This window comes from Arthrobacter endolithicus, assembly GCF_026627425.1.
Taxonomy (GTDB): domain Bacteria; phylum Actinomycetota; class Actinomycetes; order Actinomycetales; family Micrococcaceae; genus Arthrobacter_M.
Map to the genome: position 1 here is coordinate 1 of NZ_JAPNLH010000015.1, position 57,671 is coordinate 57,671.

Consider the following 57,671-nt stretch of genomic DNA (forward strand, 5'->3'; position numbering starts at 1 on the left):
CTCAACCAATAAAAATAATCGGTATCGACAAAACTTGGCACACTATTGAGTTCTCAAACAACAGACGCACCCGCACTCAACGACCAAAAACAACCGTCTCGCTCCGGAGCAACTTGTCTAACTTACCGGATCAACGCCCGCCACGCAAATCGGCTAACCGACCCACCCAACAAACCCAAACCCACCCACACACCACAAAAAACAAGCGACACAAAATCACCGGACAAAACATCCGCAGAAAATGTGGGGGTCCGTCCCACCAGAACGGCGGCAACTAGAGAAACACTACCCCCCAACCACCCAAAACACCAAACCAACACCCCACCACCCCGCACAGCAAACTCCTCCTCCACCGGTCCCGTTGCGGGGCGATATCCTGTTGATACATTGACGTACTTACTTGGGGGACAAATGAATAGCGACTCTGCACAGCACGCTCGAGGTCACTTCCGTTCGGGAAACCGGTGGCGGTCCGTAATCTTTGGCTGTGGTGCGCTATTGCTGGTGCTGTCGGGCTGCGGAGGTGTGAGCAGCGCTGCCGCGCCCACCTCGGCAGTTTCCGCGCCCACTAGCGCCAGCTCGACGCCGTCGCCCACGGTTGTTGCCTCAGCTCCTGCCGCAGCTCCGGACGCAACTCCGCTGGACCCGGACGTTGTCCCGGTTGTAGAACTGGCCGCTGCAACAGCCCCCAAGGCCCAGCCCGCCAGTGGCAGTAAAGCCTTAGCGGTCCTGTCCACCCTTGCTGTTAAGGGAAGGGCACCGAAGACCGGCTATGCCCGGACGCAGTTCGGCCCGGCGTGGGCGGATGTGGATCACAACGGATGCGATACCCGCAATGACATTCTCAAACGGGATCTGACCGGCGTCACCGCCAAGGCCGGCACCCGGGATTGCCTGATCCTGACCGGGACCTTGCAGGATCCGTACACCGCAACCGTCATCCCCTTTACACGTGGGGCGGTTACGAGCACCGCCGTCCAGATTGACCACGTCGTGGCGCTTAGCGACGCATGGCAAAAGGGTGCGCAGCAGCTAACGCTCGCGCAGCGGACCGCGCTGGCCAACGATCCGTTAAACCTGCTGGCCGTTGACGGTCCTACAAACCAGAAGAAGAGCGACGGCGACGCGGCCACCTGGCTGCCACCGGCGAAGAGCTACCGCTGCGACTACGTATCGAGGCAGATCTCGGTAAAGGCAACCTACGGACTGTGGGTTACGCAAGCCGAACATGATGCCATGGCCGGCATCCTCGCCGATTGTGCGCAAATGTTGGTGCCGACGGATCAAGCCGCCCCGGCCCAGGTGCAGGAAGCCGCGCCGGCACCCGCACAGCCCGCCCCCGCCGCGCCGGCACCAGTCGTCCCGCCGGCACCAGTCGTCCAGCCCGCGCCCGTCCCGCCCGCGCCCGTCCCGCCGGCACCTGCTTATTATGCGAATTGCGCCGCTGTCCGGGCCGCCGGCGCGGCTCCGATACTCATCGGTCAGCCAGGCTATCGGTCCGCTTTGGATCGCGACGGCGACGGTGTCGGCTGCGAGTAAGACGGCGTCGGGTCTGAGTGTGACGGTATCGGCTGACCCTGCGCTGCGCGCAGCAGGGTTCAGCTGCGCCGGCTCCGCCGTAGCGTAGGGAACGGTCCACGGTAGCGCCTCTTGGGCAGCCACTCGGGGAGCGTACCCGAGGCCAACGCACGGCACGGCCCGCACGGCGAATCCGCGCTTAGGCGGCAAATCCGTCGGCGATATCCAGCACTTCGTCAACGATAGTCAGACCCAGTCGGGCGTCTTCTGCACTGATATTGCAGGGAGGCACCACATGGATCCGGTTGAAATTTGAAAACAGCAGCAGGCCGCGGGACTTCGCTTCGGTTATCACCTGGTTCATCTCGGGACTGGAGCCGCCGTAGGCAGCAAGGGGCTCCCGCGTCCGGCGGTCCTTGACCAGTTCAATGGCCCAGAAGACGCCCCTCCCGCGGACCTCGCCGATCACACGGTGCCGGCTGGCGAACGCCTGCAGCGCCGGTCCGATCACTGTGTCGCCAATGGCGGCGGCGTTTTCCACGATGTGCTCATCCTCCATTGCGTCGAGGGTGGCGACGGCGGCGGCGCAGGCAAGCGGGTGACCGGAGTAGGTCAGCCCGCCGGGGTAAACGCGCTTGCCGAAGGTCGCCGCGATCTCCGGGCTGATGGCTACGCCCCCCAATGGAACGTAGCCCGAGGTCACACCCTTGGCGAAGGTGAGCAGGTCCGGTGCCACATCGAAATGCTCGACGGCGAACCACTTGCCGCTGCGGCCGAACCCCGACATTACCTCGTCTGCGATAAAGACAATGCCAAACTGCGTTGCCAGCTCACGAACGCCCTGCAGATAGCCCGGTGGGGGGAGGTAGATTCCCGCCGTGCCGGGAATGGATTCGACCATGATGGCCGCAATGGTGTCCGGCCCCTCAAGGCGGATCACCTGCTCCAGATGTTCCAGCGCGCGCTGGCCCTCCTCCTCCTCGGTGCTTGAGTGGAACGCCGACCGGTACAGGTAGGGCGGGAAGAAATGGATGGTCCCTGCGGTGGCGGTGTCGCTGGGCCAGCGGCGCGGATCCCCGGTGATGTTCACCGCGAGTTCCGTGCCCCCGTGATAGGACCGGTAGGCGGAGAGCACCTTGTGCCGACCGGTGTGCAGCCTTGCCATTCGCACGGCGTGTTCATTGGCATCTGCTCCCCCGTTGGTGAAGAAGATCTTGTCCAGGTTTCCGGGCGTGCGCGCGGCAATCAGCCGGGCAGCCTCGGAACGGGCGTCGTTCACATAGCTCGGTGCAATGGTGCATAATCTTTTGGCCTGTGCCGCGATGGCCGCCGTAACCCGCGGATGCTGATGACCTATGTTCGTGTAGACCAGCTGGGAGGAAAAGTCCAATAATTTATTGCCGCGTCCGTCCCAGATATAGGACCCCTGCGCGGCGCTGATCACCATCGGGTTGATCAGATCCTGGGCGGACCACGAGTGGAAAACGTGCTTGCGGTCCAGATCGTAAGCACGTTGGGCTGCAGCCTGGTCGATGTGAATTGCGCCGGCGTCCGAAACAGCCGTGTCCGGTTCGACGGGGATAGTCATGGCTTGTTCCTTTTTTCAGTCAGTGGCGGGGCCGGACTAATCATTCTGCAAAAAGCCGAGGCTGATCCCGCCGTGGCTGGGATCGAGCCAGCGCGGGGTGACGACCTTGCCTCGGTGAAGAAGTTCACGCCCTCGGTACAGGCCATAGGCCGCCGCCAGCCGGAAGCAGTCAGGCCTCCAGGACCAACCGCCGACCCCGGCACCGTGAGACACAGATCATCATGGTATCCATGGCTGCCCGCTCGTCCTCGGAGAGCAGGCTGTCCCGGTGGTCGATCTCCCCCGCCAGCACCGTTGTTTCGCAGGTGCCACAGATCCCCTCGCGACAGGAGCTGAGCACCGGCACGCCGGCGTCCTCCAGGGCCTTCAGGATGCTGGTATCGGCGCCCACCTCCACCTCGGTCCCATCTGCGAGTTCCACGGTGAAGGCGTGGTCGCCCGCCACCGGAGCGGCCGCGGCGGCATCCGCCGGATCGGGCACAAACTTCTCAAAGTGGAAGCGTGATTGGTCCGCCCAGGAGTCCGTCATGGACTGGATGACCTTTAGCAGCGGCCCCGGTCCGCAGGTGTAGAGATGGAACCCGGCGTCCGCGGTATTGAGGAGGTCCGCCAGCGGAAAGAGTCCGTTTTCGTCGTCAGCATGGATGTGCACGTTGGGGCCGTAGGCCTCAAGCTCATCCAGGAACGCCATACTCTTCCGGCTGCGCCCCAGATACACCAAACGCCAAGGCACCGAGCCTTCCGCCGCCCGGCGGATCATCGGCAAAATCGGCGTGATGCCGATGCCACCGGCAATGAAGACATACTCGTTGGCGGCTGCAAGCGCAAAGTTGTTCCGGGGCGCCCTGATCTGGACCTTCGATCCCGGCTGTAGCTCATCGTGGACGTACGCGGAGCCGCCTCGTCCGTTGGGTTCGCGCAGGACGGCGATACGCCAGTGGGAGTTTCCCGGCTCGGAGCAGAGCGAGTACTGACGCAGTACGCCGTTAGGCAGCAGCACGTCAACGTGTGCGCCGGGTTCCCATTCCGGCAGGGCCTCCTCCAGCGGGTGCGTCAACACAAGGGAGAGAACACAATCTGATTCGCGGTTGATGGCGCTGACAGTGACGTCAAAGAACTCTGTTAGTTTCATGACTCTTACTTTCGGTGTCCGGTCTTACAGGACCGAGGCCAGGAAGGCCTTGGTCCTCGGGTGTTGGGGATTGGTGATGACGTCCCGCGCGGGGCCCTGTTCAACGATCACGCCGTCCGCCATGAACACCACTCGGTCCGCAACGTCGCGGGCGAAATTCATCTCATGTGTCACCACCACCATGGTCATTCCGGACTGAGCCAGGTCCTTGATAACTTTCAGGACTTCCCCCACCAACTCCGGGTCAAGGGCGGACGTCGGCTCGTCAAAGAGCATCAGCTTAGGCTCCATGCACAGGGCCCGGGCGATCGCGACCCGCTGCTGCTGGCCGCCGGAAAGCTGGCGGGGGAAGGCATCGGCCTTGTCCGCCAGACCCACAGCGTCGAGCAGTTTCAGGGCCCGCTCCCTGACAATGGAGCGTTTCTGTTTGAGCACCAGCCGCGGCGCCTCCATCAGGTTCTCCAGCACGCTCATATGCGGAAAGAGATTGAAGTGCTGGAATACCATGCCGATTCCCGTCCGGTTCCGGCAGACCTCGCTGTCCTTCTGCTCATGCAACCGCGTGCCCTTGATGTCATACCCCATCACCTTGCCGTCGACCCACATACGTCCGCCGTCGATACCCTCCAGATGGTTAATACAACGCAGGAACGTGCTTTTGCCGGATCCTGACGGGCCGATCAGGCAGACTACCTCGCCGGCCTGCACTTCCAAATCGATCCCGTTTAGCACCTGGAGTTTGCCGTAGTTCTTCTCAATTCCGTCCGCTCTGACCATCGGCGTCGCCGACTGAGAAAGGAGAGGTTGGCTTGCCGTCGCGCTCACAGTTTTCCGCCTTTCCGGGCCAGCCGGTCATGGGTGTTGAAGAAGAGGGTGATCCTTTGCAGCGGCGTCAGCGGCAGGTTCCGCTGGCCGCCCTTGGCGTAGCGGCGTTCCAGGTAGTACTGCCCCACGCTCAGGACGGAGGTCACCACGATGTACCACAAGCTGGCCACGATCAGCAGCGGGATGGTCTGGAACGTGCGCGCGTAGATGATCTGCGAGGAGTAGAGCAGCTCAGGTACGGAGATGACGCTGACCAGGGCCGTGGTTTTGAGCATGCCGATGGTTTCATTACCCGTCGGCGGAATAATCACCCGCATGGCCTGCGGTAGGATGATCCGCCGCAGCGTGTGCAGCCGGTTGATGCCCAGCGCCCCGGCCGCCTCCAGCTGGCCATTGTCAACGGAGAGAATCCCGGCCCGGACAATTTCCGACATGTAGGCACCCTGGTTGAGCCCCAGGCCCAGTATCGCCGCGAAGATCGGGGTGATGAGCTGGTTGGCGTTCAGCGCCACCCCGGGAATCCCAAAGCTGATCAAGGGGTACAGTGCGGCCAGATTGTACCAGAACAGCAGCTGCACCAGCACCGGGGTGCCGCGGAAGAAGTTGACATACCCAAAGGCCGCCGTCCGCACCACCGGGTTCAGCGAGAGCCGCATGACGGCCAGCACCACGCCGATCACCACACCGATGGCCATGCAGACCACCGTGAGCATCAAGGTGACGCCGATGCCGTTGATGATCGATACGTCCCGCAGGTACTTCCCCACTGTCCCCCAGCCGAACCTCGGATTAGTGAAGACCGATTGCAGCAGCACCGCAAATACAGCAAGGATGAGGACGGCGGACGCCCACCTTCCGGGGTGCTTGGCCTTCACAATGGTGTAGTGGTCCCGTGTCCTCGCGGGCACTTCGTCGGCCACGGTTATCTGGGTACTCATGCGAATTTCCTATCCTGTCTTTTCCACGCTACTTAGCGGTGACCTTGTCAACCGTGATGGTGGTGCTGGCCGGAATCGACCACTTGGCGTTGATCTCGCCGTAGGCCGGGCTGCCGACAATCGCTTTCATGGCCGCCTCGATGGCCGGACGCAGTGCGGAATCCTTGGGCAGCGCAACGCCCACCGGCTCCGGCTGGTAGTCCTCTCCGGCGGCCAGTTCGAACTTTTTCCCGGCCAACGTTCCCTGGTACGCCAGCGAGACGCTGTCGGCCATCACGCCGTCCACCCGTCCAGAGGTCAGGGCAAGATTGGCATCCGTCTGCGCGGGGAACAGCTGGGCGTCAATGGCCGGCTTCCCGGCGTCGGTGCATTCCTTGGACAGCGCCGGCATGACGTCCAGGGACTGGCTCGAGCCCTTCTGCGCCGCGACCTTCTTGCCGCACAACGTCTCCGCCTTCATGGAGAGCTGCTGCGGGTTTCCGGGCGCGACGGCTATTCCGGATCCGCCGTCCATGTAAGGAACAAAGTCAACCGCCTTCTTCCGCTCCTCCGTGATGGAGAAAGCGGACATGCCTGCGTCGTACTTCTGCGACGTCAAACCGGGCAGGATCGTGTCAAAGGTGGCCGCCACGTGCTCGGCCTTCAATCCCAGCGTTTGCGCCAGAGCGTCTCCCATATCGACATCCCAGCCGATCATTGTCTTGTTGTCTGTGTCGAAGTACTCGAACGGCGGGTAGGTAGGGTCGGAGCCGATGACGAGGGTTCCCTTGTCCCGGACCGCGGCCGGCAGCAGCGCCCGGGCCTGTTCGTTGACGCTGACTGCGGTTTTTGAAGCAGCCGCGGCCGGCTGGCCGCTCGCGGCGGATTCATCGATCGACGCCGTGGTGCAGCCGCTGGCGGCCAAGAGAGTGGCTCCTGCGGTGAGGAGCAGTACCGCTTTGTGGGTAAAACGCATTGTTTTGCCTTTCGTGGTGCAGCCTGGGAGATCGGATGGTGCGGAGGAATTAAAGTTCCGGTTCGGCGCAGAGTGGGGCCACCTGAGCCAGATGACAGCCCGGCCGCACCAGAGTGGGTCGGCGGATGATAGCCACCACGCCGTCGACGGAGGCGTGGAAAACCTTGGGTTGGCGCTCAAGCTCGTCTACAAAATGCACGCGGCCTACCTCGTCCCCGGCCAGCACACGCTGGCCCAGATCAACCAGCGGCTCGAACAGACCGCCCGCGGTGGTGGTGACGGCGGACCCGTCCACCAGTTCGATCCAAACGGTCTCCGGCCGTACGGGAGCACTGACCGGCACGCAGGACTCATCCGTGCCGGCCAGCGGCATGACGCCGGTGCTCGCCAGCAGCGCGGCGAGACCGTCCCGTGCCCGGGCCAGCACCCCGCGATCCACCGTCCCGCCGCCGCCAAGTTCGGTGGACAGCGTCAGAATGCCGGCGTCGTCGCCTGCGGTGCTCAGGGAACCGGGCTCCAGCCGCGGCGGCACCACCATGGTGTAGGGCAGTGCCATGCTGCGCGCGGCCGCGACCTTTTGTGCCCACAGCGCCTCATCCGGGCCGCGGTACAAGAACATGCTGGGCACGTAGATGGAGTTGGTGCCGCCGGAGTGCAGGTCGACGACGACGTCGGCCCTGGGCAGCAGGCCGCGGCTGATCAGGTGGGCCACCTGGCCGGTGGGGGCGCCGCAGGCATCCCCTGGATAACTGCGGTTCAGATTGCCCTGGTCCACCGGGGAAACCCGGCTGCCGGCCAGCACTGCGGCGTAATTGGCGGAAGGAACCATGATCAGGGTGCCGGTGAGGCGGTGCGGATCGACGCTGCGGATCAGCTCATGCAGCAGGATCTGGCCCTCGTATTCGTCCCCGTGCGTGCCGGCGACCAGCAGCACCGTGGGGCCGGCGCCGGAACTGAGCACTGCGACCGGCACTGGGATGACCGAGCCGTCGTAGACATTGTCGGAATGTACCACCTGCCCATATCCGAGCTGCCGGCCGGTGCGGGAGAAGTCGATGCCCGCCACGCTGACACCCGCGGCCGCGCTGGCTCCCGCGGGCCCATCAGCTGTAGCCATGATTGTGGTGCCTGGCATCAGGGTACCCAACGCAGGGCGTGCGCGCGCACCGGGGCCAGGGAAACGACGTCCACACGAGCCTCGCCGGCGGGCAGCGAAAGCCGGAGCGTTTCGTCGTCCTCACCCTCCACGACGAACACATCGCCGGGCCGCAGCCAGCGTTCCCATGGACCTTCGGCCGAAGCCACCAAGGCCTCCCCCGCCAGTGCGGCCACCACCAGTTGCGTGCCCGCCGGGCGATTCAGGAGTCCCGTGTAACCGTTGCTGTACTGCTGGGTTTCCGGCCGGATGTGGTCCGGGTCGGCGCTGACTTCAACGCCTGGCCGGGCACCGGTTTCATCCAGGCTGATGGTCCAGCGCCACGGGTCCCCGCGTTCGGCGGTGTCCGGCGAAGCCGCAAGCGTCCTGGTGCCGCGCTCCGGCTGCGTCTCTATTCCCAGGGCATTGGCCCGCACAAGCATCCACATATCGTCCCCTAAGCCGACCGGGGAGCAGCAGGCTCCCGGGTTGCCACCGGAGCAGCGACGGTTTGTCCATTCTTCGGTTTTTCTTTCTGCTGCTGTTCTTTCTTCAGGAGTGCGGCCAGAATGCGCCGGGCCTTGGCCACGCCACCGTCCTGGGCAATCAGGACGTCGAACTCGCCGGCAGGGCGGTCCTGCATGCCAATCTCTTGGGCTTCAAGGGCTGAGGCGTCTTCATCCAGTACGGTGGCCAGACCAACGTGCAGGTCCGCGGTGGCCTGTGCATCATCGATGGCGAAGTTGCGGCTGAACGCGTAGTAGTACCAGGAATTGTGCTCATCGATCGGCGTGATGCCGTTGAGCACCTTGATCAGGTAGCCCTCTTCACGCGGGCGCCCCTCGCCGGTGATGCCCGAGTGCAGCACGTGCAGGTTAGGGACGAAGAACTCGGTGCAGTGGAAGCGGTCAAAAAGGCCGCGCGCGTCCATGGTGTCCGCGTACAGCGGCGGCGCCACCACGGAAGGCATCAGCCGATCGACGCTGACCACGTTATTTTCCACTTCAACCGTGATGCCGTGTTCGTAAATGTAGTCATCGCCGACGGTGGTTTTGTGCAGGAAGGACTCGTGGGTGAGGTCCAGCAGATTGTCGTGAATCAGGTCGGCACGGCACTTGAAGTGATATGAGTGCGTCACCGTGGCCCATTCCGGATCCACCATCCAGTGCGTGTCCGGCACGTCCGCCGGATCAGCCAGCTCGGCGTCCCCCGTCCAGACCCAGATCCAGCCGTCCTTCTCCACGATCGGGTACTTACGTACGCGCGCCCGTTCCGGGATTGTGGTCTGCGCGGGCACCTTGGTGCAGACGCCGTCGGCCCCGTACGTAAAGCCGTGGTAACCGCACTCCACCGAATCGCCAATGGTGCGGCCCTCGGAAAGGGGAAAAGCGCGGTGGGCGCAACGGTCAGCGAGCGCAACAGCAGTGTTGTCCTGGGTCCGGAACAGCACAATCGGCTGTTCACAGATGACCCGGCGCACCGGTTTGCGGGTTACGTCGGTGGACCATGCGGCTACATACCACGTATTCAAAACGTACATTTCAAGCCTCCTTGCTCGGGTGTATACACTGTATACGGCGAATACAGGAGGGTCAAGAAATTTTGTGAGGTTGCTCACCGTCGGGGCAATTCCCGCCAGGGCGGCGCGCACTAGACTTTGACAACCGGCCTACGCTGACGACAGTCCTTAACGGAGCCGACCCTCCACCACAATCGGAGAATCCGAATGGCATCAATGCCCAGCACCATCAGGACGAGCGATCCCCGTCCGTTGGCTGTCCGCGTCTATGAGCAGATCAGCTCCGACATCATCGACGGTAAGTTTGCCCCCGGCTCGGCGCTGGTCCAGGAGCAGGTCGCCGCGCAGTACGGCGTTTCCCGCACACCCGTCCGCGATGCACTGACCCAGATCACCCAGGCTGGCCTGGCTACCCTGGTCCCGGGCCACGGCTACATCGTCAACGAGCTCACCGATCAGGACGTCAAGGATGTTTATGAGGTGCGCTACACGCTCGAAGCCCTGGCTGCCCGACAGTCCTGTGGCAAGCACTCCCCGGGCCAGCTGGTCCGGCTGCGCGCCATGATTGATGAATTTGAGACCGTGGAACCGTCCGACGCCGCCGGGCTGTTCCAGCTGGGGCGCCAGTTCCACACCGCCCTGATCGAACCGTGCCCCAACGAATACCTGCGCAGCACGCTCGCCAGCATGTGGGAACATCCGGTCCAGCGCCGGATCACCATGACCTACCGGCAGGGCCCGGAGCATCAGGCCAAGGTGGCGCTTGACCACCGGCGCATTCTTGAGGCGCTGACGACCAATGACCCGGACACCATTACCGAGGTGCTGCGCATCTGCCACGACCCGTCGGACTTCCGGCCCGGCCCGGCGGTTGATCCTACGAGGGGAACGCCTTTCCGGGATTGAGCAGTCCCGCCGGATCCAGTGCTGCCTTGATGCTGCGGTGCATCCCGATCACGCGCGGTGCAAACTCCGCGAGCATTCCCGGCAGCTTCAACAGCCCGACGCCGTGTTCACCCGTCGTCGTTCCGCCCAGTTCCAGTGCGTCCGCCACGATCTGGTCGAACGCGCCTTTCGCGCGCGACTTGGCGCCGTCGTCGTCCACGGGGGCAATGATCAGCGGGTGCAGGTTGCCGTCTCCGGCGTGGGCTATGTTGGCGATCTTGGTATCGAAGCGCCGCGCGGTGTCTTCGATCCGGCGAAGCATTTCCGGCACAGCGGTCCGCGGCACGCAGACGTCCTCGGTGAGGACGGGGCCAAGCCGCTCCAGTGCCGGGTAGGCGAGCCGGCGGGCCAGAAACAATTCCTCGGCATGCTCGGCGCTGAGCGACCGCTCCGCCTTGGTTGCTCCCGCAGCGGTAAAGATCGCATGCAGCGCCTCGGTCAATTCCTCTCCCCTGGTCCCCGGTTCGTCCACCGATGCCAGCAGGAGCACGCCGCCCTCCTGGGAGAGTCCCAGGTGCTGCCAATCGTCCACCGCCTGCAGACACGTCCGGTCCACCAGCTCCAACGCGGCGGGAATGATCCCGGCCCGGCTGACGGCCGCCACGGCGCGCCCGGCGTCCACCAAATCGGCGAAGTAGCCCGCGACAGCCCGGTTTTCCCGCCCCGCCAGCGGCAAGAGCTTTAGGGTCGCTTCGGTGATGATGCCCAGCGTCCCCTCCGAACCGACCATGAGGGCGGTCAGATCGTATCCGGCGACGCCCTTGGCGGTCCGCCTGCCAAGGTCCACCACCGATCCGTCGGCAAGCACCACTTTCAGACCCAGTACGTAATCCCGGGTTACGCCGTACTTGACGCAGCACAACCCGCCGGCGTTGGTGGCAATATTGCCGCCGATGGTGGAAATCTTGTAACTGGCCGGATCCGGCGGGTACCAGAGTCCCTCCACAGCGACAGCCGCACGAAGCCGATCATTAATCACCCCGGCCTGCGTCCGGACGAACCGCTCGTCGGCATTGATTTCCAGGATGGCTGTCATGAGCTCCAGCGAGACCAGCAGGGAGTTCGCGACGGCATTAGCCCCGCCGGATAATCCTGTTCCGGCACCCCGGGTGACCACGCGGACCTTCTCCGTTGCCGCAATCCGAACCACGTCCGCGACCTCTTCGGTCGTTGCGACCCGGATCACCGCCAGCGGTGGCACAAAGTCAGCCCACTCGGCGTCGTCGTGACTGTATTCCAGCAGTGAGGGCCCATCGGTCAGAATCCGGTCGGCCGGAACGACACCGTGCAGGCGCGCCAGAAGATCAGAGCTCATTCTTCGCACGCTACCACGCGCCATCCGTACGGGCACCGGTTGAACAGCCCCGGAGAAGCACCGCAATTCCCGGGGTCTTGTATGGCAAGCAATACCACCCGCGCATCGCCCGCCGGCGGTGCTCTTGGTGCGGGCAAAATGACGCCGCAATGTAGCGGGTGCGGCTCCGTAGGATGAATATATGACCTTCGTAATCTATTCGGAGCACCGGCTGGAGCCGTTACTTTCGGAGCGTGAGCCGGTCTCCGGTCTGAGCGCTGACTCATGAAGTCCACAGTCGTCCGCTATCTCGACAACCTGCCCGACCCGTGGCCCCGTCAGAGCGCCGAAGCCGTCATCATGATGATCCGCGGAGCCGGCGTACTGGACGAATTCATCAAGTGGGGCCACCCGTACTTCAGCCTGCGCGGCCACGCGATTGTCAAAATCTATACCGCCCGCGACTGGATCAACGTCTTCTTCTACCAGGGCGCTGAACTCCCCGATCCGACCGCACTGCTGGGCGCTGAAGGGCGAAGCAGCATGCGCAGACTGCAGATTTTCCGCGGCCAAGGGATGCCGGGCGGTTTACCGGAACTCATCCGTCAAGCGATCATCCACGCGGAGCAGAGCGGACAACCCCGTCCCCGCTGATGGAAATCAGCTATCCGCTGCCGGCGCTGCTCGAAGATCAGGTTGCAGGTGCATCCGGGCCAAGAAGGAATCCATTTCTCAACAGGCGTTTCTCAACAGCGCCAGCTCAACAGCCCCTGTCGCAGCAGCCGGATAGTGCTTAGTCAAGAACACGCTCGTTCACTCGGGACCGGGGGCGAAAACCTGTCCATGTAACCGGTCCTGGACTTGTGCACGTGGCCGCCCATCCGCTGTTCCGCCGCGGAAACGTCGCCGGCGTCGATCGCAGCCATGATGGAACGGTGTTCGCTCCACGCCTGCCGGCCCCGCGAGCCGACGTCGGCGGCGTACAGCCATTCAATTTTTCCGGCAATCTGACGCAGTAGTGCGGTGAGCGATGCGCTTGCGCTCAACTCGGCGACGCCGAGGTGAAAGCGGACGTTGAGCTCGGGCAGGAGGTTCAGGGTGTCGTCGAATATGGCGGCGTCACCGGCATCAAGAATTTCCGCGATGTCCTTGCGCGTTTTCCACCAGTTCCCGTCGGGGACACCTGCGGAAAACTGTGCCGCGGCCTGCTTGGCGGCCCGCCGTGCGATTGCCGCCTCAAGGGCCTCCCGGACGGCAAACAGGTCGTCCGCGTCGTCCACCGGAATCGCCGCGACGGTGGAGCCGGCATAGGGTTTGGATTTGACGAAGCCCTCGGCTTCCAGTGCGTGCAGGGCCTCGCGGACCGGCACCCGGGAGATGCCGTATTTTTCACCAAGCGAGGCCTCGGTGATGCGTGTCCCGGCGGAAAGCGTGCCTGAGATGATATCGCGGCGAATCTCGTCCTGAACGCGCTGCTTCGGCGCGGGCATGTCCTTAGCTGGCGAACGCGGCACCGGGGATCGCTCCAAGTAGCTCCTTCGTGTAATCGTCTCGGGGCGCGAGGAAGACCTGATCCACATCGCCGTTTTCGATCACTTTACCGGATTTCATCACCACCACATTGTGGGCAATCTGCCGGACGACGGCCAGATCGTGGGTGATGAAGAGGTATGTCAACTCCGGCTCCAGTGCCAGCGCCCGGGCAATCGCCACGCGCTGGCGCTGCCCGCCGGAGAGTTCATTGGGGCGGCGCTGGGCCACGGTGCGCGGCAGTGCCACCTGGTCCAGCAGTTCCGCCACCCGCTGCTGCCGGCTCTCCTTGCCGCCGACCTTGAAGATGCGCAGCGGCTCATCGATCAGCCGCTCGATGCTGAACGTCGGGTCCAGGGACCCGTAAGGATCCTGGAAAACCGGCTGTACCTTCCGCAGCAGCCCCCGCCGGTCGCCGGCGTTGCTGCCGGTGATGCTCTTGCCCTCGATCAGGGCCTCGCCGCCGGTCGGATCCTCCAGCCCCAGAATCATCCTGGCTACCGTGGTCTTGCCGGACCCAGACTCCCCAACTACCGCCGTCGTCGTGCCGCGCGCAACGGTGAAGCTGACGTCGTCGACCGCGGTCACCAGGGAGCCGCGTTGACCCCTCAGCCGGAACTCCTTGCGTAGGTTCCGCACGGAAAGAATCGGTTCGGCGGCACCCGGTTCGGACGTGCCGCCGTCGAGCGCCGCGGTCGGAACGGACGACGACGGCGCCACGGCCCCCGCTGCCGTCGCGGCGACCGAGGGGGCTGCGGCAACCAGACGCTGTGTGTACTCCTCGCGGGGCGCGAGCAGAATCTGCGCCGGAATGCCGACCTCCACGATCCGCCCCTCGGACATCACGATGATGCGGTCGGTGCGGTCCGCGGCGAGCCCCAGATCGTGCGTGACGAACAGCAGGGAGGTGCCGCGCGCGTCCACCAGCGTCTGCAGCTGGTTCAGGATCTGCCGCTGCACGGTGACGTCCAGCGCCGAGGTCGGCTCGTCGACGATCAACAGTTCCGGCTCGCCCGCCAGCGCGATGGTGCGGTCCCGCCGTTTCCGGCGTCCCGTGCTGTTTCAGCGTCCTGCTGCATATCCCTGCGCGCCTCTTGGATTGGCGGACGCCTTCAGTACGCCCGTGTGCGGATCCCGGACGACGGACGAGAGCCTGCCCAGCGCCCAGTCGCCGGCCCGGGTGATCAGATGCCCCCGCCGCTCCAGCTCAGCGATGACGTCCTCGCCCAACCTGTCCTCCACCACGGCACCGCCGGGGGTCCAGGTGCGGGGGAAGAAAGAGCCTGGAATGCTGGTGGTGTGCAGGGCGGGGGCATCCACTGCCTGCTGCGGCGTGTACCCGCCGACGATGGTCCGCAGCAGATACAGCAGCTGCCACTGATCCTGCTGATCCCCGCCCGGGGACCCCAGAGCTGCCACCGGCTGGCCGTCCTTGAGTACCAGGGTGGGTGTCAAAGTGGTCCGCGGCCTCTTACCCGGAGTGAGTGTGGAGGGCGAGCCGTCCTCCAACCAGGTCATCTGCAGCCGGGACCCGAGCGCAAAGCCCAGCTCGGGGATGGTGGGGGAAGACTGCAGCCAGCCGCCGGAGGGGGTCGCGGAGATCATATTGCCCCAGCGGTCCACCACGTCGATGTGGCAGGTGTCACCGCGCGTCTCCCCGGTGTCCAGCACCGTCGGCTCGCCCACGCCGGCGAACGTGGTGTCGCTGCCGTTCGCCCTGCCCGGGGCTTCTGCGTTGCCGGCCAGCACCGGCGGCAGGTACTCGATACGCAGCGGCGGGGTGAAAACGGTATGTCCGGGAAGGGACCCGGGGCGGAACTCGTGGGATGCGTGTTCTTCGATCTGGGCGCGGCGGACGGCCGCGTATTCCTTGCTCAGCAAAGAGTCCATGCTGACGTTGGAATCCCCGTAGTAGGACTCCCGGTCAGCAATGGAGAGCTTCTGTGCCTCCAGAATGGTGTGGGCGCCCAGCGCGGTGGAAGGGTCCAGGTAGTCGTCCGGGAAACCGTCCAAAATGGCCAGCGTCTGCAGCAGCGCAGGTCCCTGGCCCCAGGGACCGGTCTTGGCGATCGTGTAGCCGCGGAATTCCAGCACGGTGGCAGGCTCGTAACCGGCGGTGAAACCCGCAAAGTCCGCTTCCGTCATCACGCCGGCCAGGTCCGCGCCGGAGGAGTGCCGGTGCGGGATCTGCGTGAAGGCGGCCGCGGCCGCCGCCACGAAACCCTGACGCCATTCGGTCCGGGCCGCGTCAATGCGCGCTTCACGCGATGTCACTGTGCCCTGCGTTGCCGCCGCGATCAGGCGGTCCAGCACCTGCGCGTAGGCCTCATTTTTTAGCATCTCCCCTTCCTCGGGGATCCGCCCGTCGGGCATCCATAGTGCCGCCGAGGTGGGCCAGTGCTCGGTGAACAGTTCCGCCACCGACGCAATGGTGCTGCCCACTCGGGCCAGGGCCGGGTGCCCGTTGCGCGCGTAGCTAATGGCAAAGGCCAGGATGTCAGCCAATTCCCAGGTGCCGTGGTCACGCAGCAGCGTCAACCAGCCATCTACCGCTCCCGGCACCGCGGCAGCGAGGCCGCCGGCACCGGGAACCATGTCCAGCCCCAGGGCCCGGTAGTGCTCCGGCGTCGCCCCCGCCGGAGCCGGCCCCTGCCCCATCAGGACCGTGGGCTCGGCGGGATTCTCCGCGGTGGCGAAGACGGCCGTCATGTCTCCGCCGGGACCATTGAGGTGGGGCTCGACCACGTGCAGGACAAATGCGCCCGCTGCCGCCGCGTCGAAGGCGTTCCCGCCGCGCTCCAGCACCGCCTGGGCGGTCGCCGTCGCCAGCCAGTGTGTTGAGGCGCTCATACCGAAGGTGCCCTGAAGCGTGGGGCGGGTGGTAAACGAATCAGGTGCTGTGAAGGCCATTAAGGTTTCTTTCGGCTGGTTTTGGTGGGGTCCAGGGCGTCGCGCAGGGCATCCCCGAAGAGGTTGAAAGCCAGGCAGATCACGGCAATGCCGATACCGGGGAAGATCGCGGCCGTCGGAGAGCGGAAAATATACTGCTGCGCGTCCGAGAGCATGATTGCCAGGCTTGGCGTGGGCGGCTGGATGCCCAGCCCGGGGAAGGACAAATTGGTGGTCCGAGCGGCATACGGGCCTCGATCGATCTAAGGTTTGTGACATTGCATACAATCGTTCCTAAGAACCTAAACTTTGTATTCAGTAATTACAAGACCTGACTGAGGATCCTGCCGTGAAATCGAACTTTTCCGTCTCCACAGCGCGTTTGCACCTGTGCTTGATGCTTACCCTGACCTTTTCCACCGGCGTCGTGGACGCCGTCGGCTACCTAGGGTTGGACCGGGTCTTCACCGGAAATATGACCGGGAACGTCGTCCTGCTCGGCATGGCCTTCGCTGGCGGCGCCCATCTGCCCATCCTTCGCCCGGCGCTGGCGCTGCTCTTCTTCATGCTTGGAGCGGCCCTGGCCGGCCGCGCCCTGCGCAACGCCCCCGAGGGCTGGTCACACCGCACGTCCGTGGCCCTGTTGATGACGGCGGCTGGCATCACCGCTTTGGCATTTTTCGTCGGCTTCTCCCCGGTGCAGGGGAATGAACTTCTCGGCAGCATCACCACTTCGGTGCTCGCCCTGACTATGGGCATCCAGGCCGCCACCGCCAAGCGGCTCAAGGTTGCCGAAATCACCACCGTCGTGGTCACCTCCACCATCACCGGCCTCGCCTCCGAATCGCGCCTCGCCGGCGGGAAAAGCCCGCACTGGGTCCGGCGCGCGCTGACCATCGGCCTGATCATGCTCGGTGCCATAGCCGGGGCCGCCGCACTGCACCTGCACTTGTGGATGGGCCTGGCCATCTCCGCCGTACTTGCCTCCGCGGTAACGCTGGTCGGACACCGGCGATGGCTGCAGGAAAACGCGGCGGCGGGCGCCGGCGACAGCGGCTGGGCCGGCAGCGGGAATGTAGCCTCAGTTTCAGCCTGATGCTCCGACTGGCGGACCGTTCCGCTGGCCCGTCCCTCGATCGTCGTGAGGGAACCAACCTGCAGGACGACGACGTCATCGCGTTCAGGGCAACGGCCCCCTTAGGCGCGGGGCAAAGATCCGCTACAGGTCCACGACCCGTGCGAGGGCCTCGTCGACCCGTTGCATCTCCTCGACGGTCAGAAAGCCGGCCCGGCGACGGACACCAGCGGCCAAAAAAACTGGTCACCTGTGCGCTGGTGCTGGTGGAGGCAACGATCCAGGTACTGAGCGTGAGCCAGTCCGGCTGCAGCACGACGGCGTAGCGCCGGCCCTGCTGTTCGTGGCCCCTTCCGCGCGCGGGCAGCCGGTAGACCTCACCCCTCATGCAACGCGGCCATATCCTGCGCGATCGCCCGAATCTCGGCAAGGTCCCCTACGTCGTCCATAATGGCCGCCCCCGGTTTAGACGGACGCGGCTGCTACAGCAGGTGCGCCGGTCTTTTACGGGTGCGGCACCGAGGACCGCGGCGGCCGCAGCGGGTGTCCATTAGCATGGAAGCAGGCACAGAGCCGGGAACCGGGCAGCAGCCGCAGAGGAACAAAATGGACTACTACGCGATAAATGCGCTGCGTGAAAACCACGCCGGGTGGTCCCTGCTCCGCGCCCAAAACGCCCCGCTGGCGGTATGTCTTTTCATGGCGGCCTTCACCGGGCCGAACCAGCGCAACATCGGCCGCCAGCAGCTGATCGACGCCCTCGACGACCTGCTGTTCGGCCTCCGTGATTCCTTCGGCGAGGACAGGTTCCCGCGCCCGGCCTCGGAGTACCTGGACGACTGGGCGGCGCCGGAGCGGGCCTGGCTGCGCAAATACTATCTACCCGGTGCGGATGAGCCCCGCTACGACCTCACCGCCGCCTCAGAAGACGTGGTCCGGTGGGTGGAGAGCCTGCGCGGCCGGGACTTCGTGGCCACGCAATCCCGCCTCACCAGCATCTTCGCGGTGCTCAAGACCCTGGTCCAGCAGTCCGAGACGGACCCGGAGGTTCGCCTGGCGGAGCTGGCGCGGCAGCGCGACGGCATCGACGCGGAGATGGAACGGATCCGCAGTGGCAACGTCCGGGTGATGAGCGCCCCGGAGGCTCTGGACCACTTTCAGCAGTTGACCACGCTGGCCAAGGACCTGCTCTCGGACTTCCGTGAGGTGGAGCAGAACTTCCGCAAGCTGGACCGCCAGGTCCGGGAACAGATAGCCACCTGGGACGGCAGCCAGGGCGAGCTGCTGGTTTCCATCTTCGCCAATCAGCAGGACATCACTAGTTCGCTGCAGGGCCGCACCTTCCAGGGTTTCTGGGACTACCTCATGTCCCCGCAGCTTCGCACGGAGCTGCGGGACCTATTGGAACGGGCCACGAAAATCGAGGCCCTGGCCGGTGTGGAAAACCTGCAGGCCGTGACCACGCTGCACCAGGATTGGCTGCCGGCCGTGGAGCAGACCCAGGGTACCGTCCGGCAGCTGTCGGCCCAGATGCGCCGCCTGTTGGATGACAAGGTGTTCTTGGAAAATAAGCGGATCATGCAGCTGGTCCGGAGCATCGAATCCGGCGCCCTCGCCCTGCGAACGCAGGCGCCGGGCGGCGTGTTCACCGGGATCTCGGCGCCGTCGGTAGAGGTCGCGTTACCGTTTGAGCGCCCGCTGTATGAGCCGAGCCGACGGACCGTGGTGGACGACGACGTCGTGACCGCCGACGACGCCGACGTGGATGCGGGAGCGCTGTTCAGCCAGTTCCACGTGGACCCGGACCGGCTCAAGGCCAATATCGACGATGTCCTGGCCGACGCCGGCCAGGCGACCCTCAAGGAGATCACCTCCGCGCATCCGCTATCCCAGGGCCTTGCCGAGCTGGTGGCCTACTACCAGCTGGCTACGGATTCGGACTGGGCCAGCATCGACCCCGGAATCGTTGAGCAGTTGTCCTGGACCTTGCCCGATGGCAGCATCCGGGAAGCCACCGTTGACCAGATCGTGTTTGGAAGGCCTGCATGACCAGCACAGAGGAACACGCAAGCACCGAACAGGTTACCCGCACGCCGGAGGAACTTCCCGCCGTCGTCACCCGGCTATTCAAGGGAGTGGTCTACGCCGAGGGGGACGAGAGGCTCTGGCAGTCGCTGCTGGGACTGGTCTCCCAGGTCCGGGATTACGTTGCCGTCCTGGGCCTTGACTTGATCCTGGACGAGCCGGAGGGGTACGCGTTCCTGAGATCCCGCGAGGACGCCGACGGCACGCTGCCCCGACTGATCCCGCGCCGCCAGCTGACCTTCAATGTCAGCCTGCTGCTGGCACTGCTGCGCGGGAGGATGCTTGAATTCGACACGAACAGCAGCGAGCTGCGGCTGATTATGACCGAACAGGAGATCGCCGACATGGTCGCGGTGTTCCTCCCGGAATCCAGCAATGAGGCCCGCATTCTTGACCAGCTCGGCACCAACATCAAAAAAGTGGTGGAGTTGGGCTTCCTGCGGAAACTGCGCGGACAGCTTGGCACCTACGAGGTAGCCCGCATCCTTAAGGCCTACGTGGATGCGCAGTGGCTTGAAGAATTCGACGCCAGGCTGGCCGACTACAGGGCATCCCTTGGCGGCGGCGCGGGAGAAACCACCCTTGACACAGCCGCCAAAGAGACCGTGAAGGCGCAGAGCTGATGACCACCGAACTGCAGGACAGTCTCTTCACCCTTGAGGAGCCTGAAGATACAACAGACGACGGCGGCATGCAGCCGGGCTTCCGGCTGCACCGTTTGGAGCTGCTGAACTGGGGCACGTTCCACGAGGGGGTGCGGGTGTTCCTGCTCGATGGCGACAACAGTCTACTGACCGGGGACATCGGCTCGGGAAAATCGACGGTGGTGGACGCCATCACCACGCTGCTATTGCCGGCGAACCGGATCGAGTACAACAAGGCCGCGGGTGCTCAGAAGAAGGAACGCAGCCTGATGTCGTACGTGCGCGGCTTCCACAAGAGCACACGGGGAGCCGGGGGCGAGCATTCCAAGCCCGTCGCTCTGCGCGGTACCGGAGCCCTGAGCGTGGTCCTGGGCGTCTTCCACAACGCTGTTCTGGGCAAGTCCGTCACGCTGGCCGTCACGCTGTGGGCCACCCAGGAGGCCGGACAGCCGAGCCGCTTCTACTCACTCGCCGAAATGGAGCAGTCCATTGCGGGGGACTTCTCCCACTTCGGCAAGGATCCGGCCAAGCTCAAGAAGAAGCTGCGGGCCCAGGGCGCGTCCGTCCACGATTCCTTCGACCCGTACGCCGCGGCCTTCAAGCGGCAGTTTGGCATTGGCGGGAACCAGGCCATGGACCTGTTCCACCGCACGGTGTCGATGAAGCAGGTGGAGAACATCACCTCCTTCGTGCGCACCAACATGCTCCAGGATGACGACGTCGACGCCCGGATCGGCAACCTGATCCACCACTTCGATGACCTCAAGAAGGCCCATGACGCGGTGCTGCGCGCGAAGGACCAGATCAGGCTGTTGACACCGATCCGGGACGGCGCTGCAACCTACGCCCGGCTGAGCGCAGAGGATGGGCTGGCCCGTGCACAGCGGGACCAGCTGCACCCTTGGTTCACGGACCGCAGGCTGTCGCTGAGCCGCGAACACCAGGGCGAGCTGGAACGGACCGGCCACCGGCTGGAAGTGGACAGGAACAAGCTGACCGAAGACATCACGGCGCTGCGGCACGAGCTTTCCGGCGTCCAGGAGGATATCCGCAGCAACGGCGGTGGCCGGCTGGAGGCCATTGCCGCCGAGGTGGCCCGGCTCGCCGGTGAATCCCGGACGCAGCGGCAGCGCTTCGAAACCTACGCTCTGGCCGCCGCAGAACTGGGTCTGCAGATGCCCGAAAACCGCGTCAATTTTGATGCCAACCGCGCACGCCTGGACCAGGTCGAGGCCGGCCTGGGCGGCAAAACGGCAAAACTGCACGGCAGCCGCACGGCTTTGACTATTACCCGGGCTGAGCTGACCGGACGCACCGCGGAGCTCACGGCGGATCTGACCAGTCTGCAGGCCCGCACCAACCTGCTCCCCCGCGCCCAGCTTGAGCTCCGCCGTCGGCTGTCCGAGGCCACCGGCATCGCCGAAAGCGACCTTGCCTACGCCGGCGAACTGCTGCGCGTGCGCGACGGGGAGTCCCTGTGGGAGGGCGCCGCGGAACGCACCCTGCGCGGCTTTGCCCTCTCCCTGCTGGTTCCGGACCAGCACTACGCGGCCGTCAGCAATTGGGTGGACGGCAACAACCTACGCGGCCGGCTGGTCTATCTGCGGATCCAGGACGCCTACTCGCCCAAGGCGGCCGCCCCCGGCACGCTCGCCGCCAAAATCGCCATCAAAGCCGGCACCGGCTTCCGCGACTTCCTGCTCGATGAACTCGCCGGCCGCTTCGACCACTTCTGTGCCGCCACCATGGAGGATTTCCGCCGCCATCCCAAGGCGCTGACCGCCAACGGCCAGCTCAAGGGAGGCCGGGGCAGGCATGAGAAGGATGACCGCAAGGACCTGGCGGACCGCAAAAACTACGTGCTCGGCTGGGACAATCACGACAAGATCAGCCGCTTCCACGCCGAACTTGAGGACGTCACCGGTCAGCTGGCCGGCACGGATGCGCAGCTGGCCAAGGTGGACGCGTCGCTGGGCAAGCTTGGCCGGGCAAACCAGCAGCTCGGCAGCCTGCGCTCCGTCGCCGATTTCGCCGAGATCGGCTGGCAGCTCACGGCCCGCCGCATCGAGGAACTCAGGGAGGAAAAACGCCAGCTCGAATCCACCAGTGACGTCCTGGCCCAGCTCACGGCCAAGGAAGCGGATACCTTGCTCCGGCTGGGACGGCTGGAAGAGCAGGCGGGGAAAATCCAGCAGCGCCTGGGCGCCAACGAAAAAGACGCTAAGGACATTGCCGAGGCGATCGAAGAGTGCCGCACGGTTCTCGCCGCTGCTCCCCTGACGGGCGACGGCGTCGTGCTGGCCGCCGTCGCCAGGCTTGCCGCCGCTGAACTCACCGGCAAGCCGCTCACCTACCGGAACACCGCAACGGTGGAGAGCACCGTGCGGACCGGACTGACGGAAACCATCGATGCACTGACCAAACGCATTGCCCGGGCAGCGGAGGGCACGGTCCGTCAAATGGCCGATTTCCGAAACAAGTATCCGAACGCAACGACCGAAATCGACGCGTCACTGGACTCTGCCGCCGAATTCGACAGGCTTCTGGAGGAGCTGGCCAGCAACGGCCTACCCCGTTTCGAGGCGCACTTCAAGGAGTCGCTGAACCAGAACACCATCCACGAGGTGGTGGCGTTCAATGCCTTCCTGGACAGCCGGCGGCAGGACATTGTGAACCGGATCGGCGAAATCAATCTCTCGCTGGCCGGCATTGAATACAACCCCGGCCGGCACATCCAGCTGGAGCACCAGAACACTACGGACCTTGACGTGCGCCAGTTCGGCATCGATCTGCGGGCCTGTTCGGAGGGGACCATCGGGGACGACGACCAGTACTCCGAACAGAAATACCTGCAGGTAGAACGTCTGATCGAGCGCTTCCGGGGGCGCGACGGCTTCACCACGCTGGATGAGAGGTGGACCGCCAAGGTCACGGACGTGCGCAACTGGTTCACCTTCTCCGCCTCGGAAAAATGGACGGAAACCGGCGAGGAATACGAGCACTTCACCGATTCCGGCGGAAAATCCGGCGGTCAGAAGGAGAAACTGGCCTACACCATCCTCGCCGCCGCCCTGGCCTTCCAGTTCGGGCTCGGCGCGGGCAAGGGCGGCGGTGGCCGTGGCTCCAGTGGTGGGGCCGGACGGCCCGGTGCCGGCAGGTCTGCGGACAGTGGCCGCAGCTTCCGCTTCGTGGTCATTGATGAAGCCTTTGGCCGCGGATCCGACGAATCCGCCAGATACGGCCTGGAGCTCTTCCAGCGGATGAAACTGCAGCTGCTGATCGTCACGCCGCTGCAGAAGATCCACGTGATCGAGCCTTTCGTTTCCCATGTGGGCTTCGTGGCCAATCCCAACGGCAATGATTCGCAGCTGCGCAATATGACCATCCAGGAATACCGTGCCGAGCGGGACAGGCGCACCGAACCGGACATCTCTGCCGGGCGGGACATACATGCCGGCTGACCCCCGGCGCTCCTGGACCACCCTGGCCACGCTGCGCGGCCTGTCCAAGGGGTTGTGGGACAGGGGCCAGCTGCTGCGCGAACTGGTGGAGCCCACCGAAGCCTATCCCCGCCGTCGCGCGCTGAAACGCCCCACGGCCGCCGAACTGCGCAGCGACTACCCTGCTGCCCGGGCCTGGGCCGCCGAGCTGTTCGCCGCCGCCGGGAAATTCTCGCTGGAAACCACGGAGGCCGGCCGCACCACCATCGGTTCCAACACGCTCCCCTCCGCCGCCGTCTTCGGCACCGCGGAGGATGAGATCGCCTTTGCCGGCAGGACCCAGGACGCCGCGCGGTTCCGGAAACTGGCCGCGGAGCTCCTCGAGCTCGACGCCGCGTTGGGCAGCTGGGTTGCCAAGCGACCGCTGCAGCTGCTGGAGCTCGACGGCGCCGCGCTGACTGCCGCCCGCGCCGCCCGCTGGCTGCGGGACAACCCCGCGCCCGGCATCTACATCCGCCAGCTCAGCCTCCCCGGCGTTCACACCAAGTTCATCGAAACGCACCGCCGAATCATCGATGAGATGACCGCTGCGCTGCGGAGCCTGGACGCTGCCGAAGACGACGCAGGGACCACCCTGCGGGAAGACGTGGCCGGCGATAATGCCATCGACGACGATCCGAACGGCGCGGCGCTGTCCGGCGGACCCGCCGGACACGCTCTCCTCAGCGATCCCGCCGCACGAACCCCGGCAGCACGCTTCGCTGCCCGGCATGGGTTCGCGCACCCGCCCGAGCAGGTCCGCTTCCGCATTCTGGACCCCGGCCTTCCCGCCCTGGGCAGCGCGCGGGACATTACCGTCACGGCCGAGGCCTTCGCGTCCCTCCACCTGCCCGTGCGGACCATCATCGCCACCGAAAATCTGGTCAATTTCCTGGCCCTGCCCGAACGCCCGGACACAGTCGCCCTCTTTGGCCGCGGCTACGGCTTCTCCGCCCTGCGTGAAGCGCACTGGCTGCGGCACTGCGAAATTCTCTACTGGGGAGACCTGGACACGCACGGCTTCCGCATCTTGGATCAGCTGCGCGCGGTGCATCCGCACGTGGTCAGCCTCCTGATGGACCAGGAGACACTGCTGGCCCACCGTGACGCCTGGGGACACGAGCCCTCCCCCTCGCGGGCCGCCCTGACCCGGCTGACCGAGGCGGAATCCGCCGTCTACAAGGAGCTGGGCAGCGATGCTTACGGCCGGGCCGTCCGGCTGGAACAGGAACTCATCCGCTGGGACTGGGCGCTGGAGCGGCTCCTGCGCTAGCTTGCGCACGGGGCGTTCTCTCCCCCAAATGACAAAGCCATGGACCTTCCGAACATCCCCTCCTGCCGCGACCTTTCCGGCAGGCGCCAGCGCTACTTTTGTACCAGCGTCACCCAGGTAAACCCGCCCGGGAACACCTCGACCCGGCCGGAGTGGTCCGCTCCGTTGGCATTCGGCCCGGCTGGGACAGGGCGGCCGGAGGAGTCAAACGCCTGCTGCTGCAGCTTGAACCCCTTCGGCAGGTCAACGCGGTGAAAGGAGGTGCGTGCCGCGGCACTGACGTACAGGCTCGAGTCGCCGCCGGGCCCGCTCACGGATACGGAGGAGATTTCCGGCTGGAGCAGCAGCGCATCGATGGCTGCGGTCCCGTTGGAACGCCCGACGACGACCGCCGCGTTTCCGGCCGGCAGCGGCGAACCCAGCGCAAACGGGTAGAGGATCCCCGGTGCCCCGGTCACTCCCTGGGCTCCGGCGCCGCCGTTAGGCGTTGTTCCGAGCACGGTGCGCCCGGACGTCCACGAAGTATTCCCGGCCGGGGCGATGCTGCGGTTCCCGATCGGGTAGACGTTCCGGGGCTGGTTGTCGGCGGGAACCGGGATGGCTACTGATCCCCCGGCGGCAAGGGAGACATATGCTCCACCGGATATATTCGCCTCCCCGGTCCAGGCGGCGGCCGGTTTCACCACGGTTCCGCCGGTAATGCTGCCGGATTCTGCCTCCACCACGCTGAGGCCATGGGAGCTGACCGTCTTATTGATCGCGAGGGCCTTGTCCTTAAGCGAAGGGTTCGCGTCAAGGGTGAGCATGCTCAGCAGCGTATGGATGGTGGATTCGGCACCGGAGTTGGGGTTGATCCGGCCGTCCGATTCGATCCCGTCGATGGCGGTGCCGGTGGCCCGGTTGTAGGCGGGGGCACCATTGGGGTTGGCCCCGAAGAACCAGGCCGCGGCAACCGCCGCCACGTCCAGTAGCCCGGGCGCATTGCTGGCCGTCGCCGTCGCCACCAGGGACTCCACGCGCGAATCCACGCCATAGGCAATTTGCGCCTCGCCCGGCGTCGGGCTCCAGGCGTTGTCCGGGCCGCCCGCGGCGAGCAGCTGCGGGGTGAACTGTGCGGAGTCCTTAACCGCGGCGGCCAGCAGGTCCGGCCGGTGCAGCACTGGGGCCGCCGTCGCGACGGCGGCAGGGGCCATGCCGCCCCATGCATGCCAGAGGGACTGGGAGGTGACGGAGGGCAGGATGGCGCCGAAAGGCCACTGCCGGGTGGAGCCGGAGGACATCTTCGCGATGCCCTCGGTCAGCTCGCGCAACGCGGTGTTGGCGCTGTCGTCGCCGGGAGCGGCGGTGACGTACGCGGCGAGGCCAAGCACCGCTTCCGCAGAGGCATCCGCGCCCCCGGTGATCAGCCACGCCGGCACCTGCACGCCGTCGGCCACGTCGAAGTGCCCGTACCTGGCCAGCGACTGCCGGTTGAGGGAAGCCAGCGCCAGGTGCAGCCGGTCGGCCAGAAAGGCAGCGAATTGCGGGTCTGCGGATTTGAACGCCGCGTACCCCTCACCAAGGGCCCATACCGTCCGGGCCAGCCAGTAGGACTCGGCCGAATCCGACGGATCGGGCAGCTCCACCGGCTTGGCGCTCGGGTTCAGCGTGCCGTCGGCCTGCTGCCAGAGCACCACATTGCCGGCGTTGGGGCCGGTTGTGGTCTGCAGGTACGTCAGCGAGCGCAGCGTCTGGAAGGCGTGCTCCCGGCTGGCAGCGTTCCCGGTCTGTTGCCAGTGCCTCAGGTAGACCACGGCCGTACGGGCAATATCGTCGGCGTTATAGGCCCCTTGGCTCCAGTAGCCGGTGGCATTGTCAAGGGTGCCGCCGCCCAGCCGCGTGTAGCTGCCATCAACGTTCTTGTTGGCATATGTCCACGGCGCCTGCGCGGATGGCTGCTGCTCCAGCTGGTATGTGGTGTGCCCGCTCACGGGTTTTAGCGAGACCGCATCCAGCAGAAAGTTCAGATGGGCCAGGTTGGTCAACGGGACGGACGACGGCGGCGCAGGTGCCTGTGGCGCGGCCGTCAGCTGGGGTGCCGGGGACGCGACGGCGGCCGTTTCCGCCCCGAGCAGCAGCATCGATAAAGCGGCGACGATCGCCACCGGTTTGGTCATTCTTCGTGAAATAGCGGTCACGCGAACCATATCTGCCTCCTGAGAAGGTGCTAAGTAATGAATCTCCCTGCGGACGCTGCCGGGCGGACCGGCGCGCGGCGGGGGTCAGATCCGATCGAGCCTGGCGACTCCAATCTTGGAGTCGGCCATGCCGTAGAAAACGAAGAGCTGGCCGGCAACTTCTTCGATGGCGGTCGGAAAGACCACATTGGGCACAATCCCCGACTTTTCATCCGCCGTTTCCGGCGCCAGCAGCGGTTCAGCACTGCGGGCGATCACCCTGGACGGGTCATGGGCATCCAGGATCATGGCGGCCGCCGCGTAATTGACCTTCTGCTGGAGGGCGAAGGCGGACTTCGCCATTTCCCCGGAAACGCCGTGGTGGATCAGCAGCCAGCCCTCCTTGACCCGGATGGGCGCCGGGCCGGCGCCGATCTTCAGTTCCTCGAATGGGAATTCGCTCATCGCCACCAGCCGGTGCTTAGACATGTGCACCAGGTTGCGGAAATCCCGCTGCACCTCTGCCACCGGGACATAGGAGATCCAGATGCCCGGCCTGTTGTCCGTCAGACCGGCGGGCAGGTGCTCACCTTCGCCGTCGCGGACCCAGCCAAGGTCCCACATCGGCCGGTGCAGCATCGCGTAGGAAGGGACGCCGTCGGGGTCATTCACCGGCTCCGGGAAAAAGACGGCATCCTTGTTCGGGAACAGATTCAGATCCATGGACAGATCCGCCTGGTACTCGAAGAAACATGGACCGAGCCGGTGCCAGGAGCGCAGGTCCTCGGACCAGGCAAAAGCCAGCCGCGGCCCCAGCGGCCCGTACGCCACGTAGGTCATCAAATGTCTGTCCAGTGCCGGGACCCATGTAACACGCGGATCCTCAATGCCGGCATTCTGCAGGCCACGTTCCCAGCCCTCATCCGGTGCCAGCACAATACCTTCGCGCTCCACGGAAGCGGGGACGCCGTCGTCGTTCATGACCACTTTGGCCAGCCCCACACGGGAAACGTTGCCGGCGGCCACCAGCCGGGGCAGCAGATACAGCTCGCCCTCCCGCGTCCATCCGCTGGCAGGGTTAAGCACGCCAGCCGCCTCGAAGTCGTTGCCCTCCTGCGGCACCATAATGACGCCGTTGCGGGTCAGTGTGAAGGGGACCGCCGGCAACGCTGAAGGTGAAGAACTCATACTCATTAGCCCTTTACGCTGGATCCGAGATTCGTGGAGATGAATTGCCGCTGGAAGAAAATGAAGAGCGCAACGGCGGGTGCCGCGAGGACGCAGGCGCCGGCCAGGATGGCGCCAAACGGGTTGGACGCGGTGGCGGCAATGTTGGAGATGTAGTTGGCAAGCGAGACCGCCAACGGCTGCAGCGACTGGTCCTTGGTGACCAGGAACGGCCACAGGAACTCGTTCCAGGGGCCAATGAAGGTCAGCAGGATCGCGGTGACAATGGCCGGGCGGACCAGCGGGATGGCAACCTGCCACAGGATCCGCAGTTCGCTGGCACCGTCGATCCGTGCCGCTTCGAACAAAGTGGACGGCAGCTGCATGAAATACTGCCGGAACACGAACACCGCGGTGGAATTGATCGCGAACGGCAGGATCATGCCCAGGTAGTTATCGCCCAGGCCGTAGTCGCGGACGATCATCACGTACAGCGGAATGAGCAGCAGCTGGAAAGGGATCATCTGCACCAGCAGCATCATGGCGAACACCACGCCGCGGCCTCGGAACTGCATCTGCGCCAGAGCGTAGCCGACCAGCAGGCCGAAAACCACAGTGGCCAGGATGACCCCGCCGGTGAAAATGCCCGAATTCACCAGACCCTTGAACAGATTGATGGAGCCGTTAATGTTGACGTAGTTTTCCCCCGTGATGTTGCCCGGCTCCGGGAAGGCCCCGCCCACCGAGGTGTCCGGGGAGGTCTGCAGCGAGCCGATCAGCATGTAGTAGAAGGGGAAGAGGAACACGAAGGCTCCGAGGGCCAGCAGGATGAAACTGCCTACACTCAGATTCCGGCGTTTGTCCACCGACGCTCTTTTCGAGGTGATCGACATGTTATTCCTCCCCGCTTCTGCCGCCAACGAGCCGGTTCTGAATCAGCGCAATCACGAGAACGCCAAGGACCAACACCACGCCCAGCGCCGCCGCGACGTCCGGATTCCCCTGCAGAATGCCCTTCTGGTACATCAGGAATACCGGAGAGCTCGAGGCACCATCGGGCCCTCCTCCGCCGGTGAGCAGATATGGCTCGGTAAAGAGATTGGCGCCGGTAATGGTTGCCAGCAGGGTCACCAGGACGCTGGCGGAGCGGACCCCGGGCACCGTGATGTTCCAGAACTGCACCCATTTGTTGCCGCCGTCCACGGACGCGGATTCGTACAGCTCCTCCGGAATGTTCTGCAGTGCGGCCAGGTACAGCAGAATGAAAAACCCCAGCTGCTTCCACGTCACATACAGCGCCACCGTCGGCATCGCGAGCCAGGAATTCACCAGCCAGGACGGGTTCGGCGCCAGCACACCCAGGAGCGAGTTGATCAAGCCGTTCTGCTGGAACAGGAAAAGCCAGACGCCGATCACGGCGACGCTGGCCGTGACATAGGGAACGTAGTAGCTGACCCGGAAGAAAGTCTTGAGCCTGGTGATGCGGTTCAGCGCATTCGCCAGGATCAGGGACAGGCCCACGGTCAGCGGGACGTTGATCACCATGAACACCAGAATGTTCAAAAATGACCGCCGCACCACCGGATCGGAAAGCACCGTAATGTAGTTCGCGATTCCCACGAACGGCCGATCCACCTGGACGCCGGGAGCGGTGAAATAGAACTGATGGAAGGAGATCCACACGGCATAGCCCAGCGGGTACGCCAGCACCCCCAGAATAAAAATCACGTATGGGGCACTGAAGAGAAGGCCTAGCGGCTGCTTACCCAGAGGCCGGAACTTTTGTTTGATCTCGGGGCGACCGGGCCTGCGCCGCAGTGTCTTCCTGCCTGCCGGCTGCTTACCGGCCGACGGCGGCGCACCCGCCTCCGGCCCGGTCGGCGGCACTGCGCCGTCCCGGCGGGATGCGCCGCTTGCGGAACGAAGTGACATGGCCGATCACCCGTTACTTCTGCGCCGCGAGTTGGTTGATCTTGTCCGCCGCACCCTTGAACGCATCGTCAATGCTTTGGTTGGCGAAAATCACCGACTTGTTCCAGGCGTCCCGGAACGTCTGCCAGATCTGCACCGAGTTCGTCACATTGGGAACTTCCACGGTCCGGCTGGCCTGGTCCGCGAAGTCCTTGTATAGGGGATTCGCGGTGAAGTAGGCCGCGTACGTGGCAGGCAGGTCCTTGCGCATCGGCATCTGGCCGGTCTCAGAGAGCAGTTTGCCGTCTTCGTCCTTGCTGGTGGCGAATTTCAGCACCTCCCAGGCCGTCGCCTGGTTCTTGCAGGATGAGTACAGCCCCACGTTCTTCGCGTCGGAGAAGGTATAGGACTTATCCTGCTTTTCCGTCCCCGGGATCGGCACCGACCCCCAGTTCACCTTGTCCTTGTAGGAGGCGATTGCCCACGGACCGGCGAGCGCCATGGCGGATTTGCCTTCCGCAAAGGAATCGCCCTGGTAGACCTCCTTAGAGGCCAGGTTCTCCTTGTAGAGCGTGGCAAACATGGACGCTACCTGCTTACCCTGATCGTCGTCGAAGGTCGCCTTGCCGTCCTTGATCAGCTGCGTTCCCTTGGTATTGGCAGCGTAAAACGGGTAGAAGTCGAACCAGGACTGGAAATAATCTCCCGCCGGCGAGGGCCAGATGGCCTTTTGCGCGGCTCCGGACTTGACTAGCGTACGTGCCGTGTCCAGCAGTTCCGACTCTGTGCCCAGCTTGGGGTTCGCCGGATCCAGTCCGGCCTTGGCGAACAGGTCCTTGTTGTAGAACAGCACCACAGGATTGGACTTCCACGGCAGCTGGTAGAGCTTTCCGTCCGCTGACTTGTACTGGTCAGCCAGGTCTCCGGTGCGGTCCTTGATGTACTGGGCGCCATCCGGGAAGGAATCCAGAGCCACAAGACCGCCCTGCTTCTGGAACTGCGGGACGGCCACCGGTGCCGTATTAAAGACCAGGCACGGCGTGTTCCCGGCTGTGATCGCTGCCCCAATGGTTTCTTCGGAGCTCTTTCCGGCCGGGATCTCCTGCGCATCGACCTTTTCATCCGGATGGGCCGCGTTCCAGGCAGCCACCATCTCCTTGCCCCATTTGACCTCAAACTCGTTGTTCGAGTACCAGATCTTGATCGGTCCCTTGGCCGTAAGGGCCGCAGAGGCATTACCGCCACCGCCGCCGCCGCAGGCTGCCAACCCTGCGCCCAAGACAGCGATTGCCGCCATGGAGATAATCCGGACACTGCTAGTGGTGCGTTTCATTGCGTCTCCTGACGATGATTTGATTCCTGGCTAAATCCCTGCTGTCGAAATTTGCGAGCGGTCCTCGGCGACGGCAGCTACGTGCTTCGGCACCACTGCGGTGGAGCCGCGCAGCACAAGGCGCGGCGGTCTGAGAACCAGGTCGCCGCCGTCGTGCGTTCCCTTCACCTGGCCCAGCAGCATGGCCGCTGCTTCCCGTCCCCAGGCCAGCGGATCCGCAGCAATGGTGGTCAGCGGCGGATTCAGATACCGCGCGAACTGCGCATTGTCATATCCGGTGACGGACAGGTCCCCCGGCACATTTAACCCGTGCGCCTGCGCGTAGGACTGCCCCGCCGTAGCCATCAAATCGTTGGCGTAGACGATCGCCGTCGGCCTGTTCTTGCGCGCCAGCAGCCGTGCCGTGGCCGCCACGCCGCCCGGTGCCGTAAAGTCCGCCTCCGCGAAAAGGTCCGCGTCCAGTCCGGCTGCTGTCAGCGCATTTCCCCAAGCCCGGCGACGGCTGCGGCCGTGCAGGTACGCCTGCTCGCCGCCAACGTGCGCGATGCGCGTGTGGCCCAGTGACATGAGATGCTCGACCGCGGCGGTGATGCCGACGGCGTCGTCCATGCACACCGCGGGAAACGGCGACGGCGTATCCGGCCGGTTCAGCGTCACTGCCGGCAGCCCCAGCCCGCTTAGCAAGGCGATGCGCGAATCGTCGTGGCGCACGTCGCTGAGGATCACGCCGTCCACGCGGCCCCCGTCGGCAAGCTTGCGGTAACTGCGCTCCTCGGCACCCGGCTCGGTGGCGACCGTCAGCACCAGCGTGTAATCATGCTTTTCCAGCGTCATCTCAACTCCGGCGATGAATGACGGGAAGAACGGATCCGAGCCCAGCAGCTTGGCCTCCCGGGCAATCACCAGACCCAGGGCGTACGCCTTTGCGGACCGGAGGCTCTTCGCGCGCAGACTGGGCGTCCAGCCCAGCGTCTTCGCGGTATTGAGAATCCGCTGCCGGGTCTGGTTCCCCACGCCCGCATGGCCGTTGAGCGCAAGGGAGACCGCACCCCTGCTCACCCCCGCCGCCCTGGCGACGTCGCTGATCGTGACTGCCACTGGTTTATCACCTGCCCCGCGTGCTGCCGCCGTGACGTGATTCACTAGATCGATTTAGTAGCCGTCAGTCAACCTGCTTCGGCGGAGGTTGTCAAGGCTCATAACCCGTGCTCTTCGATTTGGTCATGTAGGCGCTACGTTTCGCGGCCGGGCCAGCGCTAAAGGCCGGAATTCTTATGTTCGGCTTAAAGGTAGCCATGTCGTCCGTTTTGTTTGTTACGAATGCGAGTTCCGTGCCGATGGTCAGAAGTAAGCAAGCTAGGTTCCGCCGTCTGATTCTCATCGGAAAATGGCGCGAGGAATCATAGCCGGGGGCTACCCCTCGGAACCGGGCGGGAAGCAGGGGGAACCGTGAATCTTTTGCGCCCGGACCTCTTGCCTCTTCACTCGCCCTTTCTTAGGAACCCACCATGTCTGAACCAATCGCACCCGTGTACGAACCTTTGCCGGCACCTGCACCCGTAGGCCCTGCCAAAGGCAACGTTTTTGGTACCGTCGCTCTCGTTTTGGGCATCATTGCAATGGTCTTCTGCTTCATTCCGGTTGCAGGCATAGCTGCCTTCATCCTCGGTCCGCTGGCCATCGTCTTCGCCATCGTCGGTCTAACGCGCAAACACGCAAAAAAAGGCACATCGATTGCCGGACTCATCCTTGGGGCCATCGCCATTGTTGTGGCCATCATCGTCACAATCGTCATCAGCATTGCAGTCAGCAGCATCGACAAGTCGGTCAATGCCGAGCACCAGATCGACTACGTCGTCACCTCCGCTGGCCCCGCCCACGTCTCCTACTGGACCGGGGGCGGCACATCAACGGAAGACATCACGGCAGACTGGAAAAAGTCCGTCACGGCCAAAGGATTCGAAATCAGCTCCCTCACTGTGACCGGCGACTACGCTACGGCCGGACAGGTCAGCTGCGAAATTCTCGTTGACGGCAAATCGATCTCCAAGAACAGCGGCTCCGGCACCGGCGCGAACGCACTTTGCTCAGGATCTACGTCGAGCTCTAAGTAGTAGCTGCCGGCCAGCTTCTCACTGGCCTGCACAATTCGGGGGTGCCGGGATAACCGGGCACCCCCGAATCAGCAGCCGCCACGGGCTTCTGCCTTCGCGCTGTCCTGCAGTGCTGCTACTGCGCCCGCTGAAATAACGCGTGCAGGGTCCGGTGCCTGCTGGAGCGCACGTGTTGCTCGGCGACCTTGGCCGCCAATTCCGCGTCCCCGGAGGCGATGGCATCCAGCAACTGCTCGTGCTCGCTGCAGAGCAGCTCCAAGTCGTCCGTCTGGCGGAAGAGCCATTGCAGGCGTCCGTGCAGCGGTTCCAGGATATTGCGGAGCAATTCGTTGTGGGCCAGCCTCGGGATCTCGTCGTGGAATTTGCCGTTGGCTTCGCGGGCGGCGCCGACGTCCTTGCGCGCGGTGGCGTCTTTCGCGTCGTCCAGGATCTGCTTCAGGGCCGACAGGTCCGCGTCCGTGGCCCGTTGGGCTGCCAGGCGGCAGCTCATCCCTTCTAAGGCTTCACGGACGTCAAAGAGCTCCTCCACGTCGGCACGGGTCAGTTCCCGTACGACAAGCCCGCGGGTGGGCCGTTCGGTGACCAGGCCTTCCTCACGGAGCATGCGCAGTGCTTCCCGGATGGGCAGCCTGGAGACATCGAACTCCGCGGCCAGGTCGCGTTCGATCAGACGGATGCCGGGTGCGTACCGGCCGTTGTAGATCCGCTGCCGGATCTGGTCCCGGACCGTTTCGCGTAGCGGCTGTTCGCGGAGGGTGCCTTCGCTCAGAGATGGCAAAACTGTCCTGTCCTGGCGTACCGATGTAGTGATGTGTCCTTTGCTCTTTATGTTAGCCAAGTCCAGTGCTGCCGCGTGCGGATGGGTGCGTCGGGAGGGTGTGATCACGACAGCAGGCGCCCCCACTGCAAATCCAGGCCGGCTGCCCCGGCCAGGGACAGGCACTTCCACAGGGTCACGGCAACCGAATCCAGGACCGGAACACCGTGGTCCCGTTCCATCTGGGCCACAATGGGCGCGCCGTAAAGATTCGTGCACAGGTAGATCAGCGCCTGAAGTTGGGCGCCGGCGTCGCTGAGAAGTTCCTTCGACGGAGCCAGCAGCTCGGCCGGATCAACCCGGGCGAAGGATTCGTTGACGCTCAGGCCCAGGTGCCTCTCGCCGACGACGGAAATACCCTCGGTCCGGTAACTGGTGATCACGGCATCGTTGACGTCCTGGGTGTAGGGGGTGACCAGCCCTATCCGGGAGATCCCGAAAGCCTGGAAGGCATCAAGGTAGGCCAGCGTGGACGTCGTTGCCGGTATGCCAGTGGCCGCAGTGATCTGCCGGACCATTTCCCGGTCGTGGTCCGCTCCCAGCCAGGAACCGGCGGTGCCGTTCCAGGCCAGCACGTCAACCTCGGCGGTTTTGAGCAGCTCGGCCGCGTCCAGCATCGTTTGGAAGTCGAACTGCTGGGCGGAGCCGGCATCCAGGGCGATGCGGGTGACGCCGATCCGGGTGGAATGGACGGTGACGTCGGTCCGGTCGCCCAGGATCCGGTAGGTCTGCGGTTCCAGACAAGTGTTGGAGGAGGGTACGATCATGCCGATCCGTACGGGACGTGTTGACATTAGAGAGCCTTTCCGGCCAAAGCGGCAGTTTTGTGTGTGTCGTAACGATTCAGGAAGCGGCCGGTGGGTCCCGGATCGGTGAATTCGCCGGCGTGCAGCACCACCCGCCCGCCCATCACCACGGTGGCCGGCCAGCCGGCCAGCTCCATGCCGTCAAAGGGTGAAAAATCGGTCCCCATATGCAGCGCCTTTCCGTCCACCGTTCGCACGTCGTCCGGATCGAAGATGACCAGGTCCGCGTCGTAGCCGGGGGCGATAATGCCTTTGCCTGGCAACTTGTTGATCCGCGCCGGCCCGGCGGCGAACAGCTCAACAAACTGCTGGATGGCCATGCCCTGCTCTATGACGAGCGTGGTGAAGGCAACCGGCATCCGGGTCTCGATGCCCGGCAGCCCGTGCGGCATGAACCGCACATCCTCGCTCCGGGACTGCTTCTGCGCCAGGTCATAGCAGGAGTGGTCCGAGGAAATAGTGTGCACTTCCCCGGCCTTAACCCGCTCCAGCAGGGCCGCCACCGTTTCGCGGCTGCGCATAGGCGGGCAGCAGGCAAACTTTTCCGGGAATTCGGACGCGTAGACCGCTTCATCCAAGGTGAGGTAGTGCGGGCACGTCTCGGAGTAGGCCTCCAGCCCGCGGGACCTGGCGTCCTGGACCAGAGCAACGGCCTCCGGAATGGTCTGGTGCACAAAGTAGACGGGCGCCCCGGTGTATTCAGCCATCGAGAGGACTTCGGCTACGGAGGCCGCTTCCGCCAATTCCGGCCGGGTATGGTGCAGGCGTCCGGCGGGAACAGGCACCGAGGCGCCGTGTTCATCAAAGCTGTGCTGCGCCAGGCAGTCGACAATGATCGGATCGTGCTCGGCATGGATGTAGGTGAGACCATCCAGCCGCACCATTTCGCGCATCACCTTCACGATAGTGTCGCCGTTGGCCATGGTGGAGCCGCGGTTGGTGGTGTACATCTTGACGGAGCGGATGCCAAGTTCCGCCAGCCGGTCCAGCTGCGCGGGGACGGTCTCGTCCCAGTCGATCACGGCGCCGTGCAGGGCCACGTCGCAGCGCGAGACTTCGGCGAGCCGCATCTTGTTTTCCGCGGCCTCAAGGGGGGTTTCGCTCGAGTCCGCCGGAATACCGAAGTCCATGATCGTCGTCGTGCCTCCCCAGAGCGCGGCGATGCTGGCGGTCTCGTAGGTGTCCAGGGATTTATAGGCGCCGGTCACCTGTTCCACGTGGGCGTGGGAATCCACTCCGCCGGGGATGACGGTACGGCCGGCGGCGTCCAGTGTCCGGGTGGCCGCCGGCAGGCGCTCCGGGGACGTGGCGGGGTCGTAGAGGGCGGTAATCCGGCCGCCGCTGACGGCAATATGGCCTTCTATGGTGCTGTCTGCATTGACGATGGTGGCGTTGGTGATGAGGAGATCCACGGTCATGGTGCTACCGAACTTTCTGGCTGGTCTTCGGGCCCCGGTCAAGGGTGCGGGTGATGTCCGCAGAGAGTCCTGCGTTGGTTTTCAGCGGCGGCCGGGCAAAGCTGCCCTTTCGGTGGGTGCCGCCGTTGAGGCTGACGAGCAGCTCGCACTGCTTCACGCCGGCGGAGATGCCGTCCACGACGGGGACGGGGATTTGGCCGCCGATCTCCCGCGCCAGGCCGGCGAGCGGTGCACCCGCCAGTATGACGACGTCGGCCCCGTCCTTGTCGACGACGTCGTGGGCCAGCTGCAGCAGCTTGTCCTTGAAATCTTCCTGGACGGAGCCGATGCTGCCGAGTGAATCCTGCAGCGAGCGGATTGAGGCGAGGCTGCTGCCCATCCCGTTGCGCTCCACGCATTCCCGGTACCAGGCCTGGATCCGTTGGGAAATGGCAACGATGGAGAACCGGCTTCCCTGCAGGGCCGCCGTGTGGATGGCCGCCTCCGTGATTCCGACGACGGGAATATCGACGAGTTCCTTCAGTGCCGGCATTCCCGGGTCCCCGAAGGCCGCCACGACCACGCCGTCTATGTTGCCGTCCTCCTCGGCGATGATCTGCGCCACGGCGGTGCCGGCCAGCAGCGCCTCAACCCGAGTTTCGATGTATTCGACGCCGAACGCAGCGGTACGGACAATGATCTCGGTACCCGGGGATGCGGCACGCTCCGCCTCGGCTCGAATCAGCGCGGACACGCTCTCGCTGATATTGGGGTTGATGACCAGAATCTTCATGGCACGTACCTGTCTGCACTAGGGAGGGTTGGTGGGGCGTTGTCAGGGCCGCGAAAATTCGCGTCCCGGCGACGGGGATCCGGCTGCCGGACGAGCAGGCCCGCGCGCAGGCGGATCCCCGTGAGGGAGGTGACGCGTCGGTTGGCTTAGACCGGGAGGCGGCGGCTGTAGTCCATGGTCAGGACGGAGACGGCCATGATGACGGCGGAGCCGACGAAGTAGAGCAGCGCCCAGGTGTACCCGCCGGTGGCTCCGACGATCAGTCCCACCGCGATGGGGGTGATGAAGCCGTTGATGTTTCCGCTCAGGTTCATTGCTCCGCCCAGGATGCCGGCGTTGGCCCGGCCGCCGAGGAGTGCGGGAATGCTCCAGAACAGGCCCACCCAGCGCAGGAAGAACAAGACGGCGGAGAGGAGCAGGACGGCGGTCAGCGGGTCGGATACGACGGTCACGCCCACCAGGCCGAGGACAACGATCAGGCTGGAGATGCCCAGCAGCGTCCGCATGACCAGGTTGGCGGAGGCGCCCTTGGTCTGCCACCAGTCGGCGATGAAACCACCCAGAAGTTCGCCAACGAAGCCGGCGCCGAAGATCGCGAAGGTTCCCCAGCCAACCGCCGCCAGGTTGAAGTGCTTTGCCTGCGAGAGGTACAGCGGGCCCCAGGTCAGCAGGCCGTAAAAGACGCCGTTGAAGCCGAACCAGCCAAAGCACATGGACCAGAAGGAGCGGTATTTCAGGTACGGCAGCAGGCCACGCCGGCCGGCACCCTTAGCGGCTTCAGCCTTGGCGTCCTCTTCGGCGTGGCTGGCCTCGATGTAGGCGAGTTCGCCCTCGTTGACGTTCTTGTGCAGCCGGGGATTGTCACGGATGTACCACCAGGCAAGGAAACCAAAGGCGGCGGTGGCGATGCCGACGGCAATGAATGCTCCCCGCCAGCCACCGGTCAGCGCGATGAGACTGGCAATGATCAGACCGCCGAGGCCCGCACCCAAGGGGGCTCCAGCGTCCAAAATCGTTGCCCCACGGCCGCGTTCCTTCTGTGGCATCCACGTCGCATTCAGCTTGCCACCGGAGGGCATGATGCCGGCCTCCGTGATGCCGATAGCCGCGCGGGCGGTGAAGAGACTGGCGAAGTTCCAGGCCAGCCCGCAGGCTGCGGTGGCCAGGCCCCAGCCAACACACGACGCGGTGACCATCTTGCGGGCGCCAAAACGATCGATCAGCCAGCCGGCCGGGACCTGCATGAGCGCATAGGCAAAGAAGAAGGCCGACAGCAGCAGGCCGATCACTTCGGGGGAAAGGTTGAATTCCTTTTGAATCAGCGGCATGGCAACGGAAATAGAGCCGCGGTCCACATAGTTCAGGGTGACCAGAACAAGGAGCAGGACGAAGAGCTTCCAGCGCACCTTCGTGGGCCGGCGCTTAATCAGTGGTTCGGTGGTTGGCGGCCTTTCGGCTTCAACCTGAACGGTGGGTTCATTGATAGTCATTGGAGAAATCCTTTGGATGGACTGACAGCTCGGGGTACGGGCGCCGTCGCCTCGACGGTGAGGTAAAGATTTGGGATCCCAAAAATGAGAGTACGGCGTGGTGTAGATCACTGTCAACCAAAATTGAGAAAAGTATTTTGTATCGCGGATTATTTCCTTCACCGATCCATCCCCGACTCCATGAATTGCAGTCAACGGGCGACACAATAGCCACACGGCTTGCGGTACGCCCACCCCTGCGGCATACACTTTGGTATCCCATGAGGAACTGGGCGGGATCGCCAAGCCGCTCCAGCCGTTGACCATCTCCTGCCGGACAGCAACCAAAGGAAGCCAGATGAAATTCGCCCGAGTCGGACCCCACGGCGCAGAGATCCCCGTCCTGGTCCACGAGCAGCGGCTGTTTTCGCTCCAATCCTTAACCGCGGACATCGACGGCGCCTTCCTCGCCACAGGGGGGCCCGCCAAGGCGGCCGCCGCGCTGGCGGCCGGCGAACTGACCGAAGTTCCCGCCGACGGCGTCCGCTACGGCGCCCCCATAGCCCGCCCGTCCGCCGTCATCGGCATCGGCCAGAACTACGCTGCCCATGCCGCCGAGTCCGGCTCCCTGCCGCCGGAGCAGCCCATCATCTTCCTGAAAACCCCCAATACTGTGTCAGGTCCGAATGATCCGGTCACCATTCCGCACAGATCCACCAAGACCGACTGGGAAGTCGAACTCGGGGTGGTCATCGGGAAGACCGCGTCCTACCTGGACTCCAAGGAAGCCGCCCGGGAATACATCGCCGGCTATGTCACCGTCAACGACCTTTCCGAACGCGACTTCCAGATCAACATCTCCGGCGGCCAGTGGTCCAAGGGCAAGAACTTCCCCGGTTTCTGCCCCACCGGACCCTACCTGGTGACCCCCGATGAAGTGGACGCCGGCAATCTCCGGCTAAGCAGCTGGGTCAACGGCGAACCCCGGCAGAATTCGACGACGTCAGGCATGGTGTTCGACGTCGAGACGCTGATCCATGACCTCAGCCAGTACCTGGTGCTGGAACCGGGCGATCTGATCTGCACCGGCACACCCGAGGGCGTCGCGCTCTCCGGCCGCTTCCCCTACCTGAAAGCCGGCGACGTGCTGGAGATCGAGGTCGAAGGGCTGGGCCGCCAGCGCCAGGACTTCCTGAGCTAACCGGCCAGCCCACGCGCGGGTACCCGCCTACCGGGTCGGTGTCGAGTACCGACAGGACGAGTCCTTCCAGGATCATTGTGGGCAGCGTAGGCGCCGCCATGTCCGCCCGGACGGGTACCCCCGTTTGCTACGGGCTCCGACACTCCCAAAGCTACAGCTGCAAGTGCAGGCGAAGCGCCTCATCTAGACCGTGCATGGTCGCCGCTGAGAGTTGGCAGAGGACCGGTCCCAGCCGCTCTACTGCGACCGACCGGACCTGCTCCGCCTGCGCCTTGGAATCGACCCGCAACCCGGTCACTTCCACGGGAAGCAACACCTGGAAGGGAAATACCCTGCTGACGTTGCTGGTCATGGGCACAACCGTCACCACCCCGCGACCCAGCCGCTCCGCCGTCGAATTGGCGCGATCATTGCTGACGATGACCGCCGGACGCCGATTGTCCGCTTCGCTACCCCGGACAGGGTTGAGGTCCACCAGCCGGACCTCACCTCGCCGCATCCGCCAGCCCGTCTCCTGTGGGTTCGTCCCAGACAGCCTGCTCGCCAGCTGTCTCCCATTCTTCCCAGGCTGCGGTGTACGCAGCATCCAACCCGACGTGCCGCAGGAGACGGACGGCCTGTTGCACTGCCGCAGAGCGGGACGGCAATCCCTGTGTCCGGGCGTAGGTTTGCTACCGCTCAAGGCGACCATAAATTCTAGAGGTGCGAATCGCGTAGACGGGCATTCCGTTTCGATGTAGATTTCTTCCATCTTCGTGCGAAGGACTACGTGATGGACAACGACTCGCGCCCTAATGGAAACGCGTCAACCGCTGAGTTTCGCGGGTGTGATACCAGCGAGATGGTGGTGATCCATCGAATGTTTCGCCAGCAATTTTCCCAGGCTCCCCAGCTCGTTCGAGAAGTCCTGCCTGGGGATACAGGACGCTCGATGATAGTCGGCTGCCATATCGCAGAATTTGCGTCGGCACTCCGTCATCATCACGCGACTGAGGATGAGCGGCTTTGGGACACGTTGGAATCACGTTCTCCGGCATGCGCCCTACACGTCTCGCAAATGAAGGCCCAACACGCGGATGTGGTGGCGCTCCTCGACAAGCTCGATGCCCAGCTGTCCCAGTGGCAGGAAAGCGCAGATCCGGCAGCCGGGGAGGTGGTTGCTGGAATTCTCGACGAGGTCAATGCCACGCTTGCCCTGCATCTCGGCCGGGAAGAGGACAAGATGCTCCCTGTCGCATCAATGACAATGAGCCAACGCGAATGGAACAAGTTCCAGGCCCTCGGACGGGCGAGTGTTCCGAAAAACCGGTTGATGGTCCAACTCGGGTATATCCTCAACCCGTTGACGCCCGAGGAACGGACAGCATGGATGAAGGCAGGCCTACCCGGTTTCGTGCGACTGCTTTACCGCTTGGTTGGCCGCCGCCAACACGAAGCGGACTATCGCCGCGTGTATGGAACGGTTCCAGGCTAGTGCCTCGTCAGGCAACGTTTGCCTGTGCGATGTTGGTTCGATGTGAGGATCCAGCACTCGCCGCTGACCTGGCATCTGCCAGCGACGAAACGGACAAGGCGATAGTGCGGTTATTTGGAGTGCTCGAATCCACACCTGCTAAATGCGTCCGGCTTACAACACTGTCTAAAGTCCTTCACCGGGTTCGCCCGGCGCTGCTCCCGCTCTTCGACGACAACATCAAGCATTGCTATAGCGGAGTTTCCGGCGCCACTGTGCCCTAGAAAGACGGCAGAAGTCGAGCCAACTATCGCTGAGCGTGGCTCGAAGCGCTGCAGAATGATTTAGCAACCCAGCTGCCCCATTGGGAGGAAATCGCCGCTATGGCCCCAGGCCCAACGATCACTCCTTTACGTGCTCTGGACATCATTGGCTGGGAACTACGCGTATGTTCTCGGCTTCCCACTTACTGCCGGGACAGGGGGCCGTCGGGCGACGCGTGGTTAGCGACCCGCCTAGAATGGTGGGCGAGCTGCTTGGTTTTTCCGCAAACCGGACACTGGCCTACGGCCGTCAGATCATCCACGATGACCTCTTTGGCTCGAGTGCCATTGCCAGGGGCCCTACGAATTCGTTCGATGCTTATCCCGGACAGCGCACAGTCGTCCAGGTCATTCCCCTGGTCGAGGTAGCACATTTGCGAGTTTCTTCTCGTCGAAGTCCGCGCCGCAAATGGGACAGTTGAAAAATTGGCTGAGTCACAAAGCCACCGCGCTGGCGACCACAAACACGTCCGAGGGCATCGGGCGCTGTAGCTTCCAGTTGATGGCGATCGGCTTGGTCCCCGAATGCTGCACATAGTCGACCTGACCAAGGCAGGTGTAGGGCATGGTCATGCCCGTGTCATCGTTTTCGCGGGCCCGGGTGAAGAGCAGGATCTGTGAGCCGAATGCCTTGTGGTCCAGGTACCGCTGCCCGACAGGGCTCTCGGGTGAGGTTGAATTCTGCGATTCCCAGTGGAACAGGTCCTCACTGAGCGCGTAGTCCTTGTACATGATGGACGCGGCGCGGTCCTTGGCGTCCTTCTCCAGGGTCACGAAGAAGGCGTCCGTCTTGGTCTCCGCACTCCACGCTACACCCTCGCGGTGCCGGGCTTTCCGGCCATGCACGGATAAATATCCGAGGGCGGCGAGGATCTCTTCCCTGCGATAAGTGGCGTGGGAGTAGAGCGGGACGTGTTGAAGACCGAGCCCCAATCCTTTGGGCGCATACCGCGAGCGCTTGAGGCCCAGCGCTGCCAGTTGCTGGATTTCGGCGCAGGCATGGGGGAACTGCCGGAGATACTCAAGGCCTTCGTCGTAGGACGTGAAGCCGCCGGCTTCGGGCCAGAGCGCGAAGAAGAGCATGCGGGCGAAGGTCTGTTCGCGCAGTCCAAGGTCGTCGTAGCGTTGAGCGTCGGGCGAGGTGAGCCGGGTATAAGCGTCCACCCGTTCGGGATCGTCAATGCAGAGCAGTTGGGTCATGCGCTTGAGAATAAGAAGTTCTTCGGCAACGGACCGTTCGGAATCGACAGTAACCGGCATGGGACGGGCGCCGCCGGCCATCCCGTCGTTATCCAGCTCGCTATCCTCGAGCAGACCGGCGTCGCGCAGCAGCGCGGTCCAGGAATCGCCGGTCTTGCGGTACACGTCCTGCAGCGAGTTGCCCGATTCACGCAGGAAGTCCTCGAGCAGCAGTTCAGCATGCGAGCGCACGTCGGTGACCAGCTGGGCCCGGTTGAACCGAAGCTGCGCTTTGAGGTTCGCCAGCACAATCTGTTGAGCCACCCGGTCCAGCACAATCTGAGAGCCGGACGGCAGGAACGGGAATTCGTCGATGACGGCTTTTTCCAAGGCCTTCCGGCTGAGCCCGGTCAAGGCGCGGTACTTGGCGTCGAAGCGGAACTCGCGGCGCTGCTGGCCGATGTAGTCCAGCACGGTCAGCACGGACTTGTCTTTGGCCCGGCGCAGCCCGCGGCCAAGTTGCTGCAGAAAGACCGTGGCACTTTGGGTAGGCCGAAGCAGCATGATCGTGTCCACCTCGGGCAGGTCGAGCCCCTCATTGAAGAGGTCGACGGCGAAGATCACGTTCAGTTCGCAGCTCCTGAGCCGCCGCAGCGCGTCCGCACGTTCGTCGTCGGGCGTCTGCCCGGAGACGGCGACGGCGGCAATACCGGCGGTGTTGAAGACCTCGGCCATGTAGTGCGCGTGCTGCACGGACACGCAGAAACCGAGCGCACGCACGCCATCGGTGCTGGTGACCTTGTCGCGGAGCTCTTTGATGACCTTGGCCGCGCGGGCATCATTGCCGGTGTAGAGCCGGTCGAGCTGCCCGGTGTCATAGTTGCCGCGCTTCCACTCCACCTGGCTCAAGTCGACGTCGTCGGCCACACCGAAGTAGTGGAACGGGACCAGCAGATCCGCCTCCAGCGCATCCCAGAGGCGCAGCTCGCTGGCGGTCCGGCCGCCGAAGAACTGGTCGGCGACGTTGATACCGTCGCCGCGCTCAGGGGTGGCCGTCAGACCGAGCAGTTCCTGCGGCTGCAGATGGTCCAGGATGGCACGGTAGGTGGGTGCCTGGGCATGGTGAAATTCATCAATCACGACGACGTCGAAATGGCCCGGTTCGATGGTCCCGATCCCGAGGGCAGCCAGGGACTGGACGCTCGCGAAGACGTGCTTCCAGTCCTTGGGTTTGTGCTCACCCACGTAGAGCTCACCGAATGAACCGCTCTGCAGGACGTTCCGGTAGGTGGCCAGGGATTGCTTGAGGATTTCCTGCCGGTGTGCGACGAAGAGCAGCGTCAGGTCACGGCCGGCTGCTGCGCACAGGCGCTGATAATCCAGCGCGGCGACAACTGTCTTGCCGGTCCCGGTCGCGGCGACTAGCAGATTGCGGTGCTGGCCGTGGATTGCGCGCGCCGATTCAAGGTCCTCGAGCATCTCCTGCTGATGAAGGTACGGCTGCACCTCCAGACCCGTGAAAGTGTCCGGCCGGCTTACTGCCCGCCCGCCGTTGCGGGCCAGCGCGGCATCCAGCTTGTCGCCGTCGTTCTCCGGATCGTAGGGCTGGAACGCGCGCTGCTCCCAATAGCTGTCAAAGGTGATTTCAAACTTCTGCAGCAGCTTTGGCGTGCCCACCGAGGACAGCCGGACGTTCCATTCGAGGCCATCCAGCATGGCCGCGGCGCTGAGGTTTGAACTGCCCACGTAGGCCGTATCGAAGCCGGTGTTGCGGCGGAAGAGCCATGCTTTGGCGTGCAAACGCGTGGCGTGGGTTTCATAATTGATCCGTACCTCGGCACCGTACTTTGTCACCAGATCATCAATGGCCCGGCGTTCAGTGGCACCCATATAGGTGCTGGTCAGGACGCGCAGCTGGATGCCCCTGTCCCGCAGCTCCAGCAGTGCCGGTTCCAGCAAACGAAGCCCTGTCCAGCGGATGAAGGCGCAGAGCAGATCAACCCGGCTGGCCGACGCCATCTCGGTGCGGATCTCCGCGGCGAGGTTCGGATCGTCCTTGCCGTTGGTGAGCAGGGCGGCGTCGCTCAGCCTGGTGGTGGGGCGGCGGAGATTACGACGGCGCAGGCCGGCCGGAGCGGCGAGGGATCTCAGTTCCTGCGGACCCGGGTGGATGGTGTCCGGATGCTGCAGCGCGTGCAGGAGATTGTTTGCCAGGGCGACCCGCTCTTGCGGCCTGGCCTGCACGAGCGCTGCGCGTGCCAAGTCGCCGATATGCCGGGCCAGAACCTCAGGGGATGCGTCGTCGTCGACCGCTTCGAACACGGACAACAGCTCCTGCTGGCCGGCCACTCGCTCGCTCAACCGGCGCGTGCGCAGCGACTCGTATAGACCTTCAGCCAATAGCTCCGGCGGTTCTCCCCCAATGTTGTTCACTTTGCCAGGGTATGTGGTGCCGGAGACATTCAGGAACCAGGGGCCGCTGGCCAGCCGCTCAGGTTCCGTCGGCACCGGAACCAGCCTGCCGCCGTCGTGCCTCACCCACATCAACGAGTTCCGCGGCAGGCACCCGGCCCGCACGGACGCCGAGCACCCCACCGGAATTAAACTCCGCCGTCGGCATCGCCGCGACATTGGGGGAGAATGCGTTCATGACTGATGACATTCCCCGCCCGGTGTACTTCCTCTCGGACAGTACGGGCATCACCGCAGAAACTCTCGGCAACACCTTGCTGACGCAGTTCCCCGTCAACAATTTTGACCGCACGACGGTCCCCTTCATCATGACCGTCGAACAGGCGCAGGCGGTCGTGGACACCATCGATGAACTCGCCGCCCGCGGCCCGGCACCGATCGTCTTTTCCACCGCCGTCGGCGGCGACATCCGCAGGACCCTGGCCCGATGCAAGGGAACGATGGTGGACCTGATCGGGACGAACGTCGGCCAACTGGAACGGGCCCTTGGCACCCCTGCCAGCGGCGAACCGGGCCGTGCGCATGGTCTGGGAAACGCCGCCCGCTATCAATCCCGAATGACTGCCGTCGAATACGCCATGGAACATGATGACGGTCAGAGCCTGCGGGCGTTGGAAAAGGCCCAGGTCATTCTGGTGGCCCCCTCCCGCTGCGGCAAGACGCCCACCACCATGTATCTGGCGCTGCAGCACGGCATCTTCGCCGCGAACTTCCCGCTCGTGGACGAAGATTTTGAACGGGAGGGGCTCCCGAAGCCATTGCGGCCGTTTGTTAAGAAGTGCTTTGGCCTTACCTCCAATCCCCTCCGCCTGAGCCAGGTCCGCACCGAACGCCGTCGCGGCTCCCCGTACGCCTCGCTGCGCCAGTGCGGCTTTGAGCTGCGCAGCGCCGAACTTTTGTATGTCTCGCATGGGATTCCCTACCTGAATTCGGCCAGCGTGTCTGTGGAGGAAATGGCTGCCACCATCCTGCAGCGGATGCAGCTCAAGCATTAGAGAAAAGTTTCACAAGTCATGCGTGGCACACGTCACATGGAAAACCTGGCGGAAACCTGCCACGGTGGACGGGGACGCTTTCCACCGGTGTTTGCCGAACACCGAGGCAGCGCCGCACATGCCGCCGCTTGCAAAGGAATAATGACCTATGACGACAGACATCCTGTGGTTCTCAGAACTCGGACTCAAGGACTTGGATCGGGTGGGCGGCAAGAACGCCTCTCTCGGTGAGATGGTGGCGAACCTGACCTCGGCCGGCGTCCAGGTGCCGGACGGGTTCGCCACCACGGCGGACGCCTATCGCAGCTTCCTGGCCGACTCGGGCCTGGATCGGACAATTGCCGACAGGCTGGTCGGCCTGGACACCGATGACGTGACCGCGTTGGCCGAGGCGGGCCAGGAAATCCGGACCCTGATGCGGCAGACGCCCTTCCGGCCCGAGTTTGAAGCCCAGATCCGCACCTCCTACCAGAAGCTGGTGGACAAGCACGGGGGCTCAACGGACCTTTCCTGGGCTGTCCGTTCCAGCGCGACGGCGGAAGACCTTCCGGATGCTTCCTTCGCCGGGCAGCAGGAAACCTTTTTGAACGTCCGGGGCATCGACAACATTCTGCTGGCCATCAAGGACGTGTTCGCGTCGCTCTACAACGACCGTGCCATCGCCTACCGGGTGCACCACAAATTCGAGCACGCCGAGGTGGCGCTGTCGGCCGGGGTCCAGCGCATGGTGCGTTCCGACATCGGGGCATCCGGCGTCATGTTCACCATGGACACCGAATCCGGGTTCCAGGACGCCGTCTTCGTCACCTCCTCCTACGGCCTCGGCGAGGCCGTGGTCCAGGGCGCCGTCAACCCGGACGAGTTCTACGTATACAAACCCGCTCTCGAGGCGGGCCGACCCGCCATCCTCAAGCGCGGACTGGGCGAGAAGGCGCTCCAGATGACGTACACGGCCAACCGTGACATCGGCCGCACCATTGATTTTGTGCCGGTCGAGGCTGCACTGCGGAACCGCTTCAGCATCACGGACGACGACGTCGAACAGCTCGCGCGTCATGCCCTCGCCATCGAGCGTCATTACGGGCGTCCCATGGACATCGAATGGGGCAAAGACGGAATCGACGGTGGCCTCTACATTCTGCAGGCCCGCCCGGAGACCGTGCAGTCCCGCCGGCCCGCGGGCCGGCTCAGCCGCTTCCTCATGAACGAGACCGGCCGGGTGCTATCTGAGGGCCGTGCCATCGGCCAGCGCATCGGCGCCGGCCGCGTCCGCATCCTCACCGCCATCGACCAGATGGCCGGCTTCGAAACCGGTGACGTCCTCGTCGCCGACATGACCGACCCGGACTGGGAACCGATCATGAAGCGCGCGTCCGCCATCGTCACCAACCGGGGCGGACGCACCTGCCACGCGGCGATCATCGCCCGCGAACTGGGGATTCCCGCCGTCGTCGGCACCGGAGACGTCACGGACATCCTCGCCGACGGCACCGAGGTGACTGTCTCCTGCGCCGAAGGTGAGACCGGGCTGATCTACGAAGGACTTCTGGACTTCAGTGTCCAGGAAACCGAGATCACCCAGCTGCCCGAGGCCCCGGTCAAGGTCATGATGAATGTCGGCACACCGGAGCAGGCGTTCGCTTTCGCGCAACTGCCCAACCACGGTGTCGGCCTTGCCCGGCTGGAGTTCATCATCAACCGCCAGATCGGCATCCACCCCAAGGCACTCCTCAACGTGGACGAACAACCGGCGGACGTGGCAGCGCAAATCCGGGAGCGGATTGCCGCTTACGACAGTCCGCGCGACTACTACATCAAGCGCCTGGCCGAAGGGGTGGCAACCATCGCCGCCGCGTTCGCGCCGCAACCGGTGATTGTGCGCATGTCCGACTTCAAGTCCAACGAGTACGCCAACCTGCTTGGCGGACCCGCCTACGAACCGCATGAAGAAAACCCGATGCTCGGCTTCCGCGGCGCTTCCCGCTATCTGGAGCCGTCCTTCCGGGACTGCTTCGACCTCGAGTGCGAGGCCCTGTCCTTTGTGCGCAATGAGATGGGTCTGACCAACGTCAAGCTGATGATCCCCTTTGTGCGCACCCTGGACGAGGGCCGCGGCGTGATCGACCTGCTCGCGGAGAACGGACTGCGCCGCGGCGAAAACGGGCTGGAGGTCATCATGATGTGCGAGCTGCCCGCCAACGCACTGCTGGCCGATGAATTCCTGGACCACTTCGACGGGTTCTCCATCGGCTCCAACGATATGACCCAGCTGACCCTGGGTCTGGACCGCGATTCCGCCATCGTCGCCGGCAGCTTTGATGAACGCAACCCCGCCGTCAAGAAGCTGCTGAGCATGGCCATCACGGCCTGCAAGGCCCGGGGGAAATACGTGGGGATCTGCGGGCAGGGGCCCAGCGACCACGCGGACTTTGCTCAGTGGCTGGTTGGCGAAGGCATCGATTCCGTGTCGCTGAACCCGGACACCGTGGTGGACACTTGGCTGCGCCTCGCCAATGCAGCAGCCGGCCCGCAGGAATCGGGCAGCATGACGTCCTAATGGCGTCCTCAAGGTCCTGCAGGTTGCGGAGGTGAGGACAATTCTTGAGTGTCGTGCGGTGGCCGGATGGTCGCTGGCGACGTTGTTCAAGAACCTGTCCAGCATGTCAGGGCTGAATTCGTTCAGCCGCACTTTTGCACGAGCAGGTGCGATAACGCGAGTCTAGGTGTCCTCCTGACCGTCGATGGTACGCTGCCCGGACCTCGGGTGAGGTGTCGTCGTCGACCCTTTCGAATGTGGAGGTAAGGTCCGGTTGAGCGGCCAAACGAGCAGCCAGTACGTCGGGGTAAAGCGACTCGTAGAGGCCCCGCACAAGCGAATGAGCGATTCAGTCCTCATTTGTCCCCCCCGCGAAATTGTTCCCTTGACCGGGCTAGCGGAGAGCGACGACATGGACGCGTGATGACGCGGAGGAAAGAGCAGTATTCGCCGTGCAGCGGCGCTGCGTTCATGGAGGCGCTCCGGCGATGAGCCGTGCGCGCAATAGGGCCACAGTCTGGGAGCCCGCCTCCGCATAGGGCGCGGCAGCTGCCACCATAATGTCGGACGCTCTGGATAGCGTGATAGAACGGCAGAGGGGCTATCTATGGGGGATACATGATTATTGAGTTTGGCTGGTTCCTGGACCGCGCGCCGTGGGCCTTCGCAGCGCCCGGCCTTAACCGGGTCCGCGTCGGCCGCAAGAACCTGATCGGCCTCCTGCAGACCCGCCTCGGTCTCACGCGGCCTGACACGCCGAACGCCGAGCGGGTGAGCCAGTATCTGGAGCGTCTGCAGAGCATCGACTCCCCGGCCGCGTGGTTTCACGCGTCCTTTGGCGTGGATGCCTGGTCCACGGCGCAGGAACTGCTCGCAGCCCGCGATGACGCGGTCTCCAACGGTTGGGACGGACGGCTCCCGGAGCCTCTGAACGGAGCGGACGACGACGGACCGTCACCGCTGCTGCACACGCTCGCTGCCGCCGAGCAAGCCGACGGCGGGCTGGCGCCGTCGCTCGCCGACGATCTCGTCGAAATCCTCGACGAACTACAGGCGTCGCCGCTGCCGCTGGGCATCGATGAGCTAGTGCTACAGCACCCAGAGGTAACCTTTCCCGCCGTTTGGCGGCGGCTCATTGCCGCGCTCCGCAGCCGAGGTGTCCACGTCAGCGAGGCTGCCCGCCCCGGAACGCAGCCACAGCTGACCATCCTGAACGCGGAGACTGAATGGGAGGCTGCCGAGCATACGGCCCGGTGGCTGGCAGCGGCTGACAACGGGCGCACCGCCGTCGTCTGTTCCGACTCCACCTCCGTTTTGGACCAGTATCTAACCGGCCACGGGCAGCCTCGTCTTGGGGTCGGAGCCCAGTCCCCGTGGCAGGCTCAGGATCAGCTGATTCCGCTGTTCTTTGAACTCATCTGGGCCCCCGTCAACGTGCACCTGCTCGTCGAGTTTCTGACCCTGCCGGACACTCCAGTGCGGCTCAAGGCAGGGCGCTTCCTCCTGCGCGCGCTGCGGGAGGAGCCCGGAACCGGCGGGGAAGCCTGGCAAAAAGCCGTTGAGGAAATCGCCGGTGACGCGGACCTCGGCCCCGCGCTGGCAGCCACCCTGGACACGGCGTTCAACACTGGACTGCTGCCCGCCAGCGGCACCGTGGACGGTCGGTCGCTGCTCGCCGCCGCGCAGTGGTTCGCCGCCGTCGTCAACGCACGGGCCGCCGTCGAGCCGCGGCTGCAGGCCACCGCGGCCCAACTCAAACGCGTGCTGGCGCTGCTGGAACCACTGCCCGACGTTTCGCGGCAGGACCTCCGGCGGATCATTGCCGCCGTCGTGACACCCGCCTCGGAATCCATCCTGCCCGCCGAAGCGGCACCGTGGCTGCGGCTCAACCACCTCGTTGAGCTCGGCGAGGACGTCGAGGATGCGCTGTGGTGGGGTTTCCAGTCCGCAACGACGCCCGCCGTGCAGCGTTGGGAAACGCACGACGTTCAGACCCTCGCCCGCATGGGTGTGCACCTGCCGTCGCCAGAGGAGCTCACTGCCCTCGCCGTCGAACAGTCCGTGGCCTGCGCCGGGCACGCCCGCCGGCTGCTCATCGTCCAAATCGCACAGCGCAACGGCGAACGCCTGAATGGCAACCCGCTGCTTGAGGGCCTGGTGGCCCGGCAGCCCTCGCCCGCCGGCCGCACAATGGAGCAGCGGATTCTTCACCGCAGCGTCGCGGCGATGACTCTCACGGGTGAGGACGGACACTGGGAACTGATGGGAAGGACCAGCCGACTGACCCCGGCACAGCTGCGCCGGCCGGAAGCCCCGGCCCCGGTGCTGGAAGTCGGCGCCAACCAGACCCTGATTCCGCAGACCCTTTCCTTCAGCCAGCTCAACACCCTCCTCGGATGCTCCCTGTCCTGGGTGCTCCAGTACAAGTCGAAATTGCGCATTCCCGACGCAGCCCAGATCCCGTCGGAAAACCGAATGCTCGGCTCCTTCGCGCACAAGGTCGTCGAGGTGCTGCACGGTCAGCTGAACGCCGAAAACCGCGCCGTGCCGTCCGCCGAGGAGGTGCGGAACACCATCGGGCAGCTCCTCCCGCACTTCGCCTCGGAGCTGCTGCTGCCCGGCGAAAAAGCGCGCCGGCATGCGGTGCAGAGCACGCTGGAGACCGCCGTCGCCACCTTTTTCGAGCAGCTGCAGCGCGGCGGAGTGGTGCTGCAGGGGATGGAAGAAGAGTTCCGCAAGGAACTCCGCCTGACCGCCGGCGGCACCGAACACCTGATCCCGGTGAGCGGCCGCGCAGACGCCGTAGGCATTGACGAGGCGGGTCACAGGACTGTGGTGGACCTTAAGTGGTCCAACTCGGATAAGTACCGCAGGGCGGAAATTCAGGACGGCGAGGCACTGCAGCTTGCCCTCTATCAATGGGCGCTGGGCGAGGGCGACTTTCCTTCTGACAACCCGACCGCGTACTACCTGTTCAAGCAGCGCAGCTTCGCCTCCGCCCACGGGCACTTCGGCGCCAAGCTTCCGCGCACCCAGGAACCCTCGGAACTTTGGCGGAAAACCGTTCGGGCCGCCGAATTCACCCTCGAGGAGGTCCTCGCTGGCCGGGTCACGGCAGCCAAACCCGCCGAGGATGCGCTGCCGGCGGAGGGCTTGGACGCTCCCGCCCAAGCCGCCGAAGCAGGACGTCTGTACGTCAAGCCGAACTGCCGCTACTGCAACTTCGGCACGCTCTGCGGCCTGAAAGGGGACTTCTCGTGAGCCGGCTGGATAACGTCACGATGGTTTCGGCGAGCGCCGGAACCGGCAAAACCTACACGCTGACAACTAAGATCGTGGAGCAAATCGAAGCCGGCGTCCCGGCTGCCTCGATCATGGCCACCACGTTCACCAAGAAGGCGGCCGGTGAGCTCCGTGAGCGGATCGCCGGCCGGCTGCTGGACCGGGCGTCCGAGGCCGGTGGGGGTACCGGCGCAGGCGGCGGAATGTCGGCACTGGATCTGGCGGCCCAGGAACTTGGCTCAAGCCTGATTGGAACGGTCAACAGCGTCTGCGGACAGCTGCTCCAGGAGTACGCCATCGACGCCGGCCTGTCCCCGGCCCTCGAGGTGATCGGTGAAGAACAACTGGACTCCATTTTCCGGCTGGCCACGGATGAAGTCCTCGCGGCGCATGCCCCGGAGATCCTGCCGGTGGCGCACCGGCTGGGCTTTGACGGAACAGGAGCGCGGGACGCGGCGACCTGGGAGGACACCGTCCGCTCCATTGTCGATGCCGCCCGGACAAATCTTTTGACCGCTGCCGACCTGCCGGCGTGCGCCGACCGGTCATGGGCCGGGCTCCGTCAGCTTCTGGACACACCCGGGGCTGACCGGCGGCCCGAGTGGCTGACCCAGCTGCGCGCTGCGGAATCCGAACTGGAGCAGGTGCTGGCCAGCGGGCTGATGCCCAATGGGAAAAAGGCCAACGTCACCAGCGCCGGCTTCCTGGACCAGCACCCCAAGCTGCTGGCCAAGCTCGCCACTCTGCGCGACGTCAAGGACGTTCCCTGGGAGGTGTGGCGGGGCTTTTGCTTAAGCAGCCCGGCGGGCCCGCTCAAGCCGATCTTTCTGAGCCTCCGGCAGGACATCCATGCGGAGCTGCTCGCCAACCCGGCTCTGCACGAGGACCTCGAAGGCTACATCCGAGGCGTGTTTGTCTGCGCCGCCGAATGCCTTGAGGCATATCAGGAATTCAAGGACGCCCACGGCCTGATGGACTTCGTGGACCAGGAAGCCCGAGTCCTCCAGCTGGCCCAGCGCAACGAGGCCTTCCGCCGGGCGTTCGCGGGGCGCATCCGTTTCCTGGTGGTCGACGAGTTCCAGGACACCAGTCCGCTGCAGCTTGCCCTCTTCCTCGAACTGAGCTCCCTGGCTGAGCAAGCCGTCTGGGTCGGCGACCCCAAGCAGGCGATCTACGGATTCCGCGGCGCGGACCCCGAGCTCATGGAAGCCGTTGTCAGGCAGGTGCCCCGCCGGGAACAGCTCTCCTACACCTGGCGGTCCCAGCAACACGTCATAGACCTGTCCAATACCGTCTTCGAGCAGGTCTTCGCCGAGCACGGGATGAGCCCGGAATCGGTGCACCTGGAACTTCCGCCCGGGCGCAGCGGCAACCCCGTCGGGCATCTTGAGGCGTGGACCCGACCCCAAACCAATGACGGCGAACGGCTCCGTGCCACAGCCGCGGGCGTCGCTTCACTTCTCGCGCGGCACCGCGACCTGCGCCCGTGCGACGTTGCAGTCCTGGCCCGGTCAAACGCCGACGTCCTCACCATCTCGGCAGCGCTCGATGGCCTTGGGCTCAGGGCAAGCCGCAGCGCCCGCACCCTGGGCTCCGCCCGGGAGGTGCAACTGGCCCGCGCAGCGATGGCTTACGTCGCCGACGCCTATGACACCGTGGCTCTGACGGAACTCGTTGCCATCCACCCGGGCCATCCGGACCACGGAACCTGGCAGCAGGAACTGCTCGCAACGCCCGGGCCCGCCGCGGTCCTTGCGTCCTGGAAGACGGCGCCGGTCCTGGCCACGCTAGGTGCCCTGCGCGCGGACGCTTCCTCAGCCTCTCCGACGGCGGTCTTCGAGGCAGTGGTCGGTGCGCTGGGTCTATCGGAGCTGATTGCGGGCTGGTCAACACCGGAGACACGACTACGCAATCTGGACGCACTCCGCGGCAGCATCGACCAGTATTACGAACGGTGCCTGGCCCTCCGCTCCCCTGCCACGCTCCGGGGATTCCTGGATTTCTTCGCCGGCGAGGAGCAGCAGTCCGCCGAAAACTCAGGCCCCGACGTCGTCAATGTCCTCACCTATCACAAGGCCAAGGGCCTCGAATGGAAGGCCGTCGTGCTTGAGGCGCTGGACAAGGACCTCCGGTTCTCGTCCTTCGGCCCCGCCGTCGTGCAGGACGTCGCACTGAATCTTGCCCAGCCGCTGGCCGGTCGCTGGGTCCGCTTCTGGCCCAGCCCCTTCCCCTATGGCGGTTCACCACTGGACGAACGCGCCAAGACCAGCAGCGTGGCCCAGGAGGCCGAGGGCCGCGAGCGACGGAACATGGCTCGTCTCATGTACGTCGGGATGAGCCGCGCCAAAGAAATCACCGTGCTGACCGGTAAAAACGGCACCCCCGCGCTCCTGAACAACCTCGGCGTCCCGGACCTCATGAGTTGGCGGGCCGAAACCGGGGACGATGCCGCCGACGCGGGCACCGGCGCTGGCGCCAACGGCGTCATTCTGGTCGGCGGCGATACCCGGCTCGCAGCGCGAGTGGAGACCTTGGAACCTGCAGCAGCAGTTCCTCCGGTCCGCACCTGGACGCCCCGCTACATCGATTTATCCCAGCCGCCGGCGGCGGTCCGCAAGGCCGCCCGCCTCAAAGCGAGTTCCCTCGGTTCTGCCGGGATCGGGGCTCAGGTTCACGCCGTCGCCGAGCTCGGACCGCGGCTTGCACAGCACGGCTCGGACGACTGGGGTGCCGTCGGCAGTGCCGTGCACGCCTACCTCGGCACCGAGTTCCGTTCGCTGAACGAAACCGCCCGGATACGTTCCGCGGAACGCCTGGTTCAGCGTTGGGGCGTGAGCCAAACCGTCCGCGCGGACCTGCTCCTGGCAGCTGGCGAACGCTTCGAGGCCTACCTCGACGCGGAATTCTCTGGCTGGAAACGCCACCGTGAGGCCGCCATCGGGTGGCGCCCACAGGGCCAGACGATGGAAGGCTGGATTGACCTGCTGCTGGAAGGGCCGGACGGGTACGTGCTGGTGGACCACAAAACGTACCCCGGCAGCGATCCTGTAGGCCACATCCGGGCCAAGTACCTCGGCCAGATGAAGGCCTACGCCGATGCCATCGAGGCCGCTACCGGCAAACCGGTCCAGCGAGTGCTCATGCATCTGCCGGCAGTTGGGAACGTCTACGAGGTGTCAGGACTAGGCTAACGGGCAATGCCGACGAGGGGGATTCGTGCACACTTCCCCTGCCGGCTGCACGGCTGGAGGTGCCAGAACAAATCCTTAGTCGCCCGTGTTCCCGGCGAGCTGGCGTGCCGCGGGCGGCGCGGTCTGGATGGCATAGCTCATGTGAGGCCGAGTTCGGCCTTAACTTCTTCCCAAGGTATTGGCGTTTGGCCGCTTTCAGTCATCTTCGTCCGGGCTTGGATGAGGGAACTGGTGCTCATCACACGCTCCCTTGTACGTCCCCAACGCCGGGTCAGCCGGCGGGGCTGTCAGGCAGCAGGCTTCGACGGTCCTCGGCGATCGAGGAGTGGCTGCTCATCCCGCCGTCGACCACCAGGCACTGTCCGGTGACGTAGCGCGACTCGTCGGACGCCAGATACAACATGGCCTGAGCGATGTCTTCCGCCGCGCCAATGAACGGCAGGGCGTTGTGCGAACGGATGGACTCGATAGCCTCAGCCGAGAGGTTGTCACGCAGCGCCGGGGTCATGATCGCGCCCGGGGCAATGGCATTGCAGCGCACGTTCTGCGCCCCGTACTGCGTCGCGACGTATTGGGTCAGACGGATCACCGCTGCCTTCGCCGTGCCGTAGGAGACCTGGAGGAAGTCCCCGGAAAGCCCGCCCACAGACGCGGTGTTGATGATCGACCCTCCGCCGGCGGCGATGATGTGCGGCAGCGCCGCACGCGAGCCGACCACGGTGCTGCGCACGTTCAGGCGCATGGTCCGGTCAAATTCGTCCATGTCCAGGCGCAGCAGGTCCAGGTCCTTGCGCGGGTTGCTGCCGCCGACGTGATTGCACATAATCTGCAGCGCGCCGAACTCCTGAACTGCCGCCTCGACGAGGGCGGTCAGCGACGCCTCCTCCATCGCGTCAACAGCGATCCCGAGGGCCCTGCCGCCGGCCTCGGTGATCTGCGCCGCAGCCGCTTCGGCCTGCTCCGGCTTTAGGTCGCCGATCACGACAGCGGCCCCTTCAGCGGCGAGCAGCTTCGCTGCCGCGAGACCGATCCCGCTTGCACCTCCGGTGATTACAGCGACTTTACCCTGGACTCGATTCATGGCTGACACCTCACACTTGGCGGTACTGGTGCATCCACGGTAGTCCCGTTGCGGCGGCCTGCACAGGCCCAGCTGGTCAGCTGGCGCCCCCGGGAAGGTACGGCGAGGTTCTGGAAGGGGACTGCCGCACTTATGCCGACGCCGCCGCCGTCCAGCCGAGCGCCGGGGCAATGTACTTCGCCACGTTGGCCAGCAGCTTGGCGTTGTACGCAACACCCAGCTGGTTCGGCACAGTCAGCAGCAGCGTATCGGCGGCCCGCACGGCTTCGTCGGCGGCCAGCTGTTCGGCCAGCGCGTCCGGCTCGCCGATGTAGCTCTTGCCGAACCGGGACATGGCGCCGTCAAGCACCCCGACCTGGTCCCGGCTGCCCGCCTGCCCCGACTGTCCGAAGTAGTAGCGGTCCTCGTCGTCGACCACGGGCAGCACGCTGCGGCTGACCGACGTCAGCGGCCGGCGCCCAGGGCCGGTGCCGGCACCGTTCCCGGTGTGGTTCCAGGTCTCGTGGAACAGCCGCAGCTGCTCGGCCTGGAGCTGGTCGAACGGTACTCCGGTGTCCTCGGTGAGCAGGGTGGAACTCATCAGGTTCATTCCCTGCTGGGCCGCCCACACGGCGGTTGCGCGGGTCCCGGCGCCCCACCAGATCCGCTCCCCCAGCCCGGGCGACGACGGCTGGACCGGCAGCAGGGCGGCCGGACCGCCGCCGTGGTAGCCGGTGCCCGCGCGGGCAATACCGGCACCGGTAAGGGCGTGCCGGAATTCTTCCGTGTGCCGGCGCGCCATTTCCGCCTGCGTCTCATCCTTCACCGGAATGTGACCAAACGACGCCGGGCCGTCAAGGGCGGGCTCGGGTGAGCCGCGGCTAATGCCCAGCTGCAGCCGCCCGGCGCTGATCAGGTCCGTGGCCGCGGCTTCCTCCGCCATATAGAGCGGATTTTCATAGCGCATGTCGATCACGGCGGTGCCCATTTCGATCCGGCTGGTCTTCGCGGCGATCGCGGCCAGCAGCGGGAACGGGGAAGCCAGTTGCCGGGCAAAGTGATGGACCCGGAAGAATGCGCCGTCTATGCCCAGTTCCTCCGCGGCCACGGCCAGATCGATGCTTTGCAGCAGCGCGTCCGCGGCGGTGCGGGTGCCGGAGCCCTGGAGCGGACCCCAATGGCCAAAGGAAAG

General features: G+C 64.7%; 44 protein-coding genes and 2 pseudogenes (1 of these 46 running past the window's edge). 16 read left to right on the forward strand and 30 right to left on the reverse strand.

Annotated features, from left to right (window positions below; all coding sequences use genetic code 11):
- The first annotated feature begins 525 nt into the window (after window positions 1–525).
- Window positions 526–1,539, forward strand: a complete 1,014-nt coding sequence (locus OS914_RS13195) for a GmrSD restriction endonuclease domain-containing protein (protein ID WP_324290662.1) — start codon at window positions 526–528, stop codon at window positions 1,537–1,539.
- Between the two features lie 178 nt (window positions 1,540–1,717).
- On the opposite strand, the gene OS914_RS13200 is transcribed toward OS914_RS13195, so the two are convergent.
- The 8 genes from OS914_RS13200 to OS914_RS13235 all read right to left on the reverse strand — a co-directional run bounded on the left by OS914_RS13200 (window position 1,718) and on the right by OS914_RS13235 (window position 9,631).
- Window positions 1,718–3,106, reverse strand: coding sequence for an aspartate aminotransferase family protein (locus OS914_RS13200; protein ID WP_267546523.1), 1,389 nt, complete (start codon window positions 3,104–3,106; stop codon window positions 1,718–1,720).
- 169 nt (window positions 3,107–3,275) lie between these two features.
- Window positions 3,276–4,238 (reverse strand): PDR/VanB family oxidoreductase, encoded by a 963-nt coding sequence (locus tag OS914_RS13205; protein WP_267546524.1) that lies wholly within the window; start codon window positions 4,236–4,238, stop codon window positions 3,276–3,278.
- Between the two features lie 24 nt (window positions 4,239–4,262).
- On the reverse strand, window positions 4,263–5,015 hold the full coding sequence (locus OS914_RS13210; protein ID WP_267546594.1) for an amino acid ABC transporter ATP-binding protein: 753 nt from the start codon (window positions 5,013–5,015) through the stop codon (window positions 4,263–4,265).
- A 44-nt stretch (window positions 5,016–5,059) separates the two neighbouring features.
- Window positions 5,060–6,001, reverse strand: coding sequence for an amino acid ABC transporter permease (locus tag OS914_RS13215; protein WP_267546525.1), 942 nt, complete (start codon window positions 5,999–6,001; stop codon window positions 5,060–5,062).
- A 28-nt stretch (window positions 6,002–6,029) separates the two neighbouring features.
- Window positions 6,030–6,956 (reverse strand): ABC transporter substrate-binding protein, encoded by a 927-nt coding sequence (locus tag OS914_RS13220; RefSeq protein ID WP_267546526.1) that lies wholly within the window; start codon window positions 6,954–6,956, stop codon window positions 6,030–6,032.
- Between the two features lie 49 nt (window positions 6,957–7,005).
- Window positions 7,006–8,073 (reverse strand): M14 family metallopeptidase, encoded by a 1,068-nt coding sequence (locus OS914_RS13225; protein WP_267546527.1) that lies wholly within the window; start codon window positions 8,071–8,073, stop codon window positions 7,006–7,008.
- Window positions 8,074–8,090: 17 nt separating this feature from the next.
- Window positions 8,091–8,540: a hypothetical protein gene (locus OS914_RS13230; protein ID WP_267546528.1), complete on the reverse strand. Its 450-nt coding sequence runs from the start codon at window positions 8,538–8,540 to the stop codon at window positions 8,091–8,093.
- An 8-nt stretch (window positions 8,541–8,548) separates the two neighbouring features.
- The gene (locus tag OS914_RS13235) at window positions 8,549–9,631 is read right to left on the reverse strand and encodes an aromatic ring-hydroxylating dioxygenase subunit alpha (RefSeq protein WP_267546529.1); all 1,083 of its coding nucleotides are present in this window, start codon (window positions 9,629–9,631) and stop codon (window positions 8,549–8,551) included.
- A gap of 186 nt (window positions 9,632–9,817) precedes the next feature.
- Between OS914_RS13235 and OS914_RS13240 the strand changes: the two genes are divergently transcribed.
- On the forward strand, window positions 9,818–10,516 hold the full coding sequence (locus OS914_RS13240) for a GntR family transcriptional regulator (RefSeq protein WP_267546530.1): 699 nt from the start codon (window positions 9,818–9,820) through the stop codon (window positions 10,514–10,516).
- On the opposite strand, the gene OS914_RS13245 is transcribed toward OS914_RS13240, so the two are convergent.
- Complete coding sequence (locus OS914_RS13245; RefSeq protein WP_267546531.1) at window positions 10,488–11,870, reverse strand: FAD-binding oxidoreductase; 1,383 nt, start codon at window positions 11,868–11,870, stop codon at window positions 10,488–10,490. The genes OS914_RS13240 and OS914_RS13245 overlap by 29 nt on opposite strands.
- Window positions 11,871–12,134: 264 nt before the next feature.
- Between OS914_RS13245 and OS914_RS13250 the strand changes: the two genes are divergently transcribed.
- Window positions 12,135–12,503 (forward strand): DUF1801 domain-containing protein, encoded by a 369-nt coding sequence (locus tag OS914_RS13250; RefSeq protein WP_267546532.1) that lies wholly within the window; start codon window positions 12,135–12,137, stop codon window positions 12,501–12,503.
- 143 nt (window positions 12,504–12,646) lie between these two features.
- Here the strand turns inward: OS914_RS13250 and OS914_RS13255 are convergent, their stop codons facing one another.
- From OS914_RS13255 to OS914_RS13270, 4 genes and pseudogenes are all read right to left on the reverse strand, one after another.
- Window positions 12,647–13,339, reverse strand: a complete 693-nt coding sequence (locus OS914_RS13255) for a GntR family transcriptional regulator (protein WP_267546533.1) — start codon at window positions 13,337–13,339, stop codon at window positions 12,647–12,649.
- Between the two features lie 4 nt (window positions 13,340–13,343).
- A pseudogene (locus OS914_RS13260) lies at window positions 13,344–14,027 on the reverse strand (ABC transporter ATP-binding protein); the annotation flags it as partial.
- 414 nt (window positions 14,028–14,441) lie between these two features.
- Window positions 14,442–16,289, reverse strand: a complete 1,848-nt coding sequence (locus OS914_RS13265) for a gamma-glutamyltransferase family protein (protein ID WP_267546535.1) — start codon at window positions 16,287–16,289, stop codon at window positions 14,442–14,444.
- Window positions 16,289–16,444: a hypothetical protein gene (locus OS914_RS13270; protein WP_267546536.1), complete on the reverse strand. Its 156-nt coding sequence runs from the start codon at window positions 16,442–16,444 to the stop codon at window positions 16,289–16,291. The genes OS914_RS13265 and OS914_RS13270 overlap by 1 nt, the downstream gene beginning before the upstream one ends.
- Before the next feature lie 173 nt (window positions 16,445–16,617).
- Between OS914_RS13270 and OS914_RS13275 the strand changes: the two genes are divergently transcribed.
- Window positions 16,618–17,364 (forward strand): YoaK family protein, encoded by a 747-nt coding sequence (locus OS914_RS13275; protein WP_267546537.1) that lies wholly within the window; start codon window positions 16,618–16,620, stop codon window positions 17,362–17,364.
- 241 nt (window positions 17,365–17,605) lie between these two features.
- Here OS914_RS13275 and OS914_RS18265 read toward each other — a convergent pair.
- Window positions 17,606–17,731, reverse strand: a pseudogene (locus OS914_RS18265) (type II toxin-antitoxin system PemK/MazF family toxin); the annotation flags it as partial.
- 167 nt (window positions 17,732–17,898) lie between these two features.
- Here OS914_RS18265 and OS914_RS13280 point away from each other — a divergent pair.
- The 4 genes from OS914_RS13280 to OS914_RS13295 are packed head-to-tail and all read left to right on the forward strand — an operon-like array spanning window position 17,899 to window position 24,824.
- Entirely contained in the window at window positions 17,899–19,392 is a 1,494-nt protein-coding gene (locus OS914_RS13280) for a DUF3375 domain-containing protein (RefSeq protein ID WP_267546538.1), read from the forward strand.
- Entirely contained in the window at window positions 19,389–20,051 is a 663-nt protein-coding gene (locus OS914_RS13285) for a DUF4194 domain-containing protein (protein ID WP_267546539.1), read from the forward strand. Before OS914_RS13280 ends, OS914_RS13285 begins: the two co-directional genes overlap by 4 nt.
- Window positions 20,051–23,533, forward strand: coding sequence for an ATP-binding protein (locus OS914_RS13290; RefSeq protein WP_267546540.1), 3,483 nt, complete (start codon window positions 20,051–20,053; stop codon window positions 23,531–23,533). The genes OS914_RS13285 and OS914_RS13290 overlap by 1 nt, the downstream gene beginning before the upstream one ends.
- Window positions 23,523–24,824 (forward strand): Wadjet anti-phage system protein JetD domain-containing protein, encoded by a 1,302-nt coding sequence (locus OS914_RS13295; protein ID WP_267546541.1) that lies wholly within the window; start codon window positions 23,523–23,525, stop codon window positions 24,822–24,824. The genes OS914_RS13290 and OS914_RS13295 overlap by 11 nt, the downstream gene beginning before the upstream one ends.
- A 92-nt stretch (window positions 24,825–24,916) precedes the next feature.
- On the opposite strand, the gene OS914_RS13300 is transcribed toward OS914_RS13295, so the two are convergent.
- The 6 genes from OS914_RS13300 to OS914_RS13325 form a co-directional block, all read right to left on the reverse strand.
- Window positions 24,917–27,010: a hypothetical protein gene (locus OS914_RS13300; RefSeq protein ID WP_267546542.1), complete on the reverse strand. Its 2,094-nt coding sequence runs from the start codon at window positions 27,008–27,010 to the stop codon at window positions 24,917–24,919.
- Window positions 27,011–27,085: 75 nt separating this feature from the next.
- Window positions 27,086–28,168 (reverse strand): glycoside hydrolase family 130 protein, encoded by a 1,083-nt coding sequence (locus tag OS914_RS13305; RefSeq protein ID WP_267546543.1) that lies wholly within the window; start codon window positions 28,166–28,168, stop codon window positions 27,086–27,088.
- A 5-nt stretch (window positions 28,169–28,173) separates the two neighbouring features.
- Window positions 28,174–29,040: a carbohydrate ABC transporter permease gene (locus OS914_RS13310; RefSeq protein WP_267546544.1), complete on the reverse strand. Its 867-nt coding sequence runs from the start codon at window positions 29,038–29,040 to the stop codon at window positions 28,174–28,176.
- A gap of 1 nt (window position 29,041) precedes the next feature.
- Entirely contained in the window at window positions 29,042–30,079 is a 1,038-nt protein-coding gene (locus tag OS914_RS13315) for a carbohydrate ABC transporter permease (RefSeq protein WP_267546545.1), read from the reverse strand.
- A 13-nt stretch (window positions 30,080–30,092) separates the two neighbouring features.
- Entirely contained in the window at window positions 30,093–31,391 is a 1,299-nt protein-coding gene (locus OS914_RS13320; RefSeq protein ID WP_267546546.1) for an ABC transporter substrate-binding protein, read from the reverse strand.
- 30 nt (window positions 31,392–31,421) lie between these two features.
- Window positions 31,422–32,489, reverse strand: coding sequence for a LacI family DNA-binding transcriptional regulator (locus OS914_RS13325; protein ID WP_267546547.1), 1,068 nt, complete (start codon window positions 32,487–32,489; stop codon window positions 31,422–31,424).
- A 410-nt stretch (window positions 32,490–32,899) separates the two neighbouring features.
- Here OS914_RS13325 and OS914_RS13330 point away from each other — a divergent pair, with 410 nt between their 5' ends.
- Complete coding sequence (locus OS914_RS13330; protein WP_267546548.1) at window positions 32,900–33,505, forward strand: hypothetical protein; 606 nt, start codon at window positions 32,900–32,902, stop codon at window positions 33,503–33,505.
- A 115-nt stretch (window positions 33,506–33,620) separates the two neighbouring features.
- Here the strand turns inward: OS914_RS13330 and OS914_RS13335 are convergent, their stop codons facing one another.
- From OS914_RS13335 to OS914_RS13355, 5 genes are all read right to left on the reverse strand, one after another.
- Window positions 33,621–34,391, reverse strand: coding sequence for a GntR family transcriptional regulator (locus tag OS914_RS13335; RefSeq protein WP_267546549.1), 771 nt, complete (start codon window positions 34,389–34,391; stop codon window positions 33,621–33,623).
- Window positions 34,388–35,116: a maleate cis-trans isomerase family protein gene (locus tag OS914_RS13340; RefSeq protein WP_267546550.1), complete on the reverse strand. Its 729-nt coding sequence runs from the start codon at window positions 35,114–35,116 to the stop codon at window positions 34,388–34,390. Before OS914_RS13340 ends, OS914_RS13335 begins: the two co-directional genes overlap by 4 nt.
- Complete coding sequence (locus tag OS914_RS13345) at window positions 35,116–36,546, reverse strand: dihydroorotase (protein ID WP_267546551.1); 1,431 nt, start codon at window positions 36,544–36,546, stop codon at window positions 35,116–35,118. Before OS914_RS13345 ends, OS914_RS13340 begins: the two co-directional genes overlap by 1 nt.
- Before the next feature lie 4 nt (window positions 36,547–36,550).
- A complete protein-coding gene (locus tag OS914_RS13350) occupies window positions 36,551–37,318 on the reverse strand; it encodes an aspartate/glutamate racemase family protein (protein WP_267546552.1) in 768 nt (255 codons plus the stop codon).
- A 146-nt stretch (window positions 37,319–37,464) separates the two neighbouring features.
- The gene (locus tag OS914_RS13355) at window positions 37,465–38,808 is read right to left on the reverse strand and encodes an MFS transporter (protein ID WP_267546553.1); all 1,344 of its coding nucleotides are present in this window, start codon (window positions 38,806–38,808) and stop codon (window positions 37,465–37,467) included.
- A gap of 337 nt (window positions 38,809–39,145) precedes the next feature.
- Here OS914_RS13355 and OS914_RS13360 point away from each other — a divergent pair, with 337 nt between their 5' ends.
- Entirely contained in the window at window positions 39,146–39,988 is an 843-nt protein-coding gene (locus tag OS914_RS13360) for a fumarylacetoacetate hydrolase family protein (RefSeq protein WP_267546554.1), read from the forward strand.
- A 151-nt stretch (window positions 39,989–40,139) separates the two neighbouring features.
- On the opposite strand, the gene OS914_RS13365 is transcribed toward OS914_RS13360, so the two are convergent.
- The gene (locus tag OS914_RS13365) at window positions 40,140–40,487 is read right to left on the reverse strand and encodes a type II toxin-antitoxin system PemK/MazF family toxin (protein WP_267546555.1); all 348 of its coding nucleotides are present in this window, start codon (window positions 40,485–40,487) and stop codon (window positions 40,140–40,142) included.
- Window positions 40,488–40,829: 342 nt separating this feature from the next.
- Here OS914_RS13365 and OS914_RS13370 point away from each other — a divergent pair, with 342 nt between their 5' ends.
- Both OS914_RS13370 and OS914_RS18270 read left to right on the forward strand, forming a co-directional pair.
- On the forward strand, window positions 40,830–41,462 hold the full coding sequence (locus tag OS914_RS13370; protein ID WP_267546595.1) for a hemerythrin domain-containing protein: 633 nt from the start codon (window positions 40,830–40,832) through the stop codon (window positions 41,460–41,462).
- A 29-nt stretch (window positions 41,463–41,491) separates the two neighbouring features.
- On the forward strand, window positions 41,492–41,725 hold the full coding sequence (locus OS914_RS18270; RefSeq protein ID WP_420713952.1) for a DUF6308 family protein: 234 nt from the start codon (window positions 41,492–41,494) through the stop codon (window positions 41,723–41,725).
- A gap of 474 nt (window positions 41,726–42,199) precedes the next feature.
- Here OS914_RS18270 and OS914_RS13375 read toward each other — a convergent pair whose 3' ends face one another.
- On the reverse strand, window positions 42,200–45,343 hold the full coding sequence (locus OS914_RS13375) for a DEAD/DEAH box helicase (RefSeq protein ID WP_267546596.1): 3,144 nt from the start codon (window positions 45,341–45,343) through the stop codon (window positions 42,200–42,202).
- A 91-nt stretch (window positions 45,344–45,434) separates the two neighbouring features.
- Window positions 45,435–45,593, reverse strand: coding sequence for a hypothetical protein (locus tag OS914_RS13380; RefSeq protein WP_267546556.1), 159 nt, complete (start codon window positions 45,591–45,593; stop codon window positions 45,435–45,437).
- Between OS914_RS13380 and OS914_RS13385 the strand changes: the two genes are divergently transcribed.
- The 4 genes from OS914_RS13385 (at window position 45,592) to OS914_RS13400 (ending at window position 55,419) form a co-directional block, all read left to right on the forward strand.
- Complete coding sequence (locus tag OS914_RS13385) at window positions 45,592–46,410, forward strand: pyruvate, water dikinase regulatory protein (RefSeq protein WP_267546557.1); 819 nt, start codon at window positions 45,592–45,594, stop codon at window positions 46,408–46,410. The genes OS914_RS13380 and OS914_RS13385 overlap by 2 nt on opposite strands.
- A 148-nt stretch (window positions 46,411–46,558) precedes the next feature.
- Window positions 46,559–48,967 (forward strand): phosphoenolpyruvate synthase, encoded by a 2,409-nt coding sequence (gene ppsA / locus OS914_RS13390; protein WP_267546558.1) that lies wholly within the window; start codon window positions 46,559–46,561, stop codon window positions 48,965–48,967.
- A gap of 597 nt (window positions 48,968–49,564) precedes the next feature.
- Entirely contained in the window at window positions 49,565–52,207 is a 2,643-nt protein-coding gene (locus OS914_RS13395; protein ID WP_267546559.1) for a PD-(D/E)XK nuclease family protein, read from the forward strand.
- Window positions 52,204–55,419 (forward strand): UvrD-helicase domain-containing protein, encoded by a 3,216-nt coding sequence (locus tag OS914_RS13400; RefSeq protein ID WP_267546560.1) that lies wholly within the window; start codon window positions 52,204–52,206, stop codon window positions 55,417–55,419. The genes OS914_RS13395 and OS914_RS13400 overlap by 4 nt, the downstream gene beginning before the upstream one ends.
- A gap of 271 nt (window positions 55,420–55,690) precedes the next feature.
- On the opposite strand, the gene OS914_RS13405 is transcribed toward OS914_RS13400, so the two are convergent.
- Both OS914_RS13405 and OS914_RS13410 read right to left on the reverse strand, forming a co-directional pair.
- The gene (locus OS914_RS13405; RefSeq protein ID WP_267546561.1) at window positions 55,691–56,500 is read right to left on the reverse strand and encodes an SDR family NAD(P)-dependent oxidoreductase; all 810 of its coding nucleotides are present in this window, start codon (window positions 56,498–56,500) and stop codon (window positions 55,691–55,693) included.
- A 130-nt stretch (window positions 56,501–56,630) separates the two neighbouring features.
- Window positions 56,631–57,671 carry the 3' portion of an LLM class flavin-dependent oxidoreductase gene (locus tag OS914_RS13410; RefSeq protein ID WP_267546562.1) on the reverse strand. Its footprint extends 18 nt past the window's final position, so only the last 1,041 of its 1,059 coding nucleotides appear in the window; its start codon lies beyond the right edge, outside the window — the gene reads right to left on this strand; the stop codon is at window positions 56,631–56,633.

Excerpts from the sequence above, each read along its gene's own strand:
- OS914_RS13200 (WP_267546523.1), bottom strand. The coding sequence starts at position 3,106 with ATGACTATCCCCGTCGAACCGGACACGGCTGTTTCGGACGCCGGCGCA.
- OS914_RS13205 (WP_267546524.1), bottom strand. The coding sequence starts at position 4,238 with ATGAAACTAACAGAGTTCTTTGACGTCACTGTCAGCGCCATCAACCGC.
- OS914_RS13210 (WP_267546594.1), bottom strand. The coding sequence starts at position 5,015 with ATGGTCAGAGCGGACGGAATTGAGAAGAACTACGGCAAACTCCAGGTG.
- OS914_RS13215 (WP_267546525.1), bottom strand. The coding sequence starts at position 6,001 with ATGAGTACCCAGATAACCGTGGCCGACGAAGTGCCCGCGAGGACACGG.
- OS914_RS13220 (WP_267546526.1), bottom strand. The coding sequence starts at position 6,956 with ATGCGTTTTACCCACAAAGCGGTACTGCTCCTCACCGCAGGAGCCACT.
- OS914_RS13225 (WP_267546527.1), bottom strand. The coding sequence starts at position 8,073 with ATGGCTACAGCTGATGGGCCCGCGGGAGCCAGCGCGGCCGCGGGTGTC.
- OS914_RS13230 (WP_267546528.1), bottom strand. The coding sequence starts at position 8,540 with ATGTGGATGCTTGTGCGGGCCAATGCCCTGGGAATAGAGACGCAGCCG.
- OS914_RS13235 (WP_267546529.1), bottom strand. The coding sequence starts at position 9,631 with ATGTACGTTTTGAATACGTGGTATGTAGCCGCATGGTCCACCGACGTA.
- OS914_RS13240 (WP_267546530.1), top strand. The coding sequence starts at position 9,818 with ATGGCATCAATGCCCAGCACCATCAGGACGAGCGATCCCCGTCCGTTG.
- OS914_RS13245 (WP_267546531.1), bottom strand. The coding sequence starts at position 11,870 with ATGAGCTCTGATCTTCTGGCGCGCCTGCACGGTGTCGTTCCGGCCGAC.
- OS914_RS13250 (WP_267546532.1), top strand. The coding sequence starts at position 12,135 with ATGAAGTCCACAGTCGTCCGCTATCTCGACAACCTGCCCGACCCGTGG.
- OS914_RS13255 (WP_267546533.1), bottom strand. The coding sequence starts at position 13,339 with ATGCCCGCGCCGAAGCAGCGCGTTCAGGACGAGATTCGCCGCGATATC.
- OS914_RS13265 (WP_267546535.1), bottom strand. The coding sequence starts at position 16,289 with ATGGCCTTCACAGCACCTGATTCGTTTACCACCCGCCCCACGCTTCAG.
- OS914_RS13270 (WP_267546536.1), bottom strand. The coding sequence starts at position 16,444 with ATGCTCTCGGACGCGCAGCAGTATATTTTCCGCTCTCCGACGGCCGCG.
- OS914_RS13280 (WP_267546538.1), top strand. The coding sequence starts at position 17,899 with ATGGAAGCAGGCACAGAGCCGGGAACCGGGCAGCAGCCGCAGAGGAAC.
- OS914_RS13285 (WP_267546539.1), top strand. The coding sequence starts at position 19,389 with ATGACCAGCACAGAGGAACACGCAAGCACCGAACAGGTTACCCGCACG.
- OS914_RS13290 (WP_267546540.1), top strand. The coding sequence starts at position 20,051 with ATGACCACCGAACTGCAGGACAGTCTCTTCACCCTTGAGGAGCCTGAA.
- OS914_RS13295 (WP_267546541.1), top strand. The coding sequence starts at position 23,523 with ATGCCGGCTGACCCCCGGCGCTCCTGGACCACCCTGGCCACGCTGCGC.
- OS914_RS13300 (WP_267546542.1), bottom strand. The coding sequence starts at position 27,010 with ATGGTTCGCGTGACCGCTATTTCACGAAGAATGACCAAACCGGTGGCG.
- OS914_RS13305 (WP_267546543.1), bottom strand. The coding sequence starts at position 28,168 with ATGAGTTCTTCACCTTCAGCGTTGCCGGCGGTCCCCTTCACACTGACC.
- OS914_RS13310 (WP_267546544.1), bottom strand. The coding sequence starts at position 29,040 with ATGTCGATCACCTCGAAAAGAGCGTCGGTGGACAAACGCCGGAATCTG.
- OS914_RS13315 (WP_267546545.1), bottom strand. The coding sequence starts at position 30,079 with ATGTCACTTCGTTCCGCAAGCGGCGCATCCCGCCGGGACGGCGCAGTG.
- OS914_RS13320 (WP_267546546.1), bottom strand. The coding sequence starts at position 31,391 with ATGAAACGCACCACTAGCAGTGTCCGGATTATCTCCATGGCGGCAATC.
- OS914_RS13330 (WP_267546548.1), top strand. The coding sequence starts at position 32,900 with ATGTCTGAACCAATCGCACCCGTGTACGAACCTTTGCCGGCACCTGCA.
- OS914_RS13340 (WP_267546550.1), bottom strand. The coding sequence starts at position 35,116 with ATGTCAACACGTCCCGTACGGATCGGCATGATCGTACCCTCCTCCAAC.
- OS914_RS13345 (WP_267546551.1), bottom strand. The coding sequence starts at position 36,546 with ATGACCGTGGATCTCCTCATCACCAACGCCACCATCGTCAATGCAGAC.
- OS914_RS13350 (WP_267546552.1), bottom strand. The coding sequence starts at position 37,318 with ATGAAGATTCTGGTCATCAACCCCAATATCAGCGAGAGCGTGTCCGCG.
- OS914_RS13355 (WP_267546553.1), bottom strand. The coding sequence starts at position 38,808 with ATGACTATCAATGAACCCACCGTTCAGGTTGAAGCCGAAAGGCCGCCA.
- OS914_RS13360 (WP_267546554.1), top strand. The coding sequence starts at position 39,146 with ATGAAATTCGCCCGAGTCGGACCCCACGGCGCAGAGATCCCCGTCCTG.
- OS914_RS13365 (WP_267546555.1), bottom strand. The coding sequence starts at position 40,487 with ATGCGGCGAGGTGAGGTCCGGCTGGTGGACCTCAACCCTGTCCGGGGT.
- OS914_RS13370 (WP_267546595.1), top strand. The coding sequence starts at position 40,830 with ATGGTGGTGATCCATCGAATGTTTCGCCAGCAATTTTCCCAGGCTCCC.
- OS914_RS18270 (WP_420713952.1), top strand. The coding sequence starts at position 41,492 with ATGTTGGTTCGATGTGAGGATCCAGCACTCGCCGCTGACCTGGCATCT.
- OS914_RS13385 (WP_267546557.1), top strand. The coding sequence starts at position 45,592 with ATGACTGATGACATTCCCCGCCCGGTGTACTTCCTCTCGGACAGTACG.
- OS914_RS13380 (WP_267546556.1), bottom strand. The coding sequence starts at position 45,593 with ATGAACGCATTCTCCCCCAATGTCGCGGCGATGCCGACGGCGGAGTTT.
- ppsA (WP_267546558.1), top strand. The coding sequence starts at position 46,559 with ATGACGACAGACATCCTGTGGTTCTCAGAACTCGGACTCAAGGACTTG.
- OS914_RS13395 (WP_267546559.1), top strand. The coding sequence starts at position 49,565 with ATGATTATTGAGTTTGGCTGGTTCCTGGACCGCGCGCCGTGGGCCTTC.
- OS914_RS13405 (WP_267546561.1), bottom strand. The coding sequence starts at position 56,500 with ATGAATCGAGTCCAGGGTAAAGTCGCTGTAATCACCGGAGGTGCAAGC.